This window comes from Enterococcus mundtii (assembly GCF_002947535.1).
GTDB lineage: Bacteria > Bacillota > Bacilli > Lactobacillales > Enterococcaceae > Enterococcus_B > Enterococcus_B mundtii_B.
Map to the genome: position 1 here is coordinate 1 of NZ_PUAP01000032.1, position 44,345 is coordinate 44,345.

General features: G+C 38.7%; 40 protein-coding genes, 3 pseudogenes and 1 riboswitch. Of the genes and pseudogenes, 8 read left to right on the plus strand and 35 right to left on the minus strand.

What is annotated here, in order from left to right; genetic code table 11:
* The 15 genes and pseudogenes from CUS89_RS16230 to CUS89_RS10965 form a co-directional block, all read right to left on the minus strand.
* Positions 1–2,423 (minus strand): annotated as a pseudogene (locus tag CUS89_RS16230) (DUF4573 domain-containing protein); the annotation flags it as partial.
* On the minus strand, positions 2,389–3,840 hold the full coding sequence (locus CUS89_RS10900) for an FAD-dependent oxidoreductase (RefSeq protein WP_104872151.1): 1,452 nt from the start codon (positions 3,838–3,840) through the stop codon (positions 2,389–2,391). The pseudogene CUS89_RS16230 and the gene CUS89_RS10900, both read right to left, overlap by 35 nt.
* Before the next feature lie 454 nt (positions 3,841–4,294).
* On the minus strand, positions 4,295–4,999 hold the full coding sequence (locus tag CUS89_RS10905; protein ID WP_104872152.1) for a fructose-6-phosphate aldolase: 705 nt from the start codon (positions 4,997–4,999) through the stop codon (positions 4,295–4,297).
* Positions 5,000–5,036: 37 nt separating this feature from the next.
* Positions 5,037–5,393: a PTS glucitol/sorbitol transporter subunit IIA gene (locus CUS89_RS10910; RefSeq protein ID WP_104872153.1), complete on the minus strand. Its 357-nt coding sequence runs from the start codon at positions 5,391–5,393 to the stop codon at positions 5,037–5,039.
* Positions 5,394–5,409: 16 nt separating this feature from the next.
* Positions 5,410–6,417, minus strand: a complete 1,008-nt coding sequence (gene srlE / locus CUS89_RS10915) for a PTS glucitol/sorbitol transporter subunit IIB (protein ID WP_104872154.1) — start codon at positions 6,415–6,417, stop codon at positions 5,410–5,412.
* A 15-nt stretch (positions 6,418–6,432) separates the two neighbouring features.
* Positions 6,433–6,987: a PTS glucitol/sorbitol transporter subunit IIC gene (gene srlA / locus CUS89_RS10920; RefSeq protein WP_019723990.1), complete on the minus strand. Its 555-nt coding sequence runs from the start codon at positions 6,985–6,987 to the stop codon at positions 6,433–6,435.
* Positions 6,987–7,469 (minus strand): transcriptional regulator GutM, encoded by a 483-nt coding sequence (locus CUS89_RS10925; RefSeq protein ID WP_104872155.1) that lies wholly within the window; start codon positions 7,467–7,469, stop codon positions 6,987–6,989. Before CUS89_RS10925 ends, srlA begins: the two co-directional genes overlap by 1 nt.
* A complete protein-coding gene (locus tag CUS89_RS10930; RefSeq protein WP_104872156.1) occupies positions 7,466–9,328 on the minus strand; it encodes a BglG family transcription antiterminator in 1,863 nt (620 codons plus the stop codon). The genes CUS89_RS10925 and CUS89_RS10930 overlap by 4 nt, the downstream gene beginning before the upstream one ends.
* 16 nt (positions 9,329–9,344) lie before the next feature.
* Complete coding sequence (locus CUS89_RS10935) at positions 9,345–10,145, minus strand: SDR family oxidoreductase (protein WP_104872157.1); 801 nt, start codon at positions 10,143–10,145, stop codon at positions 9,345–9,347.
* Between the two features lie 169 nt (positions 10,146–10,314).
* Positions 10,315–11,796 carry an InlB B-repeat-containing protein gene (locus tag CUS89_RS10940; RefSeq protein WP_104872158.1) on the minus strand — a complete coding sequence of 494 codons (1,482 nt, stop codon included), beginning with the start codon at positions 11,794–11,796 and terminating at the stop codon, positions 10,315–10,317.
* 791 nt (positions 11,797–12,587) lie between these two features.
* The gene (locus CUS89_RS10945) at positions 12,588–14,672 is read right to left on the minus strand and encodes a MucBP domain-containing protein (RefSeq protein WP_104872159.1); all 2,085 of its coding nucleotides are present in this window, start codon (positions 14,670–14,672) and stop codon (positions 12,588–12,590) included.
* Positions 14,662–14,967: an LPXTG cell wall anchor domain-containing protein gene (locus tag CUS89_RS10950; protein WP_181055355.1), complete on the minus strand. Its 306-nt coding sequence runs from the start codon at positions 14,965–14,967 to the stop codon at positions 14,662–14,664. The genes CUS89_RS10945 and CUS89_RS10950 overlap by 11 nt, the downstream gene beginning before the upstream one ends.
* Positions 14,968–15,023: 56 nt before the next feature.
* Positions 15,024–16,058 (minus strand): DUF916 and DUF3324 domain-containing protein, encoded by a 1,035-nt coding sequence (locus CUS89_RS10955; RefSeq protein ID WP_104872161.1) that lies wholly within the window; start codon positions 16,056–16,058, stop codon positions 15,024–15,026.
* Entirely contained in the window at positions 16,045–16,692 is a 648-nt protein-coding gene (locus CUS89_RS10960; protein WP_104872162.1) for a WxL domain-containing protein, read from the minus strand. The genes CUS89_RS10955 and CUS89_RS10960 overlap by 14 nt, the downstream gene beginning before the upstream one ends.
* Positions 16,693–16,856: 164 nt before the next feature.
* Positions 16,857–18,329 (minus strand): helix-turn-helix domain-containing protein, encoded by a 1,473-nt coding sequence (locus CUS89_RS10965; RefSeq protein ID WP_104872163.1) that lies wholly within the window; start codon positions 18,327–18,329, stop codon positions 16,857–16,859.
* A gap of 225 nt (positions 18,330–18,554) precedes the next feature.
* Positions 18,555–18,652: riboswitch (TPP riboswitch) on the plus strand.
* Positions 18,653–18,729: 77 nt separating this feature from the next.
* Here CUS89_RS10965 and thiD point away from each other — a divergent pair.
* The 3 genes from thiD to thiE are packed head-to-tail and all read left to right on the plus strand — an operon-like array spanning position 18,730 to position 20,982.
* Positions 18,730–19,542, plus strand: coding sequence for a bifunctional hydroxymethylpyrimidine kinase/phosphomethylpyrimidine kinase (gene thiD, locus CUS89_RS10970; RefSeq protein WP_104872164.1), 813 nt, complete (start codon positions 18,730–18,732; stop codon positions 19,540–19,542).
* Positions 19,539–20,351, plus strand: a complete 813-nt coding sequence (thiM, locus tag CUS89_RS10975; RefSeq protein WP_104872165.1) for a hydroxyethylthiazole kinase — start codon at positions 19,539–19,541, stop codon at positions 20,349–20,351. Before thiD ends, thiM begins: the two co-directional genes overlap by 4 nt.
* Entirely contained in the window at positions 20,341–20,982 is a 642-nt protein-coding gene (gene thiE, locus CUS89_RS10980) for a thiamine phosphate synthase (RefSeq protein ID WP_104872166.1), read from the plus strand. Before thiM ends, thiE begins: the two co-directional genes overlap by 11 nt.
* Positions 20,983–21,045: 63 nt before the next feature.
* Here thiE and CUS89_RS10985 read toward each other — a convergent pair whose 3' ends face one another.
* Both CUS89_RS10985 and CUS89_RS10990 read right to left on the minus strand, forming a co-directional pair.
* On the minus strand, positions 21,046–21,858 hold the full coding sequence (locus CUS89_RS10985; protein ID WP_104872167.1) for a pyruvate, water dikinase regulatory protein: 813 nt from the start codon (positions 21,856–21,858) through the stop codon (positions 21,046–21,048).
* Between the two features lie 13 nt (positions 21,859–21,871).
* Entirely contained in the window at positions 21,872–22,501 is a 630-nt protein-coding gene (locus CUS89_RS10990; RefSeq protein ID WP_104872168.1) for a CBS domain-containing protein, read from the minus strand.
* Between the two features lie 168 nt (positions 22,502–22,669).
* Here CUS89_RS10990 and ppdK point away from each other — a divergent pair, with 168 nt between their 5' ends.
* On the plus strand, positions 22,670–25,288 hold the full coding sequence (gene ppdK / locus CUS89_RS10995; RefSeq protein WP_104872169.1) for a pyruvate, phosphate dikinase: 2,619 nt from the start codon (positions 22,670–22,672) through the stop codon (positions 25,286–25,288).
* A gap of 105 nt (positions 25,289–25,393) precedes the next feature.
* Here ppdK and rsgA read toward each other — a convergent pair whose 3' ends face one another.
* The 7 genes from rsgA to rpsP all read right to left on the minus strand — a co-directional run bounded on the left by rsgA (position 25,394) and on the right by rpsP (position 30,008).
* Positions 25,394–26,365 carry a ribosome small subunit-dependent GTPase A gene (rsgA, locus tag CUS89_RS11000; RefSeq protein WP_104872170.1) on the minus strand — a complete coding sequence of 324 codons (972 nt, stop codon included), beginning with the start codon at positions 26,363–26,365 and terminating at the stop codon, positions 25,394–25,396.
* 316 nt (positions 26,366–26,681) lie between these two features.
* Positions 26,682–27,029 carry a 50S ribosomal protein L19 gene (rplS, locus tag CUS89_RS11005; RefSeq protein ID WP_104872171.1) on the minus strand — a complete coding sequence of 116 codons (348 nt, stop codon included), beginning with the start codon at positions 27,027–27,029 and terminating at the stop codon, positions 26,682–26,684.
* 145 nt (positions 27,030–27,174) lie between these two features.
* Entirely contained in the window at positions 27,175–27,912 is a 738-nt protein-coding gene (gene trmD / locus CUS89_RS11010) for a tRNA (guanosine(37)-N1)-methyltransferase TrmD (RefSeq protein ID WP_181055356.1), read from the minus strand.
* On the minus strand, positions 27,902–28,426 hold the full coding sequence (gene rimM / locus CUS89_RS11015) for a ribosome maturation factor RimM (protein ID WP_010735009.1): 525 nt from the start codon (positions 28,424–28,426) through the stop codon (positions 27,902–27,904). Before rimM ends, trmD begins: the two co-directional genes overlap by 11 nt.
* A gap of 125 nt (positions 28,427–28,551) precedes the next feature.
* Positions 28,552–29,367, minus strand: coding sequence for a hypothetical protein (locus CUS89_RS11020; RefSeq protein WP_104872172.1), 816 nt, complete (start codon positions 29,365–29,367; stop codon positions 28,552–28,554).
* 105 nt (positions 29,368–29,472) lie between these two features.
* Positions 29,473–29,721, minus strand: a complete 249-nt coding sequence (locus CUS89_RS11025) for a KH domain-containing protein (RefSeq protein WP_019722767.1) — start codon at positions 29,719–29,721, stop codon at positions 29,473–29,475.
* A gap of 11 nt (positions 29,722–29,732) precedes the next feature.
* Entirely contained in the window at positions 29,733–30,008 is a 276-nt protein-coding gene (gene rpsP / locus CUS89_RS11030) for a 30S ribosomal protein S16 (protein ID WP_010735006.1), read from the minus strand.
* A 317-nt stretch (positions 30,009–30,325) separates the two neighbouring features.
* Between rpsP and CUS89_RS11035 the strand changes: the two genes are divergently transcribed.
* Positions 30,326–30,880, plus strand: coding sequence for an NADPH-dependent FMN reductase (locus tag CUS89_RS11035; protein WP_019722768.1), 555 nt, complete (start codon positions 30,326–30,328; stop codon positions 30,878–30,880).
* Positions 30,881–30,943: 63 nt separating this feature from the next.
* Here the strand turns inward: CUS89_RS11035 and CUS89_RS11040 are convergent, their stop codons facing one another.
* From CUS89_RS11040 to CUS89_RS11060, 5 genes are all read right to left on the minus strand, one after another.
* A complete protein-coding gene (locus tag CUS89_RS11040; RefSeq protein ID WP_104872173.1) occupies positions 30,944–31,480 on the minus strand; it encodes a dihydrofolate reductase family protein in 537 nt (178 codons plus the stop codon).
* 14 nt (positions 31,481–31,494) lie between these two features.
* The gene (locus CUS89_RS11045; protein ID WP_019722770.1) at positions 31,495–32,058 is read right to left on the minus strand and encodes a DNA-3-methyladenine glycosylase I; all 564 of its coding nucleotides are present in this window, start codon (positions 32,056–32,058) and stop codon (positions 31,495–31,497) included.
* Positions 32,059–32,157: 99 nt separating this feature from the next.
* A complete protein-coding gene (gene ffh / locus CUS89_RS11050; RefSeq protein WP_019722771.1) occupies positions 32,158–33,576 on the minus strand; it encodes a signal recognition particle protein in 1,419 nt (472 codons plus the stop codon).
* A 20-nt stretch (positions 33,577–33,596) separates the two neighbouring features.
* Positions 33,597–33,935 carry a putative DNA-binding protein gene (locus tag CUS89_RS11055; RefSeq protein ID WP_010735001.1) on the minus strand — a complete coding sequence of 113 codons (339 nt, stop codon included), beginning with the start codon at positions 33,933–33,935 and terminating at the stop codon, positions 33,597–33,599.
* Positions 33,925–34,398 carry a DUF523 domain-containing protein gene (locus CUS89_RS11060; protein WP_104872174.1) on the minus strand — a complete coding sequence of 158 codons (474 nt, stop codon included), beginning with the start codon at positions 34,396–34,398 and terminating at the stop codon, positions 33,925–33,927. The genes CUS89_RS11055 and CUS89_RS11060 overlap by 11 nt, the downstream gene beginning before the upstream one ends.
* 127 nt (positions 34,399–34,525) lie before the next feature.
* Here CUS89_RS11060 and CUS89_RS11065 point away from each other — a divergent pair, with 127 nt between their 5' ends.
* Both CUS89_RS11065 and CUS89_RS11070 read left to right on the plus strand, forming a co-directional pair.
* Positions 34,526–35,230 (plus strand): response regulator transcription factor, encoded by a 705-nt coding sequence (locus tag CUS89_RS11065; RefSeq protein ID WP_010734999.1) that lies wholly within the window; start codon positions 34,526–34,528, stop codon positions 35,228–35,230.
* Positions 35,227–36,969, plus strand: coding sequence for a sensor histidine kinase (locus CUS89_RS11070; protein WP_019722773.1), 1,743 nt, complete (start codon positions 35,227–35,229; stop codon positions 36,967–36,969). The genes CUS89_RS11065 and CUS89_RS11070 overlap by 4 nt, the downstream gene beginning before the upstream one ends.
* A 100-nt stretch (positions 36,970–37,069) precedes the next feature.
* Here the strand turns inward: CUS89_RS11070 and CUS89_RS11075 are convergent, their stop codons facing one another.
* The 3 genes from CUS89_RS11075 to CUS89_RS11085 all read right to left on the minus strand — a co-directional run bounded on the left by CUS89_RS11075 (position 37,070) and on the right by CUS89_RS11085 (position 41,255).
* Positions 37,070–39,523, minus strand: coding sequence for a cation-translocating P-type ATPase (locus tag CUS89_RS11075; protein WP_104872175.1), 2,454 nt, complete (start codon positions 39,521–39,523; stop codon positions 37,070–37,072).
* A gap of 234 nt (positions 39,524–39,757) precedes the next feature.
* The gene (locus CUS89_RS11080) at positions 39,758–40,642 is read right to left on the minus strand and encodes a phosphate ABC transporter substrate-binding protein PstS family protein (protein WP_019722775.1); all 885 of its coding nucleotides are present in this window, start codon (positions 40,640–40,642) and stop codon (positions 39,758–39,760) included.
* A 142-nt stretch (positions 40,643–40,784) separates the two neighbouring features.
* Positions 40,785–41,255: a hypothetical protein gene (locus tag CUS89_RS11085; protein ID WP_019722776.1), complete on the minus strand. Its 471-nt coding sequence runs from the start codon at positions 41,253–41,255 to the stop codon at positions 40,785–40,787.
* A 197-nt stretch (positions 41,256–41,452) separates the two neighbouring features.
* On the opposite strand from CUS89_RS11085, the gene CUS89_RS11090 reads away from it, so the two are divergent.
* A complete protein-coding gene (locus CUS89_RS11090; RefSeq protein WP_258082415.1) occupies positions 41,453–41,818 on the plus strand; it encodes a hypothetical protein in 366 nt (121 codons plus the stop codon).
* 146 nt (positions 41,819–41,964) lie between these two features.
* On the opposite strand, the pseudogene CUS89_RS16595 reads toward CUS89_RS11090, so the two are convergent.
* The 3 genes and pseudogenes from CUS89_RS16595 to CUS89_RS11100 form a co-directional block, all read right to left on the minus strand.
* A pseudogene (locus CUS89_RS16595) lies at positions 41,965–42,273 on the minus strand (type II toxin-antitoxin system Phd/YefM family antitoxin); the annotation flags it as partial.
* Between the two features lie 74 nt (positions 42,274–42,347).
* Positions 42,348–42,546 (minus strand): annotated as a pseudogene (locus CUS89_RS16600) (type II toxin-antitoxin system Phd/YefM family antitoxin); the annotation flags it as partial.
* Positions 42,547–42,588: 42 nt separating this feature from the next.
* Positions 42,589–43,911, minus strand: coding sequence for a hypothetical protein (locus CUS89_RS11100; RefSeq protein WP_104872177.1), 1,323 nt, complete (start codon positions 43,909–43,911; stop codon positions 42,589–42,591).
* Between the last annotated feature and the right edge of the window lie 434 nt (positions 43,912–44,345).

A 44,345-nucleotide genomic window follows, 5' to 3' on the forward strand; every position in this document is an offset into this window, starting at 1 on the left:
GTGCCGGTGCCGGGATCTGTTTCTCCCCCACCTGTGCCTGGGTCAACTTCTGGGGTACCTGTTCCGGGATCGGTCTCTCCTCCACCTGTGCCGGGATCTACTTCTGGCGTTCCAGTGCCGGGATCGGTTTCGCCGCCACCTGTGCCGGGATCTACTTCTGGAGTGCCAGTGCCTGGATCAGTTTCACCGCCACCTGTACCTGGATCGACTTCTGGGGTGCCGGTGCCGGGATCTGTTTCTCCGCCACCTGTGCCTGGGTCGACTTCTGGGGTGCCTGTTCCTGGATCTGTTTCGCCGCCACCTGTACCTGGATCTACCTCTGGAGTGCCGGTGCCGGAATCTGTTTCGCCGCCTCCCGTGCCTGGGTCGACTTCTGGCGTACCTGTTCCTGGATCGGTTTCGCCACCTCCTGTACCTGGATCGACCTCTGGGGTACCTGTTCCTGGATCTGTTTCGTCTCCGGTTCCTGGGTCTACCTCTGGCGTGCCGGTACCAGGATCGGTTTCTCCTCCACCGGTTCCTGGGTCGACTTCCGGCGTACCGGTGCCTGGATCTGTTTCTCCACCGGTTCCTGGGTCGACTTCCGGCGTACCGGTGCCTGGATCTGTTTCTCCACCTGTTCCTGGGTCGACTTCCGGCGTACCTGTACCAGGATCAGTAGTTTCTCCGCCTCCAGTTCCTGGATCGACTTCCGGTGTTGTTGTTCCTGGGGTAACTTGTGGGTTGGTTGTATCCGGTGTTGTTGCATCTGGTGATGCCATATCCGTCATTGAAGAAGAAATATAAGCAAACTCTCCACCGATTTGGTAAATATTAAAGTTTGTATCTTTCACAACGATTGTAAAATCACTACCGCTTCCGTTTGCACCAGTTAAATAACCAGCATACTGAACCCCGTTGACCATGATTGGTTGAGCAACAAACTGATTATATGAAGTACCGTCTACTGTTATATTGACCGTACTTATGACTGAAGAAAAGTTTGCTTGAGAAACTTGTCCAGATTTCACCGTTACTGCCGAATTAGCTGTAATCGTGTGACCGCCATATCCACCACCAGAAAATGTTGCTGTCTGATTCCATCCTGCTAAGCCAGCTGCATCTTCGGCTAGATTTCCATCAACAGCGCCTCCAGGACTGATACCTGACTGAGAACCACTATATGTTGGCATCGACATTTCATCTGCATAAACAGTAGTTGAATCAGTTGCTTCTTGTTCGTCTAAACTAACAGTCACATATTCATATTTCAATGACTCAATCACTTGATCTTTTGCTTGGATTTCATAGTAAGTTGTATTTTCATCCGCTAATTGATCAACGAAACTTACTTTTACATTGATATTTGACTCATCTGTATTTAACCAAGAATCTGTGTTTTCAAAACTCCGTACACCGTGCAAGGATAAAGACGATTTCAAGCTGTCGACTGTACTACCGAACTGAACCGGAGAGACCAAGTAATGGCCGTTGATCTCTAAAGGTAAGCCATGTGTCGATGAAGAGAACGTGAAGTAACCATCTGCTTGATTTTTACCATGATCGGTAGAAATAGACTCATCATGATAAACTGCATAATAAGTACTTCCTTCATAAGTGATCGAAAAATTCTTCTCCATAGCATCTTCAAAATCGCTTTTGATTTCATCTGTTAATTTTGCTTGACCATTTTCTGCTTTCACGTTCAAAGAAAAGCCTGTATCGATTTTCATGTTTCCTAATAATGCGCCATCATCTGCAGTAAAGTTAGTGCTTTCAGGTTTTGTTTTAGATGAGAAACTTAAGGATTTTTCTCTCGTACTTGCAACTACTTTTGAATCTTTCCAGTTTGCAGAATCTTCATAAGCCTTTTCTTTCGATTCATACAAATGAGGAGAGACTGTTTTATAATTTTCTTGTGAAGTTACCTTTACATTGGGATTTGCCTGGATCAATTGTCGATAACTTGACATTTTCATTACTTGCGCATCACTTGTAGATAAAGTAGAAGTCTGGTAATAAACATCTGCATCTTTGATTCCTAAAATTTGTTGGATGTCGTATGCCGTATGGCTATCACTGACTTTGATTCCTTCTCCTTCATACATAGAAGAAAGTTTTTCTTTACTTGGCAGTTGATCCATCAACTTTGCTACAAAACCAGTGTTCGTCTTCACACTACTGCTTTGTCCTTTTTGTAAAGATTGATTCAGTTCATCAACAGAAGTATGTTCGATATCTTGGATCGTCTCATCTTCAACAAGTCGTTTTTCGGACAACGATGAACTGTCTGCAGATGCAGACAGATTCGGGATCGTGACGCCACCGATAAATGCACCAGCACCTACTGTCAACAATGCGCCAGCTTCAATCATTCGCTTTTGTTTTTTTGACATCTCTTTATCAGGTTTATTTAATTTCATTTGATCTTTCTTCTTTGCCATCACGACCACTCTCTCTTTCTTTCTCCCTAACTAAAGAAGCTAATATTTTTGTAAAACCTAGAGGATTCTTGTAGCCATGTTCAAAAAAGAAATCCGTAAATTCGATTTCTGGCACAGTTACGTTCTTTTGGATTGCTAAACTGATGATATTGACATACTGAGAAATATCAACTGTTCCAAGAACTTGTAGTCCCAAGATTTTTTTTGTTTTCTTCTCATAAACTAGATAAATACTTGAATAATGATTCTTTCTGCCTTTTTCAATTGGTGAGTATTTGACAATCGATTCATGCACAAACTGTCCGCCACGCTCTAGATAACGATTCTGATAGTGTACTTCTTCTGCATCGTATCCGAATTTTCTTGCTTGATTCAGTGTAATCCCAGTATTCGCAATCGTGAACCCATCCATATTGAATTTATAAGTTCCTGTGGTCATTGCTACTTCCTGCTTTTTCTCGTGGATATTGACAGCAGCAATCAGCCCTTGACGAAACGCATCGGAAGCATGAGGATTGTAAATATTTTCCTTAGTCAAATCCATGTAAGTGGTAGAGCAATCGCCTACTGCTAAAATCGAATCATCAGTTGTATACATATACTTATCAACGACGATTGCTCCACGATCACCAGTCTCGACTTGTCCAGCTAATAGGAACGAATTTGGTCGGAAGCCAACGGAAACAAAGACGCCATCTGCACGGATTTTCAAATCAGAAGAAGTTTCAACTTCGATTTTAGGACGGCTCCAGATTTTTTTATCAATTGTATGATAGCTCGTCACTCGAGTACCAAGTAATAGTTGGATACCTTCTTCTTCTAGTTGCTTCTCTACTTCGATTGCGGCATTCTCATCTAAATATTTATCAAGGATTCTTGCATTTGACTGGATCAAAGTGACTTTCATTTTTCGTTGCGCTAAGATACGGGCAATCTCTACGCCGACCAGTCCAGCTCCGATCACTACCGCATGATGGGCTTCTGATATGAATTTCTCAATTGCTTCTGCATCTTTGCGCTCTTTTAAAAGAAAAAGTGTCTCATTCAATTTTCCGCCAGTTGGAGGAAGGTTAGGATACGAACCCGCAGCCATAATCAATCGGTCATAAGATATTTCGTGCTCATGTTGACTTAAAACATTTCTAAAATTCAGCGTTTTCTTTTTTGCATCAATATTGGTTACTTCTTTTTGAATACGTAAATCCACTCCTTGAGCAATAATTTCATGCGGTGTTGCATAATTTGCTTGAGAGTGGATATCTTGATGCCCCATCAAAAACAATGGAATTGTTTGGGAGACAAATGTTATTTCATCTTTTTTTTCGAATACGATTACTTCATCATCTGGATATTCCTCACGAATACGAAGTGCTGCGGCAATTCCCGCATGGTTTCCTCCAACAATTATGATCCTCATCAACTGCCTCCTTCATTAATTAAAGCATGCCATAAAATATACAAATGGTTATTTTTAATCTACTATTTATATAAATTATATCACTTAGAAAGACTAGTTGTCAGTTATAAAGGTCTAACCACTAAGACGCAATAAAGTGCTTATTTCCTCTTACACTTATTCAAATCGGTATATTAAAGAATATAATCATTCTTGTCCCAATGAATGAATGAACCGCTCATTTTTTAAGTAAACATCCAGTTGAAAAAGTAGATAGGATCGTTTATCGAATTTTAAAAAAAGTTGTATTTTATACGATATATACAATGTGTATCCGGACATATGACATTAGCTCGCCACAGTTGCTTAAACTATATGTCGACTGTTGGAATAGGTCTAAAAACAGAAATATAACGTTATTTAAAAAGAGCCACAGAACGGATCGATCAACCATTCCATGACTCTTTATTCTTTTTTATTTAGTAGGACTTATCGCCCCTGATTCTCCTAATGCTTTCACATCTTTGACACCGAATGTCTCTTCCCAATCTTTCTTAAAATCTGTCACTGCCTTATGAATGGAAGGCATACCGAATACTTGTGCAAAAATATCTGGTGACGCAGTAATACTGTGCGCCCCTTGACGACAAGCATGATTGACTTGTGCAACATTTTTAAAACTAGCAGCTAAGATCTTGCTCTGAGATCGTGTTCGCTCGATTTCCATTGCTAGAGCTTTGATAATAGCAACAGCATCAATGTTCAGATTTTCCATACGGTTATAATACGGGGCTAAATAATCGGCACCTGCGGCTATTGCCAAATATCCTTGCATTTCGGAGTAGATAGCGGTAGCAGTGATGTTTACTCCTTTGGCTTTCAGTTGTTTGATGGCGGCCAATCCTGGTTCATTCACTGGTACTTTAATGAAGATATCCTTACCAAGTTGATCAATGATTAATTGCGCCTCAGCTAAGATCTCCTCTGTTGTATCCCCAACTACTTGAACATGTAAACTTGCTTTTCCGATCAATTGCTTGATTTCTTTCAGATGAGTAAACAAATCAATTTTCCCTTCTTTTTTGATGATTGAAGGATTCGACGTTACTCCAGATAAGGGGAGGATCGATTGATAATAACGAATTTTCTCAATATTGATCGTATCTAACATAAATTCCATTTTATTCACCCTTTCAACAGATATGTTGATCTGTATTTTACTGAATACTGATTTTAGTCTTGATACCAATCTCTACGATTTCTTTTCCTTCAACATATAAAGTACCTGGAAGTTCAGGTGTGACCGCTCCATCAAATTTGATTGTGATATGTCCAAGCTCTTTTAGATTATCATTGACCAAACTTCCGACAGACGTGATGCGATAGCTTGTCTCACCGACGAACAGCTGTTGACCTACTTTGATCTCTCCGTGGATTGGCTGAAGTTCAATATTGTAACAATAGGCTGATAGCATATCTGGTGCATCTTTTCCAAATAGTATCACGATCTTCTCTTCTTTGAATAGCGCAGCTTCTGCACCGATCGATGTTACTTTTGTTGAATAAACTGACATTTTTTTCCTCCTAGATTCAACTATACATGCCAAAGCTTGCTATCCATGCGACTAACACTCTCGGTACACCGTTTAGAAAGCGTGAATATAAAACGGAAGGTACGCCAACCTCTACTGTTTCAGCCTCTGCTTCTTCTAAGCCTAACCCGACAGGTATGAAATCACAAGCATTTTGAGTATTGATTGCAAATAACGCTGGTAAAGCGAGCTGTGGCGGAATATTGCCTTTTCCGATCTCCACCCCGATCAGTGTCCCAATAACTTGGCTGATGACTGCCCCGGGTCCTAATAATGGAGAAAGAAAAGGTAAGGAACAGATAAAACCGATAATCATCAATCCCCAAATATTCCCTGCTAAAGGTGCCATGATATTGGCAAAGAAATTACCGATACCAGATCCTTGTATGATCCCGATCAACAAGGAAACAAATGCCATGAACGGAATGACCGTATTGATCATCGTTTGCACACCTTCGCGGGCGGACTGATTAAAAGTTGCCACTACTTTTCCCGCACCCATACCGATTTTGGCAATAAAATTCTGCTGTTCAGCTTTTTGTTCAGTAATTTTTTTGCTTGTATCGTACGTATATTTACGTGCCGGTGCACCCTTATTTTCTGTGTTGCCAGATTGACCGGCTGTGCTTTCATCAGTCGTTAGCGTGATTTGATTGACCCCTACTGCCGATACATAGATGTCTTCTGTAATATATTGTGCTAATGGTCCACTTTTTCCTGTTGGCACCACATTGATCGTAGGTATTCCTTTTTTTGGATAGATCCCACAACGCAATGTCCCTCCACAATCAACGATTGCTAAAGCGATTTCATTATCTGGGATAGAAGTTTTAAAGCCATTGACTGCTTCCATTCCTGTCAATTCAGAAATTTTATCGACGATTACTGGTTTTTCTCCTCCGCCAGTAATATAAATGAATTTGTGTTTTTCTTCTGTTGGTGTGATCACTAATGGGCCTCCGAATCCACCAGTTCCTCTTACAACTCGAATACTGTGATAGCTCATTTTTTCACTTCCTCCTTATTCTGTCGCTGTTTCTACTGTTTTACTCAAGGTGACTCCTTGTTGTTTACAAACATATGCGGTTGTAAAGTCTGTTACCCAACCACCAATAAAATTCATAAGGATTCCGACAAACATATAACGCACAGCTAACTCCATTGAATTCAATCCTAAGGTTGTGATTCCTTGGGCGATTCCTAACCAAACAAATAATTCACCCGGATTGATGTGGGGAAAGACGCCATTGCTCGTATGACAAAATTGTGCTTGAGAAGCATAATAGCTTGGCTTGTAATATTCAGGCAAAAAGCGAGCCATTGTAAAAGACATCGGATTTCCCAACATAAAGGCAGATAAAAAAGGTAAGATCAAATATCTTGTGACGGGATTCTTCGTTGATAGTTTGGCAACTTTAGTCACTCGTTCTTCACCTAAGAAAGCAATCAGTGTATTCATTGCTACCATTAGGATCAACACTACAGGGACGATACCAGTCATCCAAGATATAAAAGTTTCCGCACCCGTTTCAAATAAACCGATGAAGCCTTCCGCAAATTTTGTGATATATTCCATTATTCAACACTCCTTTTTCTTGATAGGTATTGTTTTTTCCATAAACTGAATTGAATACCAAGCATCGTAAGCGGGGAAGGTAGCGTTTCTTCTTGATAATTGCCTAATTCTACCCGCAAATAGATTTCTCTGGCATTTGCCATTGCTTGTTGCACCAATTTATTTTCTGTTCGCACCAAGGGATGATAGTTGTCGATGTAGTGGATATCTGTTCCGATATATTGTGGCAATAGACGAAATTTTGCTAGAACAGTCACGCCCTGCATCTTTCGCGCATCAATAATAATTCCTTTTTGATCGACAGCAAACATGACGATCGTTCCTGCTTTGATTTTTCCAGATCGACGACCGATAGCCACCTTCCCTTTTTTGCGCATTTCTAGATAGATTTGATTAAAGTGCTTGATTTGTTTCATTCCAAATATTACTTGCAGTCCGTAAGCAACAAGTGCAAATGCGCCGAATATATATATAAAATTCATGTTATGACCCCCTTTCGTGTCATCCAATTTTGTAACCCAACTAAGTCATCCAAACGACATAATTCACTTCTGAAATCAGGATCGCCAATAACAGCAAAAAGCTGATCATACAGTTTTAGCAATTCTTTTTCTTTTTTCATCGTTAGATCTTGTGGAATGGCTAACAACAAGACGACTTGCACTTGTCCGTTGATCGTGGAGATCCCTTTCCTAAAGATACCCACTGATAAAATAATCTCAGCCGATTTTTTATTGATGGCATGAGGAAAAGCAATTCCATATTCAAAAATCGTACTCCTCAACTTTTCTCTCTTAAACAAATGCTCCATAAATTCCTGATCGACTAAGCCTTTGCTCTCAAGAGATTCAAGCATATGATCAAGATTTTTTTTGTAGGTTTTCTTCTCATCTAAAATTTCAAACTCTAGTTTTAAGTGATGAACATTTGTGGCTCTCAGCTTTTCTGCTTTACGCCACTCTTCTTGCAACCAAGTTTCGTTGAATAGATTGGTCAATCGAATGATCGGCGTTTGTTTATTTACGTTTTTCAGAGGAATGGTTGTAAAAACAGCAAAATATTTGTCTAAGTTCTCCTTCTGATACTCCTCCTCAGAAAAATGGACCAAGTGTATTTGAGGACCCAAAACCCGTTCCAATTGACGACGAATAATCAAAGCAGTTCCTTTTCCGGTATTACAGACGATTGCTATTTCTTTGTGTTCGTTGTTACTGGTTTGTTTCCTCAATGCAAGTTCAAAATAAAAGGCAATATAGCTGATTTCAACAGTCGGAACCACTCGTTGTAACTGCTCCCCAATCTGCTGTAGACCAATTTTTGCCAGTTCATAGGCTAGAGGGTATTGGGATTCGATTTCACCATAAAATAAATCTTGAAGCTCTATTCGAAAAATCAAACGATTGAGCATGTAAATGAAGTGTTCTTTTATTTCATGAACTAAGAAGGTTTCATCAAATTCTACTAGTAAATTTTGATGAATTGTCTCTATCATTTGTTGAAATAACTGTTCGATTTTTTGCTCATCAATAGCAGACTTATCCATGCCAGCAATAGCACTTAGATTTAGTGGAAAACTGAGAAAAGCTTGTTCTGTTTGGCTTAGTGTGATGCTATATTCATATTCCAAATGATGGACCAATTCGACAAAAGCAGGATGACTCGTCATAAGGTCCATATACTCATTTGGCAAATCTACCAGAATATTTCCTTTAAGGAGTCGTTTCATTGTAATAGAAATCGTTCTTTTCAAGAGCAGACCTTGATTTTTAGGTAAATTAAATTTTTGAACTAAGTGTTCTACGAAGTCTTGTGTGCGTTCTGATAATGGACGTTCGGCAAAATATTCTTGTACATAATGAAGGTGTAACAGTCGTAGATCCAGTTCTTTTCCACACATACGCAGTCCACGATTCGGCGTTCCGATCACTTCGACATTAAAAGAGGAAATCAGTTTTTTCATCACTTTTAGGTCTTTGACGACGGTACTTCGGCTGACCCCTAATGCCTCTGACAGATCATCGATCAGCACAAAATCTTTTTGCTCGATCAGCTTCTTGACCATAAAGAAAACTCTTTTACTGCAAGAATTAAAATCGCTCTTCCGTTTCAAACTGCCGTTCATTATCAAATCAAATTTTTCAAAATCTTCAATTTCGATATGAAAATCATTCTTATGTTGAACGATTTCTGCAATTCCAATCAATTCTTCGTTTAAAGATTCAATGCTGGTTTTCACTGTTTGCGTACTCGTAATCAGCTGTTGTTTCAAACTGCCGATCGTCATTTCTTTGTGGGTAACCAGTAATTGCAGAATTTGATACCATCTGTTCACTACCGTCATTTACTTCCCCCACTTTTTATCCTCTAGTTTTTCCTCCGGCCACATTGGTGGTTACTCCAGTGATATAACTCGAACGATCCGATAGATAATAACTAACTAAGTCAGCGACTTCTTTTAATTTCCCGCTTCGACCTAACGGGATCGTGCTCGTTTTGGCATAACCGGCTCTAAGCTCTTCAATCGTGATGCCACGAGTATATGCCAAGGCTTCTTCATAAGAAAGTGTGCGTAGTCCGGTTTCCTCCATGATCCCTGGGGCAATTCCTATTACCCGAACATTTGATTTTCCTAACTCTTTTGCCCAAGATCGAGTAAAGCTGTTGACAGCGGCTTTCGTTGCCGCATAAGCACTTTGCCCTTCTGACCCTTCAAGTCCTGACTCAGAAGACATATTGATGATCACACCTTCTCCTTTAGCAACTAAGATTCTACTTACTGCTTGAGTCATTAAATACAACCCTTTTTGATTGATTGCAATGATTTTGTCAAATACTTCATCGGATAATTCATATTTTCCATGCGCTTGCTGCTTATCCACTAATAAGCGCGGAATGTTGATGCCTGCATTGTTGACCAAACCATCTATCGTACCAAAGTGATCCTTTACTTTTACAACTCCAGCTTCTACTTCTTGTCGCGATGTTATATCGGTTTTTACGAATAATAATCGTTGATGTTTAAGTGTCGAATCTCTAATATCAAAATTTGCTACATTGACATGTTGTTCCAATAGACTTTCGACGATACTTTTCCCGATACCAGAAGATCCTCCGGTTACAATAATCGTTTTCCCCGCAATGTTCAGCCAATTTGTCATAAGCTATCACCCCTTTTTTTGTTTACGCTTTCAGTATAGCTACGTAGAAGAAAATAATTAAGTCAGACTTTTTTTGAGTTTCCAAAAAAAATCTGACTTAATGTCTTTTTATGATTGATGCTTTTTTATTTACTAATTCTTCCCTCTATTATATTTTTTTACGTGAGCATTATGTTTCAGTTTTATCGCTTGCTAATGATTTTGAATGTTTCAACCAGTATATTCCTACTACGAAGACTATGATCATACCCAAGCCAACCAAGCTAGTCGAATACATCGATTGTTCCGCCGTTTTTGGAAGATGTCTCACTTTTCTAGGTTGTTTTATGGGTGTAGTATACGCGACTTGTTCTTTCTTGATTACTTTTGTTATTGCTTTAGTTGTTTCAGTCGTTTTCACTGTTTCACTCACTTTGTTTACTTCTGGTTGTTGGATCGGTGGTGTCACCGGTTCAATGATTTGCGGTGATTTTTCCCATTGTGCGGTATAAGTCATATCGCCTTCCACAAACTCGTTGACAGTTGGCGTCCAACCGATGAATTTATAGCCTTCTCTTGATGGTGTTCCACTAAACACAGGGGTTGCTATGCCTTTAGACAATTCTGAAAATACTTGGTTTTCAAAAATGGTTTGATTTGCAACACCGTCTGTATAGATTACTTGATAAATGACAGTTTGTGGCATCACAGGTTCCCAAATGGCTGTATAAGTGACATCACCAGTCACTGTATCAGATATTGCTTTATCCCATCCTTTAAATGTATACCCAGCTCTTGTAGGTTGCCCACTAAATGTGGGTGTCGCAGAACCGACGACTAAATCGGTAAAGACTTGATCTGCAAAAATCTCTTCATCTGGTACCCCGTCTGTATAGTTGACCTGATAAGTGGGAATTGGTTCCCATATTGCTGTATAGACCGCATCGGTAGTTACTGTCTCGCTGACAGTCGGGCTCCATCCAACAAATGTATAACCTTTTCTTATCGGTTCTGCACCAAAACCTGGTGTAGCAGCTCCAGGTTCAATACGTTTGAATGTTTTATCCTCAAATACAATTTCATTCTCCACACCATCTACATAACTCACTGTATAGGATTGAATTGGTGTAAATGAGGCATTTACTCTAATTTCAGCTACTCGCGAGGCATTTGATGCATCTACAGGTAGCGAAACATGAATCTCAAGTGTATTTATATCACCGACTTCACCTTCGATGGAAAATGGAACACCGATCATACGTACACTTGGATCTAGGTACGGATTCGTCTGACTGAATAGCTCGCCGACTTGATATTTACCTAAAGAACTACCATTAAGAAAAACCTCTAATTCCATTTCACTAGGATTTTTTCTTTCGGCCTCAGTATTATCAAGCGTACTTAAATCAACCATGACCATCGCTACGCCACTTTGTTGGTTTTGAGATAACAATTTCACTTGTGTTGAAAATATCCCAGGAGGGTTTCCAGGACTGATTTGAACATTATTAAAGCGCCACGGAATCATTGAATCTTCCCCGACGTCATGATAATCAATGCCATTTGCAGAATACGACACTTCTGTATTGATTCCTGGAGTTGCGGCAGAAACAGTTGGATTGAAACCTAAAAACACCAGAAAAACAATGAAATAAGACACTATCTTTTTCATGATGGTCCTCCATTCTGACATGAAGTCAAAAATCACATTACCTTTGCATTTTCAAATTGCTCAATACTGATCAATAAAAAAACGAATATTTTCCAATTTACAAAATCCCCCTTTTTTGAAAAAAATAATGACAGTAAATTCGATCACAAATTTAATCTCCTACCTTTCTATTTAGTTGTAATGTTTCATTCGCTTTTAATTTATTATTAATATTATAAAAATATAAAAGCCTGCGATCACATACCGAAATTGTTATATTTTTTTATCTATCAGCTATTTTTAGCGGTTTATAAAAATGAAAGTTAACTTAATCTCAAGTAAATTATAACAAATTTAAAATTAAAATTGTATGAATTTTTACATACCAAATCCTCAGAATACTAGTAAACCAGTAATTAAATATGTTCTATTTTTTTCTTTAAGTTCTCGTTTTTTCCAAATTAAATTAAGTTCATTGCTTATTTCCAGCTATATATTTTCTATTAAAAGTTATAAAAAAACTAAACAACGTTATTAAATTCACATATATTTATTTTTAATAACATCATATTTTCTATCTTCATCGCTTATTTTGATCAGAAAAGTAAAACAAATGATTGCTCATCTATCGATAACAGGTATCTTGCCCTCAAAAAAACTTCCACAAAAATAAGCAACGAAATCCGGAACTATTCACAATTTCCTGACTTCATTGCTTATTTATTTTAGATTAAGCTTCGATAGAATTGCTTTAACTTTTCTTTGTCCTCTTTTTTAAACGATTGTCCATTAAAAAATTTTTGTAAATATCATTATTTTGGTGCTTGTTCCAAGGTCCAAATAAGCGTTCCTTCATATTCTCCAACAAAATCTGTCGGAGAAATAATTATCCTAAGTTTACCTATATCTGATAGTTTGGTATTTCCGCTGCCTTCACAAATCACCTGATCTGTTGGGTTAATATTTTTTATCTCTTTTCCAACTAAAAATTCTATGTTGTTCGTAAATAATTTATTTTCTTTGTTCGTTAACTTTTTTTCTTCCTTTACTTTTACTGTCCACTTTTCTTCCTCTAGCATACTTTCATCTTTGATCTGGATTTCTTCTTGATTTATCGCTTCAACTGATTTGTCATAGCTTGGTATTTCTTGCGTGCCAAATGTGAGATTGGCGGGTAGGAAAAGTTGCACTCCCTTATCTAAAATCAAGTGACGCGTTTCAATATTCGATCGCTCACCTTTATCATTTTCCATGTAAAAGTCCACGTCTTTATCTAGCCAGCTATCAGAAAAATTAACTTGCAATTCGCTAGTGCCTTCTTTTTCAGCGTTTGGAAGATCTCCTAGTGTTCGCCGCTCATCTCCGCATTGGGCTACCAAACGAATTGTTTCATCGGTATTGTGAGAAAAACGGATTTTCAACTTTCTTTGTTTTTTGAAATGAGATACTCTCAAAGGATTTTCTGCGTCGACTAAAGAAAACTTCAATAAGCTACCCTCTTTATAGAAATGGCTAACTTTTTTTGGCTCAGGTGTATAGATCCCCTTGTTTTCATTCTCTTTGATGGGGTAATAACCAGTGATTTCAGGATACTTTTCTGAAAGATCATAGGGATCGGTGATCAAACCAGAAATAGTTTCTGGCGGTAGTAGCGTCTCTCCTGTCTCTTGCTTCAAATATTCAACTGTTACTTGTCCAAGATAATTGACAGATGTAATGGCAGAACTGTTTGGTTTTGTCTCACTATCGACGGTTGATGCAACTGAAAATGGCAACTTCAAGTAATTAGTCTCAATTGAGTCTTTATCTACTGGATTATCTTTGCTTCCGACCCATTCTAGTACTATTTGATAGTTTAAAACGGTATCATACAATCTATTATTGCCAGTATTTTTTGCAGCTACTTGAAACTCATTACTATTCAACGCCTTTCCTTCAAATAGATCAGACACATCTTCCCCGCTGAATTTTGCGACTCTGAAATTTTTCACTTTATATTGAGGATGTTTCAGATTATTATCCAACAAGAAATCCACTTTCAAATTCTTCATTTTCTGACTTTGTAAAACACTCGGTACGGTTTGGACACCTTGTATAGTAACTTCTTTTTGTGAATCATCAATGGTTGTGTTAGTAGCAGTTATACCAGAAAATTCGGGCGTCGCAAGAAAGCCAGTTTCATACATTAGAGAAGAAGGGGTACTGTCTAAATTTTGAACGATCGTTTCAATTTCAGATACTTTTTTTGTACTCAGTTGAAAAGCTTGGGTAGGATGTCGCCACGTACGATGCTCTTTATTCTTTAAGTAGGTCCAACTATTCTCCCCTAGTTCTTCTGTATCATAAGTAATATCAGTTGGATCATTTGCAATCAAATATTGGGTCAATCCAAAAATATTTTTATACCCAATACTCTTGTTTACATTTAAGCCGTTATAAGTAAATGTAGTTTCAACAGGTAATTCAGCACCTTGGGCATTTTCAAAACAATAAGTAACACCCATTTCACCCCGAATCGTGATGTCCAGAAAACTAGATGGATTACTAATGGATATTTTACCGCCATCATTCGTTCCAGTTACTTTCAAGACAATTCTTACATTAACTGCTGCTCCATTATAGTAACCAACATTTTTTATCAATGCACTTGCATTGGGACTCGATCGGCTAACATCCAACCAACCCCTAGAAAAGTTCCCCTCCACTTGTTCGATAGAACTGTTCTTACCATAGTGCATCTTGAATGTACTTTCTGCTGGTGTCTTCATGCTATTTGCATAGTGGAAGTATGGCAAATTAGTAATACTCCCCCCAGCATGGACTTTGCTTGGGTAGATAAACAAACAAAAAATCAGAACCACTAAATATCCTATATGCTTCTTAAGATCATTTTTCATGTTTGACTCTCCTTTTCAAAAGGATCGACAGGTAACTAATCAAAGTTGTTATGCCGAGTAACTGGATTAACCAACTATTTTTTTCACTGGTCTTTGGCAAATAAGAAACTAATTGAACATTTTTTTCTTGGTCCTCATTAACTGTTGACGCCTCTATTTTTTTCATTGGGATCGTCTTATTTTCTGGTTGAACAAACCGAATGCCGACTTGACTCGTTCCTTCATCTAGCGCAGACACGGGGGTTGTTGCCCCAATCAACAGCCCCACTAACCCGATCCAAATTATCTTTTTCATCATTAAACTCCTTTCGTAAAAAAGTCGTTTGTTATTGATTAATCACTTAGTAAGTATCATTTTAGTTGACGGCGCAACTTGTTTATATACCAAATCAAACTAAGAATGATCACTACAGTAAAACCGAATAAACAATACATAAGTAGATTTGGTTCATCTTTATCATTTACTTTAACCGCCTGATGATTCAGTTTTTCGTCTGTTCCTTTGATTTCAAATATTTTCTTTAAATGCCATTTTTTTCCGTCTCCATCTTTTAAATCCATAGCAAGTTCATAGGTTCCTTTTTTTAATGGTTCATTGTTCCAACTTAGTGGCAGTTTAAATTTTGTACGCGGCGTAAAAGACACTTTCTTTTGAAATTCCTTGATTGGTTTTTCTTCCCCTTTTTTTGTTACGATTGCATGAACGTCTAGTTGACTTTTTATGACTGGTGCAGCATTTGCTAAAGTCGCAAAAATAGTCAAATACCCGTTTTCTAAACCTGGTGTCACCTCGTCTAATGAAAATTTCGGTTCGATTTCTTTGTCAGTACAAGTCAATTTAGCACCTAAAGTGTATGCGAACTTATTTCTCAAACTAAATCCTTCATTTTTTTTATGTTTGTTTTCAGTGTCTTCGTAACAGTAGAATCCTCCTAAGATCGTGCCATCAAATCCTTGTTTCGGAATTGCTAAATGGAAAACCACTGATTTTTCTTCCTCAGGCGCCAACATGACCGTTTGTGATTCCGAAATCAGGTCTTCAAACGAAGGTCCTCCCAAAAGTTTTTCTCCATGGTTAGAATAATCGATAGCACCATTCTTGTTGGTCAAAGCGTTATTTGCCTCAACTATCACTTTTATTTGGTTTGAACTTGTATTACGTACCTTGAGTATAAGGTTTTGCTTTTCACCAGGTTTTACTTCCAAGTCATAGTAGCTAGCATATGATTGCTGATTTTCAGGTAAGACAGCTTCCGCATCGAAAGAGACTTTATTCGACTCTGCATCAACATTTGTGGTGAGGCAAAAAATAAAGAAGCAGATGATACTAATAAAAAAGAGAGGAGAGTATCGACTCTGCTCTCTCATAAAATCAAATCGGCGCATCATTCAACACCCAAGTGATATCTGCCGTATAGCTTTGTGCTTCCACCCCCGCACGAGGTACATGTAGTTTGACATTTTTATTTGCTTTGTCTTCTCCTTTAAATGCAACAGCAAACGCCCCTGCTCCTTGCCCCTCTTTTGCTAACATGACTTCTTGAGTTTGTCCATTTAAATCAATTGATTGTTGTGGGACGGTTGGTGGAGCAGATTGATTATTTTTTGTAATGACTTCACCACCAGAAAGTGTCATTTGTGCTCCTTTCAATTCCTCACCGTTTTCTCCTACAAATGGCGATATTTTTACACCTAAAGTCCAACCTTTTGCTCCTCCACGCGTATCATTTACTTGAACGTATGGACTTCTATTTAGCGCATAGTAATCTGCATCTCCTTGTTGGATCTCTTGTTTACCAAATGTAATGTTCGATGCAAAAGGAATGGACAACGCTCCAGTATTTCCTGTACTTGGATTATCATCGTGTGTGTCATCTGAAATAACAGGTTCGACGTTTGTTCCAGTTCCCGCTGTCAGTGTTACATTTGTCTTGTTTGTTGCTTCTTCGGCAAATGCGCTTGTTCCGTATGCACTTGCTGTTAATAACGCTAAAGTTGCTGTCATCACTATCTTTCTCATCTTATAACTCCTCCTAAATAATAATAATTCTAATCGAACTAGTGATTATTTTGTCATGATCTCCTTGATTTTTCTAGTTTAAAAAAACGTCTGATTTGAGCATAAAAATGAAAGTACCCGAAAATAACTGTTCCATAAAACACCAAAAAAGCTCGTTTGATTATTTACAAACCAGCTTTTTTATGCGAAATTCTAAAAAGAATTTCTCCCAATTGTCGCCAATTTCTAGCCGAAGGAATATTCTTCATCAATAGCAAAGGTGTGTTCTTTGTCTTTAAATAATAATTTGAGATAACTAAATCAACTTCTGATAGCTCAGTTTGGTAATCATAAAAAGCCAAAACATAAGCATCTCCATAATACGTTTGTATTTTATTCATTAACCATAAACGATGAGTATGATGCAGATCGTCTTGGATCAGGATTTTGATTGGCTCCAAATGGCTCAAAAATAAATCATAATAATCCAAGACAAAATAATAGGACAAAAATATTTGTTCCCAATTTTCCAAAAGATCATTTACGTCACTATCCGATGTTTCTTTTAAGATTTTATATAAATCTTCCATTACGACTGATTCCCGCAAATTCTCTTCTTGTATTTCCTTAATATATGAACGATTGAAAAAAAGATCCGTATTCCCAAAAAATAAAGAACTCCGTTCATGAAAAGCAACAAAATTAAAAATCAATTCCGGATCTTCTAAATCTAGTTTAAATTGAAAGGTTTGATTCAACGCATCCGCAAGATTTTGCACGGCTCGAAAGGAGGTCGTACAAAATTTCTTATGGACAGCCGCATGGCTATTTTCATATTTTTTATGACCATCAATGATCCCAAACGAATAGATGGTCTGATAAAGAAAGTATCGTTCATCTAACGACAGTCCCAGCTTTACTTGTTCTACCCACTGATTTAAATAGCTGAAATTAGCATCCTCATCAACGACTACTTGGTAAGAAGGATCGACTTTGATTTTTCTCGTTTTACTCCGCTCTAAATTGATGGTCAGCCAATAAGAAAAAGTTCGTCTTTGTAATGGACTTAATGAAATTCGATAGATTGCTTCGAATGAATCAATGTAAGTTTCTATCGTTGATAACGCTGTTTGGAATGGCCAAGCCCGTTCACTCTCTTTCGTGGAATGCCAATAGAAATAATAAAAGAAACTACGAATGTTTCTTTCTTCTGCATTCAACTCCAACTTAAAGGGTTGGAATTTCAAGCGGTAGCGTTTAAAGTAGGGAACCAATAATTTAGCATAGCGAAAAACCGTCGAAATACTAGTGAATTGAGCGTTCGCAAAGGTTTCCAAAGTCTCTTCAGGATGACGATACATAAAATCGATCAATTGGTAGTTATAAGAAGATTTGTAAAAATATAGATAAATCGTATAGATTGGGAAGTCTTTCTTTTTATGTACCCAAAATTGTTTGTTATTCTCATTTTCAAGAAAGATATTTTCTCCATATTCAGCTAATAAAGTTGTTAATTCTTCGATATAATGGAGAACTGTTTTATCAGTTACCTGTAATAGCTGTTTCAGCTCTTCCATGGAGCACCAGTTATCTTTTTCCAATAAATAATCTAATAACACCACTTTTTTCTGTGATAATTTTGTTAAGAATGTTTCCATAGTATTCACCTCTGAATGTTTCGTTTGGAAATGCATCATTCTGCATTTTATCATGTGTGCAAAAGGAAATATACTTATAAAATTTCTGGAATTTGGAAATAATTTGACAGTAATCACAAATAAGCTCACTTGTCATTCACTACTCATCAAGGCATTTTTGCTAGATACTCAAAAACTTGAATCTTCTGCTTTTTTCAGATATCATTGGTTCGTAACTAAATATGATTTTGTTTGCAGGGGGACGTTATCGCGTTGAGAAGGTAAAACCTGACCCTTTGAACCTGTTGGTTGATACCAGCGTAGGGAGCAAATGTCCTTTTTGTTGATGCGAAATCGAAACAATCAAGGCATTCTTCTATACTGGAAGAATGTCTTTTTTTCTATTTTAAGGAGGAACCTGATGAAAAAAGTACTAAGTATTGCTGGCTCAGACTGTAGCGGTGGCGCCGGTATCCAAGCCGATTTAAAAACATTTGCCGCTCATGGTGTTTATGGGATGTCTGTGATCACCTCAGTAGTCGCTGAAAATACCGCTCGTGTCATTTCGTATCAAAACATCTCACCGACGATCATCGCCGAACAAATGACAGCTGTTTTCGAGGATATCTATCCTGATGCAGTCAAAATCGGTATGTTGTCATGTGCAGATACGATGCTAGCTGTCGCAAGCAGTCTACAAGAATGGCAACCTAAAAATATTGTACTAGATCCTGTGATGTATGCAAAAAATGGCGATGCTTTGATGGAGCCAGAAGCAATCGACACATTGATCAAAAACGTCTTACCATTAGCTACTTTGATCACCCCCAATATTCCAGAAGCAGAAAAAATTGCAGATCGCTCGATTACTTCACTGAAAGAAATGGAACAAGCAGCAAAAGCCATTTATGAAAGATGTCACTCTGCAGTTTTGATCAAAGGCGGCCATCGCTCAGGTGAAGCCACTGATTTATTGTATGATGGGGAAAATGTTTACTCCTATACATCTGAACGAATCGCCACAAAAAACACCCATGGCACTGGTTGCACCTTCTCTTCAGCGATTGCCTCACAACTTGCTTTAGGGGCATCCTTGGACCAAGCAATTTCCAAGGCTAAAAAATATATCACTACTGCAATCGCACATTCACTAGAATTAGGCAAAGGTCATGGCCCAACCAATCATTTCTATTCACTCTATCGCAATGGTCTTAAGGAGGAACAAAGTCAATGAATACATTTTTAAAAACAGCTGTAGAAACGGTCCGTATGAAAAATCCTTTGGTCCACCATATCACGAACTATGTAACGGTCAACGATTGTGCGAATGTCACACTTGCGATCGGTGGTTCACCGATCATGGCTGATGATGCGTTAGAAGTAGCAGAAATCACAGCAATGTCACAGGCATTGGTACTAAACATGGGTACTTTAAGTGAACGTACCGTAGCTTCGATGCTTTTAGCTGGGCAAACAGCCAATGGAAAAGGTATCCCGATCATTTTTGATCCAGTCGGTGCTGGAGCTTCACAGTTTCGTAATCAAACCGCAAAAACGATCATGGAAAACTTGAAATGTGCAGTGATTCGTGGCAATATTTCAGAAATCCGCTTTTTAGCAGGAATCGCAAGCACAACGAAAGGTGTCGATGCCTCGGCAGATGATGCAAGCTCCATTGAAGAAGCCCAACAGATCGCCGATCAATTAGCAACCGCTCGCAAATGTATCGTAGTGATCACCGGTGCGACAGATGTGATTTCTGATGGGCGGCGTAAAATCTTAGTGCACAATGGTTGTCCTGAAATGAGTCGGATCACTGGCACTGGCTGTATGCTCACTTCATTGATTGCTAGCTTTTGTGGTAGTTCTCCTGAACATCTTTTCCATGCAGCAACCACAGCGGTTCTTACCATGGGGATTGCTGGAGAGCTTGCGTTGGAAAAAACGGCTGGAACGGGAAGTTTTCGGATCGCATTGATTGATGAAATCAGCCGTATTGATCGGGAAACATTACTACTGCGAGGAAACTACTTTGAAAAATGACATCAACTATTCCTTATACCTAGTGACTGACCAGTCACTTTTAAAAAAATACACACTCCAAGAAGCAGTGCAACAAGCCCTTGAAGGAGGGATCACCGTCTTACAGTTGAGAGAAAAAAAAGCCAATTCACGAGAATTTTATGAGGAAGCGATCGCATTGAAACGATTAGCTAAACCATACAATGTTCCATTGATCATCAACGATCGAGTAGACATTGCGTTAGCTTGTGATGCAGACGGTGTTCATGTCGGTCAAACAGATCTACCTGTGGCTGTGGTGAGAAAAATGATTGGACCTGAAAAAATCATCGGCGCTTCCGTCCAAACCCTCGAACAAGCAATTTCCGCTCAACAAGCTGGAGCAGATTATTTAGGTGTTGGGACGATGTTCCCAACCGCTACTAAAACAGACGCCATCAATGTATCAAAAAGAGAACTCAAAAAGATCCTTCAGCATGTATCGATTCCTATTGTTTTGATCGGTGGTCTCAACGAACACACGATTGCAGAATTCAAAACTTTCCCCGTCCAAGGTTTTGCTGTGGTTTCAGCGATCCTAGCAAAAGAAGAAATCAAAAAAGCGACTAAAGAACTTTCTTTACAAGTCAATACATTCATCAAAGAACAATAAATCAAAAAAGCGATCTGCGTAAAGTCATCACACCTTTACACAGATCGTTTTTTATCTTACGAGTCACTTCAAACTTTTCAAATGATGTTCAACGATAAAAGCAGTTTCTTCAATCGATTTATCTGATACATCAATGATAAAATTTCCATAGCGATCAAAAATCTCTTGGGAGTATGCCAATTCTTTGTGGATCGTTTCTAAATTGTTGTAGCTTGACGACTGATGTAAGCCTAAAGAATCTAAGCGATTGCTCCGGATTCTCACTAAATTCTCTGGATGACAGATCAAACCAACGATTTTATTCTTGTCTACTTCTTCTAATACTTTTGGTAATGGTACTTCAGGAATCAGTGGCAGATTGGACACTTTGTAGCCTTTATTTGCCAAATACATACTTAAAGGTGTTTTTGACGTTCGGGAAACGCCGAGAAGCACGACATCTGAATCTAAAAACCCTTTTGGATCTTTTCCGTCATCATATTTTACAGCAAACTCGATAGCAGAGATCCGATTGAAATATTCTGTATCCAATTTGTGGACAGCCCCTGGTTCTTCAATCGGCTGCATCCCAGTTTTCGCATGAATGATCTCAAAGAGAGGATGCATCAAGTCAATATAGAGTAATCCAGTTTTCCGACTAAAAGATTTTGCCACTTCCGACAGTTCATGATTCACGAGGGTACTGATCACAATTGCCTTATCACGTAAGGCATCTGCTAAGATTGGCAATAGCTCTTCCTTCTGATTCACAAAAGGAAATTTATAGTTATTATTGAACACTAAGTTAGGATATTGGACTGTCACAGCGGATAATAACTTTTGAGACGTTTCACCTAGTGAATCTGAGATAGAATAAACAATGACTTCATTTTGCATGGATAAACTCCCCCTATCGATTTCGTTCAGCATTTCTCGCTTGCTGAGTGATAAAATTCAATACTTTTGATTTAGTGATCTTACCAATTACTTTTCGCTCATTTGCTTCATCCACCACTGGTAGAGAGTCAACTTCAAAATCTTGAAGGATCGTCGCTACTTCTAATATGTCCATTTTTTTTGTACAAGTTTTGAGATGTGGACTTCGAGTCATACAAAGGGCGACCGGCGTATGGTCGATTTCGGTATTTAAGGAAGCCCTCAACAAATCTTTTCGAGATAACACACCAACCAATTGTTTTTCTCCATCGATCACATAAATCGACCCAACGTCATATACAAATAACGTCGTGATTGCATCACGGATAGAGGTATTCAAATCGATCAACAACGGTGGAACCATGATCTCACCCACTTTTACTGTGAATGTTTTAAAGAAAAAAAGCGTTTCTAAATCTGATCCTGTATAGGTATAGCCAATTTTAGGCGTTGCTTCAAGTATGCCTGCCATCGTCAAGAAGGATAGATCTGACCGTAATGTCGCTCTGGAAACGTCTAAGAGTTCAGAGATTTTTTCTCCACTGACAGGTTGCGTCTCTTTGACGATCTCGATGACTTTTTTTTGTCGTTCGCTCAGTTTCATCTATACTTTTTCCTCCCTCCTTCGTTCTCATTACTTATTATACACATATATAAACCGATTTCACAATAAATTTGTGGTTGTTTTTTCTGATTGACAGATATATATGAGTCATATTAAGATGTATTTATATCAAACATGACTCACATTAAATCAATGGAGGCTTATCACATGGTAAAATGGATCTATGACTTTAACGAAGGCAGAAGCAAAGATAAAGCATTATTAGGTGGAAAAGGTGCAAATTTAGCAGAAATGACTCATTTAGGTTTGCCTGTTCCTTCTGGTTTTACCCTGACTACAGAAAGTTGTATGCGCTATCTTAAAGATGTTGCTTTCTTTGATCAACAATTGATAACAGAGATTCAAACAGCTATCGAACGGCTAGAGGTAAAAACAAACAAGTCATTTGCGAACGATGATGATTTATTGCTAGTTTCTGTAAGGAGTGGGGCTGTCTTTTCTATGCCTGGTATGATGGATACGATTCTCAACCTAGGTCTAAATGATTCACGTGTCCATGCACTGGCTGAGCAAACTAGTTTGGCGTTTGCTTATGATTGCTACCGCCGTTTGTTGCAAATGTTTGGCGATGTCGTCTACGGTATCCACAAAGAAAAATTCAATCTTCTACTCACAAAAGCAGAAAAAGAAAACAATCAAACGGTTAATGATTTCAACGAACAACAACAATTAACTTTAATCAAAAATTATAAACAACAATTTATCAAACATAATAAAGTTTTTCCGCAACATCCTATGGATCAGCTAAAAGAAGCAATTCAAGCGGTCTTCCACTCTTGGAACAATCCACGGGCAAACGTTTATCGAGAGTTACATGGTATCTCCCATCATTTAGGCACGGCTGTCAATGTCCAAGAAATGGTTTTTGGAAATAGCGGAAATGAAAGCGGTACAGGTGTCGTCTTTACCCGAAATCCCGCTACAGGTGAAAATAAGCTTTTTGGTGAATTTTTGCTAGATGCACAAGGAGAAGACGTTGTTGCTGGCATCCGTACACCCCAACCGATCCAAGAGCTAAGTGAGCGACTACCTAATGTCTACCAAGATTTCTTGCACTACGCACAAATGCTAGAACTTCATTACAAAGATATGCAAGATATCGAATTTACCGTTGAACAGGGAAAGCTATATATTTTACAAACGAGAAATGGCAAACGAACAGCTAAAGCTGCTTTAAAGATTGCGACTGACTTAGTGGACGAGAACGTTCTTTCAAAAGAAGAGGCTTTGATGCGAGTGGAAGCAGAAATGATCGATCAGTTGATCCATCCGATTTTCAAACCTGAAGCTCTCGATCAAGCAACACCATTTGCTCAAGGCTTACCTGCAAGTCCTGGTGCTGCTACAGGTGAGATCGTCTTTACAGCCGAAAAAGCAAAAGAACGATACGGACAAGGAAAGAAAGTCATCTTGGTTCGCCAAGAAACCTCTCCAGAAGATATTGAAGGAATGATCGTTAGTGAAGCCATCGTCACTAGTCGTGGCGGGATGACTTCACATGCCGCTGTCGTCGCTCGTGGGATGGGCACTTGTTGCGTGACTGGTACGGAAACCTTGACGATCGACGAAGAAGCAAAAACTGTAACAACAAATGACATTCGGCTAAAAGAAGGCGATATTCTCTCCGTTAATGGCAATACAGGCGAGATTTACTTAGGGGAACTTCCTACAGTTGTCGCTGAAAATAATCAAGACCTTACTTTATTTTTATCTTGGGCTGATGAACATGCGGACTTAGAAGTGCGCGCCAATGCTGAAACGTTGACTGATTTAACCACTGCTCTTGATTTTGGGGCTACAGGTATCGGATTAGCTAGGACCGAGCATATGTTTTTCGGAGAAGATCGTATTTTAGAAATGCGTCGCTTGATTTTAGCAGAAGATCACCGAGAAATGGAAACAGCTCTGACAAAATTGCTCGCATTTCAAGAAAATGATTTTTATCAGATGTTCCAAACGATCCAAGATAAACCAATGGTCATTCGCCTACTTGACCCACCGATGCACGAGTTTCTTCCCCATGAGACTCCAGAGATTGCGAATTTAGCAGACAAACTGAACCGATCAGTCAATGAATTGACAGCAAAGATCGAGTACTTGAAAGAAACCAATCCGATGTTAGGTCATCGTGGTTGTCGCTTAGGGATCACTACACCTGAAATCTATCAAATGCAAGTCAAAGCAATCATTCAAAGTGCGATTCGTCTAGTACAAGAAGGGATACCAGTTGTTCCAGAAATCATGATTCCATTGATTGCTGAAAAAGAAGAGTTGATCCACCTCAAAACGCTATTGATCGAAACGATCGAAGCAACTTTCAACGCACAAAACATCGTACCATTTCCTTACGAGATCGGTACGATGATCGAGTTACCTCGTGCTTGTTTGATTGCCGATCAATTAGCAGAACAAGCTGATTTCTTCAGTTTCGGTACAAATGATCTCACTCAAATGACCTATGGATTTTCTCGAGATGATATTGGAAAATTCATCAATCGTTACCAAGAAAAAGCGATCATGGCACACGATCCGTTTCAACATTTGGATCAACAAGGCGTTGGTCAATTGATCAAACTCGCTGTTTCTAATGCACGTCGAACCAAACCAACGATGACGATCGGCATTTGTGGTGAAGTCGGTGGAGATCCTCAATCGATTCCTTTCTTTCAAGCCATTGGAATCGACTACGTCTCCTGCTCTCCTTACCGGATTCCAGCTGCTCGATTAGCGGTGGCACAAGCAGCCATCCGTAACCGTCCATCTTAATTATTTATGTGTTTGTATCTAGTTTCAAAAAAAGTAACCGCAGCCAACGTATCGAACGTTTTAGGCTGTGGTTACTTTTTTTGAGTGATATTGTTTTACCGTGAGCTATTTTCTTTTTCTTCTGTTCTTCAATTTCTCTTTTTCGCAGATTCTCTTTTCTTGAAAGAGCAGTTCTTTCTGCAATTTCAAATAGTTCATATAGCGATTTTCTGATAGCTCTCCATTGTCGATTGCTTGTTTGATTGCGCAATCATTTTCTTGATCATGCCGACAATTTCTGAATCGACAATTGAGAGAGAGTTGAACAATATCCTCAAATTGGCTATCTAACTGCTCTTCTTGAAATGGTTGGAATTCTCGCATCCCTGGGGTATCGATCAAAAAACCACCGGTTGGTAACGCAAGTAATTCTCTATGTGTCGTTGTATGGCGCCCTTTATCATCCTCTTGTCTGATCGCTGAAACGTGCATTGCTTCACCCTTCATCAACCGATTGACAAGTGTGGATTTCCCGACACCCGAAGAACCAACAAGTGCGCCCGTTTTTCCGTCTGCTAATAAGTCTGCAACTTGTTGGATACCTTGTTCATTGTCAAAACTAGTCACAATAATATCTGTCGTTAACGCATACAGTGGCACGAGAAATAAGTCAATCGTCGGACATAAGTCAGCTTTCGTAAGAATGAGCACTGGTTTTGCGCCACTTTGTTTGCCTGCGACTAAATAGCGTTCGATTCTTCTCAGATTAAAATCATTATTCAAACTACTGACAATAAAGAGCCAATCGATATTCGTTGCGATGATCTGTTCGTCGGAACGATTTCCTGCTGTTTTTCTAGAAAACTTTGAGAAACGTTCATCAACGGAGTGGATAATACCTTTATTATCAGGTAACAGTTGAAATTTCACCCAATCGCCAACAACAGGTAACTCACTTTGAGAAGTCGATTGGTGTTTTAAAGAACCAGATAATTTAGCTGAGATCTCTTGATCATCGCTTAGGATCTGATAACTACTTCCATAACTAACTGTAACTCTTCCACGAATCAGTGAAACATGATATTTATTTGCTGTCATATTGATACTCCTTTGATAGTTAGAAATAAAAAAAACTTCATGACCCGCTCATTTGCGAATCATAAAGTTATCAACATTCCATTCCTATCGTGAGTATTCCCTATAAATACTAGACAACGATCCATGGTGAGTATGATAAATCCAAGTTCACTAAGAGCTTCGGTTGGTTGATATATTTTTTCATTATACTCACCTTCTTTCGTTTGTTTTCATTTTTACTATAGCATAATTTATAAACTTGCGTAAACAGATTTCGAACGATAAAAAAAGAACCCTTGAAAATTCAAGGGTTCTTCCTCTGTCTGATAATAAGAAATTAACGACGGATTTCTTTGATACGAGCTGCTTTTCCGTGTAATGCGCGTAAGTAGTACAATTTCGCACGACGTACTTTACCGTAACGGACAACTTCGATTTTTGCAACACGCGGTGTGTGCAATGGGAATGTACGCTCAACGCCTACACCGTTAGAAACTTTACGTACTGTATAAGTTTCGCTGATTCCAGCACCACGGCGTTTGATTACAACACCTTCAAATAACTGGATACGTTCACGAGTACCTTCGACAACTTTCGCATGAACACGTACAGAGTCACCAGGGCGGAAAGCTGGGATGTCAGAACGTAGTTGTTCTTTTGTTAATTCTTCGATTAATGGATTCATTGTTTTCTTCTCCTTATTCCAAACATTCTTATGAGTAGTTTCTCACAGCGGAACATCGTAATAGTTAAGTGTTTTTACACTCACCATAGAATACTATCATATTCCATGGTGAGTGTAAAGAAAATTTTCATATATTTATTGCAACTCAAGCTTCTTCTTTTTTGATCTCCACTAGCATTTTTTCCATTTGCGGTGTCATTTCTAGTTTTTCTAACATGTCTGGACGTCGAAGATATGTTCGGCGTAAGGATTCTTTTAATTGCCATTCTTCAATCAATTTATGATTACCATTGGTCAATACTTCTGGTACTTTCATATCCTTGAATTCTGCTGGTCTTGTATATTGTGGGTGTTCCAGTAAGCCAGTAGAATGCGAGTCTGTTTGGGCAGATGTCTGGTTACCTAAGACATCTGGCAATAGTCGAACCGTCGCATCGATCATGACCATGGCACCTAACTCTCCACCGGTCAGTACATAATCTCCCAATGAGACTTCATCTGTTACGAGCGAGCGGATGCGCTCATCATAGCCTTCATAGTGGCCACAAATAAAGATCAAATGCTCTTCTTCTGAAAATTCTTCTGCCATTTTTTGATTGAATGGTTTACCAGCCGGATCAAGTAAAATCACCCGTTTTTTGGTCTCTGGATGTTTTTCTTCGATAGCTTTGATATTGTCATAGATGGGTTGGACTTTCAATAACATCCCTGCCCCACCACCATATGGATAATCATCGACCGTTTGGTGTTTGTTGTCCGAATACTCACGGAAATTAGAAACATTGATTTCTAGTAATTCTTTTGCTACTGCTTTGCCAATGATCGATTCCCCCATCGGGCCTTCAAACATTCGTGGAAACAGAGTCAATACGTCAATCTTCATCATCGATCAATCCTTCTAGTAATGTCACACGAACCAAGCCATTTTCAAGATCGACTTCTTGAACGACGGAATCGATATACGGGATCAATGCATCTTTTTTCTTTGGTCGTTGGATGACCCAAACGTCATTTGCGCCTGGAGATAAAATCTCTTTGATCTTTCCTAGTTCTTTTTCGTTTTCATCGATGACCTTCAAGCCAATGATTTCATGGTAGTAATATTCATTTTCTGTCAATTCAACTAAGTTTTCTTTTGATACACGTAAGATACCATCACGGTATTTTTCAACGTCATTGATGGAAGGATGATTCTCAAAGCTGAGTAAATCAAAGTTTTTATGTTTACGGTGACTCTTTACAGTCAATTCTACAGGAGCTTTGCCTTCTTGGAAAAGTGTCAAAACTTCACCTTTTTTGTAACGTTCTTCAGGGAAATCTGTGGTTGAGATGACACGGACTTCGCCTTTGATTCCTTGTGTATTGACAATCTTGCCAACGTTTAGATATTCAGTCAACTTTTGTCCTCATTTCTTTCATGATTCTTGTCACTCTGCTTGGTCACGATTTGCTTTTGGACTCAGAGTGTTCTATCGTTTCCTGTCTATTTTAGCATGTGGTCCTTGGCAATTCTAGTCTTCTTTTATTGTTGTTCCATTGAAACAGCCATTTTTAATGCATTCATCGAATCTTGGTTCGTGATCGTATAAACAGAGGTTGGTTGTTGCCAAATGATCCGAGTATTTTGATTGGTGCCATCGGTCATATTGATTTCGATTGTTCCGACTTTTTCCGGTGCAGGTAATCGGGCAGACTCCAAGTAAGTCACGATCTGTTTCGCCAAAGGTACAGGATCTTGTCCGTCAATATTGTTGGCACGTATCCGTAGCCGCCAATTTCCCTCTTGCCATTCAAGAATCGAAGACCCAGCAGCGCCCTGTTGATAACCAACGATGTTATAGCCGAGATCGACTTGTCTTCCCCCAGTATCGATCGTAAATGGCTGGATCGTGTTCAGTGTTTCTTGAGAAGAAGCAAAGCCATCTTGATAAAGATAAGAAGCGATTGGTTCTGCTTGGTTCAATGAGGCGTCGTTTAGTGGTAGTGCTTGTTCTGATTGATAGTATAAGATAGAAAAGCCTTGTTTTGTCATCGTTGCTGCGATGTTCAAATTAGATGCCCCAACTGGGATCTCTTTGGGCATCGGTGTGTCTGGATATTCTTTTTGCAATTGCTCAAAGGCAGTTTGCGTCGAATTTTCTTGTGTACTCGTACTTGTTTCAGCTGATGAAGCTGTCTCATTGCTACTTATGGAAGATGACCCTATCTCTTCCTTTGAAGTACTTGTTTCTGTCGTACGAACTGTTTCATTTGTCGTTTCTTGACTCGTTTCACTTGGTGATTGACAGGCACCGAGTAAAGCGACTGCGAATAAGCTGATCAAACCTATTTTTTTCATTCGAAACACTCCTCTCTTAGTATTAAGGATACGCTTTGTACCTGTTTTTGCCAAATATGATCTCTAAAGAACACAAAAAAACTGTTTCGTAAAAAACGAAACAGTTTATTCTTTATTGTCGATGATATTCAAACGCACTTTTTTGGGTGCATTGATTCGTACTCCGTAAACGATCGTACGGATTGCTTTCGCAACGCGACCTTGTTTACCGATGATACGACCGATATCTTCGGGAGCCACAGTTAGATTGTATTCGTAAAAATCTTCCGACTCAACGACTTCTAGCTGGACTTGATCAGGATAAGTAACTAACGGACGAACGATTGTTAAGACTAATTCGCTTAAATCTTTCATATCCGGTCACCTTATTTCTTTGAGAATTTAGCTTCATGATGTTTTTTCATAACGCCTTCTTTTGAAAGGATGTTACGTACTGTATCTGAAGGTTGTGCACCTTTTGATAACCAGTCAAGTACTAAATCTTCTTTTAAAACTACTTCTGCAGGGTCTTTCAAAGGGTTGTAAGTACCTACAGTTTCGATGAAACGTCCATCACGAGGAGAACGTGAATCAGCTACGACGATACGGTAAAAAGGACTCTTTTTAGAACCCATACGTTTTAAACGGATTTTAACTGCCATTATATATTTCCACCTCCATTGTTTTATTCACAAGATGTAGTGTACCAGTTTTTTTTTACCCTGTAAAGCTTTTTTTCTTTACAGTCTGCTTTTTTTCTCCTTTTATTCTTAGACTAAGTATATTCTACCCTTTTCCATTCTTTCTTCTTACCTTTTTCGACTAATCAAAGTTGAACATCGAAGGCTTGCAAATCCCCTGTCTATAAGCATTTATTTTGTTTTTGACCCGACAATAAAATAACCCAAGTGTTTTTATTTGCTCAGTTTACTTATTTTTTGTAAGATAAATATAGAAAGATTGAAGGAGGAATTGTTTTATGACAAAAAAAATTGGTTTTTTCATCGGAAGTTTAAGAAAAGATTCATACAATAAGAAAGTTGCAGAAACTTTTGCGGACTTATTGCCGGAAGGATACGAGAGTGTATTTGTAAAAATCGATGACCTTCCTTTTTATAACGAAGATATCGAAACACCTGAGCAAACACCTGCAGAATGGACACGTTTCCGTGAAGAGGTCAAAGACCTAGACGGCGTGATATTTGTTACTCCTGAGTATAATCGTTCAGTACCAGCTGTATTGAAAAATGCCTTGGATGTTGGTTCACGTCCTTATGGTCAAAGTGTTTGGGATAAAAAACCTGGTTTAGTGGTCACTGCTTCTCCTGGTGGAGTCGGTGGTTTTGGCGCAAATCATCACTTACGTCAATCATTAGTCTTTTTAAATGTCCCAACATTACAACAACCAGAAGCATATATCGGAAATATCACTAACTTACTTGATGAAGATGGCAACATTATCCAAGGAACCGTTGATTTCTTCCAAACGATTTTAGATGCATATCTAGATTTCGCTGGAAAATTGAACGCTTAATGTTTTACTTTTTCTTAGAAAAAACCACGAAACAATATGGGTTTCGTGGTTTTTTTGTATGACCTACTGATCATTATGATCTTCTTTACGATAGTGAAGCTCGATGAACTCGCCAAAGCGTTTCGTGTCCACCAATTGATACCGCTGTACATAATCCCCTTCTTGAAAAAGACGAATCCCATTCCCAAGTAAAACCGGCGCAATTTGAATGTACCATTCATCGATCAGTTGCTGTTCAATGATTGGTTTGAGCAAACTGCCCCCACCTACTACCCAGATCCTTTGTTCACTAGATTTCTTCAGTTCCTTGATAAAAGTTACTGGATCTTCGTGAACGACCCTAGCATCTTCCAACTGCAAGTCTTTATCTGTCGAAAAGACATAATTGTTTTTTTCTGGATATATCTTAGCTGTATCTAAATATTTTTTGGCTTCTTGGTACGTTTTTCTGCCCATGATCGTTGTATCAATAGTTTGATAAAACGCATCATAGGTTGTTTTTTCACCAGTAGGCGTATCGAAGAGCCATTGCAAGTCATCATTAGTTGTTGCTAGATAGCCATCCATACTGATTGCTCCGTAAAAAATGATCTTAGACATTTCATCTTACTCCTTTAGTGAGTGACTTCTTGGTAGCGAAAACAAGTGACTAAATGATCGTTGATGATCCCTACCGCTTCTAAAAAGGCATAGATGGTCGTACTTCCAATAAATTTGAAGCCGCGTTTTTTCAGGTCCTTCGAGAGGCGATCAGAGAGTTCACTAGTAGTTGGTACTTCACTTTGGTCTTGGTAGTTTCCGGTTACCACTTTGCCATCCACAAAAGACCAGAGATAATCCGAAAAACTGAGTCCGGTAGCTTGCATTGCTAGAACAGCTTGTGCGTTCGTGATTGCCGCTTCGATTTTTCGCCGATTGCGAATGATCCCTTTGTTGTTCATCAATTCTTCGATTTTTTCTTCATCATACTTGGCGACTTTTTCGAGTTCAAACTGGTCATAAGCTTCATCAAAAGCTTGGCTCTTGTTCAAAATCGTTTGCCAGCTAAGACCTGCTTGGTTGATATCAAGCATTAATTTACGGTACAGTCGTTGGTCCTCATATTCAGGTACCCCCCAAATCGTATCATGGTACTCACGCATTATTTCAGTTGATTCACTCCATGGACAGCGTTTCATTTACTCACTCCTTTTAGATTCTCACATAATGAATGAAAAAACTTCGAAGACACAATAAGATACGTCTTCGAAGCTTTTTCTATTCTACTTAGCTACTTTTTATTTCTTTTTCTTCTTTTTCTTTTTGTTTTTCTTCATCATGCGATTCATCGCCATTTTTCCTAGCTTACCTTTGACGCCTGTGCCGAACATTTGGTCCATGCCAGGAATATTCATGTCCCCTTTAGACATTTGTTGCATCATCTTACGGGATTCTTTGAATTGTTTGATCATACGGTTGACTTCTACTACGCTGTTCCCAGAACCAGCAGCGATCCTGCGTCGACGGCTTGGATTCAATAGGTCTGGATTCTCGCGTTCTGCTGGGGTCATGGAATAAACCATGGCTTTTTTACGCTCAACATCTTTCGGGTCAACTTTGACATTTTCGATTCCTGGCATTTGATTCATTCCTGGAATCATTTTTAATAAGTCTTCGATTGGTCCCATACCCATGACTTGATCCAATTGTTCGATGAAGTCATTAAAGTCGAATGAGTTCTCACGCATTTTTTGCGCAAGTTCTTCTGCTTTTTTCTCATCATAGTCTTGTTGCGCTTTTTCGATCAGCGTCAACATATCCCCCATACCAAGGATACGACTTGCCATGCGATCTGGATGGAAGACTTCTAAATCAGTCAGCTTTTCACCAGAACCGATGAACTTGATTGGCGCGCCTGTCACTGAGCGGATCGATAGCGCAGCTCCCCCACGTGTGTCTCCATCCAATTTTGTGATGACGACCCCTGTGATCCCTAATTGCTGATTGAAGCTATCCGCAACATTGACGGCATCTTGACCAGTCATCGCATCGACGACGAGTAGGATTTCGTTAGGTTGTGTCAAGTCTTTGATCTGTTTCAATTCGTCCATCAATGTTTCATCAATGTGCAAACGACCGGCTGTATCGATCAATACGTAATCATTTTTCTTTTCTTTAGCTAGTTCCATCCCTTGGCGAACGATTTCTACAGGACTGACATCCGTTCCCATATCAAAAACAGGGACATCCAATTGCTGTCCTAAAACTTTCAACTGGTCGATGGCAGCAGGACGGTATACGTCACCTGCGATCAATAAGGGACGAGCATTTTCATTTTTCTTTAAATAATTCGCTAATTTACCAGTAAACGTTGTTTTACCTGCCCCTTGCAAACCAGCCATCATGATGACAGTCGGGATTTTAGGAGATTTAGTCAATTCGACCGTTTCTGAACCTAAAGTGATCGTTAATTCTTCGTCAACGATCTTAACGATTTGTTGCGCTGGCGACAGACTATCAAGTACTTCTGCTCCAACTGCACGTTCGCGCACACGTTTCGTAAAATCTTTGACTACTTGTAAATTGACATCGGCTTCTAATAGCGCAAGACGGATCTCGCGCATCATTTCTTTGACGTCAGCTTCAGAGACTTTTCCTTTTTTTCGTAACTTTGACATCGCCTGTTGTAGGCGTTCAGTTAAGCTTTCAAATGCCATATTTTATTCATTCCTTTTTGTTATTCTTCGATTTCTTGAATTTTTTTGATATATCCTTGCAGCGTTTGATCTTCAGGATACTGTTCATTGATATAGTTCGTCAATTCCGTCAACAATTGTTCACGAACGACATAATCAGAAAAAAGGTGGAGCTTTTTTTCGTAATTCTCCAAGATCTTGCTCGTACGTTTGATATTATCATAAACTGCTTGACGACTGACTTCATATTCTTCAGCGATTTCTCCAAGTGAAAAATCATCTGCATAATATAATTCCATATAATTCATTTGTTTCTCAGTCAACAGTGTCGAATAAAATTCAAAAAGAGCATTCATCCGATTGGTTTTCTCAATTTCCATTCAACTCACCTCGTTGATCCGTCCACTCTTCTTCTGAGCAGACACTGATTTTTTGTTGGAGAAAATAGGCGGTGGCTACACCAATACCTTCTTTCAGACCTCCGGTGAAACTACCATCATAGATAGTTGACGAGCCGCAGGAAGGACTATTTGCTTTTAAGATCAACGTTGAGATCTGCTTTTCCTTTAGAACTTGATAAGCATTGATCGCACCATTTTTATAGGCTTCTGTGACATCTTCTCCAGAGATCGTCATGACCATTGCCTGATGATTCCAGACATCAAACCCATCACCACCAACGATTTCTGCTGGTTCTCTTGGAATGGGCAAACCTCCTGCTACTTCTGGACAAATCAGGATGGCTTGACCTTCTGCCACGAGTTTTTTTAAGGCAGGGATTGTTTTATTCCCTCCATCATAGCGACATGAGATGCCACCTAAACAAGCACTGATACCGATCATCGGACATTTTCTCCTTTAACTGAGCAAATTGCTTTTATATTATACCATTTATTTAGCTGGTTAAATAGTCCTTGACCCCGATTCTGTGCTAAAATAAAGGAGATGAAATTTATCAAAAGGAGAATTTATGAAAAAAGTACTAGTTGTTGATGACGAACCCTCAATTGTAACATTACTGACATTCAATCTTGAAAAAGAAGGATATAAAGTAACCAGTGCTGCAGATGGTCAAGAAGGTCTTGATCTTGCATTGGAACATTCATATGATTTCATTATTTTAGATGTGATGCTTCCTTCGATCGACGGAATCGCGATCACACAAAAACTCCGTCAAGAAAAAAATGATACACCTATATTGATCCTAACAGCTAAAGATGATCAAGTCGACCGAATCATCGGACTGGAGATCGGTGCGGATGATTATTTGACGAAACCCTTCAGCCCTCGGGAAGTTCTTGCACGAATGAAAGCCATCTTTCGTCGGATCGAACCCCGTAAAACTCAATCTGATGAGGCAGAACCAGAATACTTATCAATTGGACAAATCAAAGCCGACTTGACGAATTATCAAGTGACGATCGAGGATCAACCAATCGAACTCACACCGAAAGAATTTGAGTTACTTGTTTATTTCATGAAACGCAAAGATCGAGTGATCGACCGAGATACACTGTTGGATCGTATCTGGAATTTTGATTTTTCTGGACAAAGTCGCATCGTTGATGTCCACGTCAGTCATTTACGCGAAAAAATCGAGCGTGATCCGAAACATCCTAAATATTTACTGACTGTTCGGGGCTTTGGCTATAAATTTCAGGAACCAAAACGATGAAAAAACAATGGAAAAAATTCTCCGAGCGCTTGTTTTTTCTTCTCTTGTTGCTTGGCTTATTTTTTGGCGGATGGCAGATCATCTCCCATTATTTCCAGCAACAGATCATTGAACAACAAGAAAGTTATTTGACAAAAAAAGCGCAGCTATTGGCACGTCAACTAGACGTCGAGAATCCTGATTCTGCTAATAATAAAGCCGTATTGGATGAATTTGTCCATCAATCCAATGAACGAGTGACGTTGATCGACCAAACTGGCACGATCATTTATGACACAGAAGAATCTTCTTTGCATGAACAAAGAAAAACACGACCGGAAATCAAAGCGATTTTAGAAGGAAGTACGCTTGGCACTTCTCTTCGTAAGAGTACGACATTGAATGAGGAATTACTTTATGTCGCCTTGCCCATCAAAGTCAACGGAAAATTGGTAGCGATCATTCGTATCGCTGAGCCTACAAGTGGCTTTCTTCCTCGAACAGAAAGTTTTCGCCGGTGGGTATTCGGTTTCTTCTTGGTTTTCTTTCTTTTATTGACATTTATGATCTACTATCTGATTTACCAACGGAACCAACCACTCAAAACAGTGATCCCTGTTTTGAAAAAGATGGTCAAGAATCCAGAACAAACGGAGATCATCATGCAGACTTCTGATCAATGGGAAGAATTGTACCAGACGATCAATGGCTTGAGTGAACAGATGTCCAAAATGTATCGCGCCTATACGACGACGGAAGAACAATTATACAGCTTGTTGAATGAATTGATGATCGGTGTCTTTCTGATTGACTCGAATGCCACCTTGCGACTACTTAATCCAAAAATGCAAGTCCATTTAGGTGTCAAAGATTATCAAGAAAATCAACATTACACAGAAGTGATCCGAGAACCAAAATTGATCCAATTGATCCATCAAGTTTCTCCGACTGAACCAATCGTTCATCAAGAAGTCACGATTGCTGACGGTACGCAAACACTAGATATCAGCTTGCGTTATTTCAATAGTTCAGAAGATACTGGACAAATACTAGGCGTTGCTTACGATCTGACAAAAGTCAGACATTTAGAAAAAATGCAAAAAGATTTTGTCGGCAATGTCTCGCATGAATTAAAAACACCAGTCACTTCTTTGATCGGCTTTACTGAGACTTTATTGGACGGCGCAAAAGAAGACCCTGAAACACTGACTGAATTTCTATTGATCATGCAAAAAGATGCCATCCGTTTAGACAAACTGATCCGTGAAATCATTCAGTTATCAAAAGACGAAGAGAGTTTACATGAAACCCAAACGATCTATATGGAGCCTTATTTCCAACAGGTGATCCAAAGCTATCAACCAATGATCCGTAAAAAGCAGTTGACGATCAAATTGATTGGAGAAAATACTGCCTTTACGACACATCCTGATTTGCTTTACCCGATCATCAAAAACTTGTTTGAAAACGCGATCCAATATTCAAAAGAAGAAAGTGAGATCATCATTCGCTACGAAAGCCACGATCAGCTGATTTTCTCTGTACAAGATTTTGGTATTGGTATCGATCGTGAAGATCAAGAACGCATCTTTGAACGTTTTTATCGTGTGGATAAAGCGCGCAGTCGTCATTCTGGTGGTACAGGATTAGGATTGTCGATCGTGAAAGAATACGTGAACTTACTTCATGGTACAGTGGAAATCGAGAGTCATCCTGGTATCGGCTCTACCTTTATTGTGACGATCCCTAAAATCAATTAATCGTGGACTTGGTAGGTATAAATGAACGAAGCGTCAACATCCAAAAACACTTCTGTTTTAGGATGTTGACGCTATCTCTTTGTACCCAACAAATCTTGGCTCACTTCTTGAAAAATGGGAATACTTTTCTCCAACGTTTTTTCGTACGTGTCGTATCGATCTTATCTAAATGCAAATATTTTTCCACGAAAAAGGTCAACTGTCGAAAGATGGACTCGGCTGCGAAAAAGAGCATGACCACCATTAAGATAGACACTGGAGAAATGGCTGATATTGAAAATAGTTTATGCAAGAAGACAACAGAAAAGACGATTCCACTTGCACAAAACAGCATGATCCGTGTTCGAAATTGGTTCAATGGTTGACAGATTTTATAAAGAACTAAAAAGCCAACGACGATCAGCAACATGGTGGAAGCTGTCGAAGTGTCAGTTTTGTTAAGGTTCAAAATCGAACCACCCACGACTAAAGCCCCTACCACCATCATATCGGTCAAACCACCAGGAATGGCTTTTTCCAAGACATTCTCAATGAATCGGCCTTTGATCCGGTTCTCGTTTTCTTCCAGAGCTAATAAAAAGGAAGGTAACCCGATCGTAAATAAACTGATCAATGTGATTTGTGAAGGTTCTAATGGGTAAGTAAAAGCAAATAGAACAGAAAAAACAGACAGTAAAAATGAAAAGATATTTTTTACTAAGAAGAGACTGGCAGAACGTTCGATATTGTTCACGACACGTCGTCCTTCGCCAACGATCTCTGGCATTTTGGAAAAATCTGATTCCAATAAGACCACTTGTGCAGCTTGCATCGTCGCTTCATTTCCTGATGCCATCGCAATGCTACAATCGGCTTCTTTCATCGCCAAGATATCATTTACCCCATCCCCAGTCATCGCCACCGTATGCTTCTCTTTTAGTAAACGGACAAACTCCTTTTTCTGTTCTGGTTTGACACGACCAAAGACGGTATATTTTTCCATGGCTTCTGGAAATTCTTCTTCCCTTAACGAGGAAACATCCACATAATGCTCAGCATTCAAAATACCCGCTTGTGTTGCAACATGAGCAACTGTCGCTGGGTTATCACCAGAAATCACTTTGATAGCAACTTCTTGTTTCTTAAAGTAATTAAACGTTGCTTTCGCTTCTTGACGGATTGGATTGGCAATCAATAAATAACCTAATGGAATAACGGCTTCTTCCAAGTCTTCTTGTGACAGTACCCCTTGGTATTCACCGAAAACTAATACACGATAGCCTTGATCCGTATAAGCACTAAATTCAGAAGCATAACTCGTGAACGCTTCACGCAAGACCATTTCTGGTGCCCCAAGGACATACGTTTTATCCGTAAATGTCACGCTGCTATATTTTCTCACAGAAGAAAATGGTAAGATTCCTGTTGCCTCTCTGTCAGAATGCTTCGTGAAGTAATTTTTGATTGCTTGCATCGTTTCGTTGTCAGCTTCAATTGCCTGTGCGTAATCACCTAGTAATTCATCCAACTGATCTGCTGTTTGTTTTGCTAAAGGATTTTCAGGAATCAGCACACGCTGAACGTCCATCGCATTTTCAGTGATCGTTCCTGTTTTATCGACACATAATACATCCACTCGTGCTAATGTTTCGATACTTTTCATGTCATGAAGTAACACTTGTTGTTTCGCTAAGCGTGTCGCACTCATTGCTAGTGCAATCGTTGTGAGTAGGTACAGCCCTTCAGGAATCATCCCGATCAACGCAGCTTCCATCGACACAATGCTCTCTCTCAATGTATTACCATTGTAAAAATAGCTTTGAGAAAATAAGGTCAATCCAATGGGAATAATAATGATCCCCACCCATTTGATGATCCTATCTAACGAAGCAATCATCTCTGATTGTTCTCCAGTACCCATTTCTTTTGCTTGCATCGTTAATTTAGCAATATAAGATTCATTGCCGACTCGTGTCAACTGAACCTTCGCTTTACCCGCTACGATGAAGCTTCCCGACATCAATTCATCGCCGATTTCCTTAGTTATCTCATCTGCTTCACCAGTCAATAGCGCTTCATTCACTTGTAGACTGCCGTCTATGATCTTTCCATCCGCGGGGATCTGGTCTCCTGTTTTTAGAATGACAAGATCATCTAGCACTAATTCTTCAATAGTTATCTTCTGTTCTTGACCACTCCGTAATACCTTGACTGTTGCGGCATGTAACATGCTTAACTGATCTAAGATTTTTTTAGAATGGATCTCTTGATAGATCGCAATTCCAGTATTTGCCAGTATGACTGGTAAAAAAGTCAAATTTTTATAGGAGTTGACGACACATAAAAGAATAGCTAAGACTAAAAAAATCAGATTGAAATAAGTAAAGACATTCTCCATCACGATCTGTTTGTTCGTTTTAAATGTAGGACTCGTCGCTTGATTGACAGCGCCAACACGTATCCGCTCCTGTACCTGTTTGTCTGTCAGCCCTTCATTTTTGTTAGGCTCGATGCGTTCTAATTGTGCCAACATTTGTTGTAACTGTTTTTCTCGCTGTTTTTCTTTTCTTTTCATAACTAATCCCTCAACTTTTTTTCTACTCTTTAACCATACGTTATTTCGTCAAATAAATCCTCAGATATACCTGATATTCTTCTTTCAAAACTGTCATATGGAAAAAATCGAAAACATCGAGGGATCGATCAGCTTTTTTAACTAAAAAAAGCTTAGATCCTCAATTGGGATCTAAGCTTAATGATCAATGGTAGTCGTTATGAATAAACTTTTGATTGAAAGATGTATTCAATCTTATGATAAGTTACCTTCTGCATCACGTTCAACTTGCATCAAACTGATTGGTAGGTAGCCTAAATCTTTAACTGGTCCTTCTTGAACGGCATCAGTCATCATGAAGTCTAAGAATTTCTTCACTTCTGGTTCTGGCTCGCCATTTGTATACATATGCTCATAAGACCAAATTTCCCAGCTATTGTCTGAGACATTTTCAGGAGTTGGCTCTACGCCGTTGATTTTCAACGCTTGAGTAGAATCATCTAAATATGAGAAAGCTAAATAGCTGATCGCGCCTGGTGTTTGTGAAACGATTTGACGAACTGTTCCAGATGAATCTTGTTCTTGAGATTGTACTGGCACTGCGCCATCTAATGCCCAGTATTCAAATGTTGCACGTGTTCCACTTCCGTTTGCACGGTTGATGACGTTGATTTCTTGATCTGCTCCGCCTAATTCACTCCAGTTAGTGATCTTGCCAGTGAAGATGTCGATCAATTGTTCTTTTGTAATATCATCAACGCCTGTATCTTTATTTACGATTGGTGCCATTCCAACAACTGCTACGCGATGGTCTACTAATTTACTTGCATCGATCCCATCTCTTTGTTCTGCAAATACATCAGAATTTCCGATTGTTACAGCGCCTGCTGCTACTTGACTAAGTCCTGTTCCACTTCCGCCACCTTGAACAGAAATCTGATAGTTGGGATTTTCTTGTGTAAACATTTCTTGTGCAGCATCAACTAAAGGTTGCAAAGCGGTTGAACCGACCGCTACGATTTTTACTTGATCATCCGAACTAGCCGAGTTGCTTGCTGATCCATCCGTACTTCCTGAACCAGAACCACATCCAGCTAAGATAAAACCTAATACTCCTAAAGAAAATAAAACTTTTTTCATTTGTATGCCCCTTTCTTAGTTACAAATTGATTGTATCAGGGTACTGTAAATCCTAGATATTGAATATGTAAAGTTATTGTTAAGTTGTGTAAATATATCGTAAAACAAAAAAACGTCCGAAAATGGACGTCCTACAAAAAAACTATAACTTTTCCATAAATATGGATTTTTCACGGATCTCTGTATAATAGAATAGGCCGACTGCTAACGCAAAGGAAACAATCGCTATATAAAAACAAGGTTTGATGGTCAAAAAATACATCGCAGAATAGCTTGTATCTTTTAGTCCACTTTCACTTAATCCATTCGGACCGATGATGATCCTCGGTAATATCGAGAAATAAGATGTAAAGACCAGCATAGAAGAAAACTGGATCAAATGCCAATTATACTTTTTTATAAATGTTTTTGAAACGATCAAATTCACACTGATCAAAAAATAAAAAAGGGTCAATGTCGGAAAATTTTTGGAAATAATAAAGCCACTTCCATTGATGATGCCTAGAATCTCAGCACCTTGTACCACTGCATTCACCCATGTAAAAGGCAAAAGAAAAATTGGGAAAAACCAAAGAAATAAATACAATTGTTCTAGTTTTATTCTCTTTTTCATACAAAACCTCCCAAAAGACACTCCATCTATCATACTATATTCTATTTCTCTAAAAAAACTGAGGGGAAAGACTAGTTTTTTAAGTATAAAGCAATGAGATTTTATTCATTTTATTCAGAATATTTCTAAAAAGAATTGATTATTCATTGTTTGATTTTACAATAAAAAACAAGGGAAAGATTTGGAGGAATGTACCTTTGCGATTATGCTACATAAAAAAAACAATTTATTTATTGATGTGTGTACCTTATTTTTATCTTGCACTACTTTTTGATTATTATTATCATTCGGTCAACCTATTTATACTATTGATGTTTTTGGCTTTTCTCCTTGGTTTTGCATTAAAGCGAGCCAATCGTTTAAAGACATTGTTTCTTGGCAATCTTTGCTCTACGATCACCTCTTATTTATTTTTTGCCAAATGTACAGAATGGCATTTTTTATATCATCCCTTCTCTCCTGAAAAAATCATTCTACTTCTAGCTGGGGTTTACTTAATGCCACAGTTATTAGGGATCATTTGGGGAAGTATATTTGCTTATTCTCGTAGGCAAACAAAGTAAGCGTTAACTTTTTCAGACAGCAAAATAAAAGTAAAGTACCCAAAGACAGCTAGCGATCGTTGTGGATACTTTACTTTTATTTTTATACTCTTTTTAAACGAGGTACAATGTTTGGCGAAGCAGTCAAGGCAACTCACCGTAATTTTTTATATTTCATGTAAATAAATTTTTTTGATGATCAGTTTATCGAATAATTGAGATTGACTATCTTGTTCACCGATGATTTCTGCGATCACGATTTTACCATTTGGTTTTTTTCTTAGTTGGTAATTGATTTTACCCGTCTCTGTCAATTCATTGAGCATATCGACAACACCGCCAAAACCGGTCTTCTTCGTAATGAATCCTAATGCTACCATTCGTTCATCAAGATTTTTAGCAGAGATAGACACACCTGTAACTAAATATTGTTTTAAGGCGCTAACTAATTCTTCTAACGATTCAGAAGTGGAGACGATGGCCGTGCGATTTTTTGTAAATGGTTCGTTTGTTACTGATTCACTTGCTTTTGTTTCTTCAGTTCCTGTCGCAACGAGTTGGCGAAGCGTAGCTAACTCTTGCAACAATGTTTCATATTGCTCTTGGGTCAACATCACACCAGCAACTTTTTCACGATTAAAAATATATACGCCTGTTTCAGCTTTTCTAGCTTGGTCAAACACATCCATCGGCGATCTTTTCACTTCTGTAATCGAAGATGTAGGTACTTCTAGCTTCTTTAATTCCAATGGATTTTCCCCCTTTGTTTTTCCAGTCCATTATAGCATATTCTAGCGCTCGATGATTCGTTTACTTGTAAAAGTTATCTTTGTATCGATCCAATAATCGATGTCTGATAGTAGTCTTTCGATCCCTAGTGAATCTTGATAAAAATAAGTTTTCTGATCACTAGTGAGACTAGCAGAAAAAAAGTGATCTGTGATGACAAGTTGAGCATAACTAGGTGGCTTACTTCTGGTACACACATGGATCGATGTTCGCTTGCGATGACGTAGTGTTTTATCTAAGATTGCAGCAAGTCGCCTAGCTTCTTCATGGTCATAACGGAAAAAGAACACGATTTTCACTTCCGGTGCATACATCTCTAAGTAGCCTCGTTCATTCAACAATTTCAGCAACATCCTTGCCCATTCAGCAGTTGGCTGAAACAAGGCTTGTTGCAAAGCGATACGGAACTGGTTTGATTTTTCAATAAAATTAGGGATTGTATCTGCTAAAGCTTGATAAGCAATAGCTTCTTCGGGGATAAAGCGGTCATGGAGTCCGATCGAATATTTCAACCACTCTTGAAATAGTACTCTTGTTATTTTCTTTTTATTGGAACTCTCAAAATCATTCGTCAACCAAAATAACGAATCTAATTTTTCGGTGACGATTGATAATTTTTGATAGACGGAAGTTTTTTCAATCCTTTCCCACCGCTTGTCTGTGATCAAATGGCCATTCAGTCGCACGATGGCTCGATAGTTTTTTTCTTTTGTGGAAAGTTTTTGTTCAGAGCGAAAGAGTAGTTCTGGAAAAATCTCATAGAAGAACAATTGATGATTCGTGAAAATCTCAATATCTGTCCCTTGAGGTCGCTGATCCAGTAGTTGGATGAATAGTTCTGAAAAGGTTTGATCTTTGTCTTCCTTAAAAAAAGTTGGGAACTCTTTGAGAAAACAAAAAAGTAAATATCTGATTTTTCGTTCAGAACCGTAGATTTGTCGTTTTTTGTAGGAAAAAGAAAGATGATAATCCCCCAACCATTTTTTCAATCGTTCTTGTGCGGAACGATCATATTCGAAGGAGTAATCCCTTTGTAAAATCAGATCCCGTAGTAAACAGAAAGAATCAGATCGGATCAAAAATTCAAATAAAAGAAATGGCTCATTGTATGCTTGATGGTAGACCAATTGGACTTCTTTTTTCCTATAAGCTAGTTCTAAAGGATAATCCTCTGATTTCAAACGCTTCAAATAACGATCGATCGTTTTGACATCGACATCCATCCTTTTAGCTAAGTCACTTTTCTTCCATGTCAGATCTTTCATTTGGTTGATCAATAAAAAGATATTCTGTGCATTTTTTGTTAGTAATGTTTGCCAGTTCATTGCTTCGCCTCACTCTATCAATAGTGTTTTCGGAGTTATCATTAAGACTCCGAAAATGTCTCTTTTATAAAGTACGCAAAGAAATATTTTTTATTTTTTTATTTTACTAATTTACAAAATTTACCAGAAATTAATCCAAAATCTCTCGTTTATGTAAATAATGGCAACGACAAAAAAGGGAATGGGGCCTTATTTCTCTCCCACCACCTAAAACCGAATAAACGGCGGGAACAGAAGTAACCTCTTCGGAAAATAAGGCGCCATCCACAAAAATTTGAAGAACAATTTTCGTGGATGGCGCCTTATTTCTCGAGGCTGAACACTTCTGTCCCGACCTCTGATTGACCATTGATACGAACGAGTCAACTCGTCAGAACATTAGTCTTTGTTTAAATTACGCAATAATTCATCGATGTGGTTACCATATACAACTG

What these genes read in the sequence shown, in the direction of transcription:
- rsgA (WP_104872170.1), bottom strand. Translation starts at nt 26,365, where the DNA reads ATGACAGCAAATAAATATCATGTTTCACTGATTCGTGGAAGAGTTACA.
- rpsP (WP_010735006.1), bottom strand. Translation starts at nt 30,008, where the DNA reads ATGGCAGTTAAAATCCGTTTAAAACGTATGGGTTCTAAAAAGAGTCCT.
- CUS89_RS10955 (WP_104872161.1), bottom strand. Translation starts at nt 16,058, where the DNA reads ATGCGCCGATTTGATTTTATGAGAGAGCAGAGTCGATACTCTCCTCTC.
- CUS89_RS11025 (WP_019722767.1), bottom strand. Translation starts at nt 29,721, where the DNA reads ATGAAAGATTTAAGCGAATTAGTCTTAACAATCGTTCGTCCGTTAGTT.
- CUS89_RS11100 (WP_104872177.1), bottom strand. Translation starts at nt 43,911, where the DNA reads ATGAACTGGCAAACATTACTAACAAAAAATGCACAGAATATCTTTTTA.
- thiM (WP_104872165.1), top strand. Translation starts at nt 19,539, where the DNA reads ATGAATACATTTTTAAAAACAGCTGTAGAAACGGTCCGTATGAAAAAT.
- CUS89_RS11070 (WP_019722773.1), top strand. Translation starts at nt 35,227, where the DNA reads ATGAAAAAACAATGGAAAAAATTCTCCGAGCGCTTGTTTTTTCTTCTC.
- srlA (WP_019723990.1), bottom strand. Translation starts at nt 6,987, where the DNA reads ATGGAATATATCACAAAATTTGCGGAAGGCTTCATCGGTTTATTTGAA.
- ppdK (WP_104872169.1), top strand. Translation starts at nt 22,670, where the DNA reads ATGGTAAAATGGATCTATGACTTTAACGAAGGCAGAAGCAAAGATAAA.
- rplS (WP_104872171.1), bottom strand. Translation starts at nt 27,029, where the DNA reads ATGAATCCATTAATCGAAGAATTAACAAAAGAACAACTACGTTCTGAC.
- CUS89_RS10990 (WP_104872168.1), bottom strand. Translation starts at nt 22,501, where the DNA reads ATGAAACTGAGCGAACGACAAAAAAAAGTCATCGAGATCGTCAAAGAG.
- CUS89_RS11065 (WP_010734999.1), top strand. Translation starts at nt 34,526, where the DNA reads ATGAAAAAAGTACTAGTTGTTGATGACGAACCCTCAATTGTAACATTA.
- CUS89_RS10900 (WP_104872151.1), bottom strand. Translation starts at nt 3,840, where the DNA reads ATGAGGATCATAATTGTTGGAGGAAACCATGCGGGAATTGCCGCAGCA.
- CUS89_RS10945 (WP_104872159.1), bottom strand. Translation starts at nt 14,672, where the DNA reads ATGAAAAATGATCTTAAGAAGCATATAGGATATTTAGTGGTTCTGATT.
- CUS89_RS11085 (WP_019722776.1), bottom strand. Translation starts at nt 41,255, where the DNA reads ATGAAAAAGAGAATAAAACTAGAACAATTGTATTTATTTCTTTGGTTT.
- CUS89_RS10960 (WP_104872162.1), bottom strand. Translation starts at nt 16,692, where the DNA reads ATGAGAAAGATAGTGATGACAGCAACTTTAGCGTTATTAACAGCAAGT.
- CUS89_RS10950 (WP_181055355.1), bottom strand. Translation starts at nt 14,967, where the DNA reads ATGAAAAAGATAATTTGGATCGGGTTAGTGGGGCTGTTGATTGGGGCA.
- CUS89_RS10935 (WP_104872157.1), bottom strand. Translation starts at nt 10,145, where the DNA reads ATGACAAATTGGCTGAACATTGCGGGGAAAACGATTATTGTAACCGGA.
- CUS89_RS11035 (WP_019722768.1), top strand. Translation starts at nt 30,326, where the DNA reads ATGACAAAAAAAATTGGTTTTTTCATCGGAAGTTTAAGAAAAGATTCA.
- CUS89_RS10930 (WP_104872156.1), bottom strand. Translation starts at nt 9,328, where the DNA reads ATGACGGTAGTGAACAGATGGTATCAAATTCTGCAATTACTGGTTACC.
- trmD (WP_181055356.1), bottom strand. Translation starts at nt 27,912, where the DNA reads ATGAAGATTGACGTATTGACTCTGTTTCCACGAATGTTTGAAGGCCCG.
- CUS89_RS11040 (WP_104872173.1), bottom strand. Translation starts at nt 31,480, where the DNA reads ATGTCTAAGATCATTTTTTACGGAGCAATCAGTATGGATGGCTATCTA.
- CUS89_RS10925 (WP_104872155.1), bottom strand. Translation starts at nt 7,469, where the DNA reads ATGAATTTTATATATATATTCGGCGCATTTGCACTTGTTGCTTACGGA.
- CUS89_RS10940 (WP_104872158.1), bottom strand. Translation starts at nt 11,796, where the DNA reads ATGAAAAAGATAGTGTCTTATTTCATTGTTTTTCTGGTGTTTTTAGGT.
- CUS89_RS10905 (WP_104872152.1), bottom strand. Translation starts at nt 4,999, where the DNA reads ATGGAATTTATGTTAGATACGATCAATATTGAGAAAATTCGTTATTAT.
- ffh (WP_019722771.1), bottom strand. Translation starts at nt 33,576, where the DNA reads ATGGCATTTGAAAGCTTAACTGAACGCCTACAACAGGCGATGTCAAAG.
- CUS89_RS11075 (WP_104872175.1), bottom strand. Translation starts at nt 39,523, where the DNA reads ATGAAAAGAAAAGAAAAACAGCGAGAAAAACAGTTACAACAAATGTTG.
- CUS89_RS11045 (WP_019722770.1), bottom strand. Translation starts at nt 32,058, where the DNA reads ATGAAACGCTGTCCATGGAGTGAATCAACTGAAATAATGCGTGAGTAC.
- CUS89_RS10985 (WP_104872167.1), bottom strand. Translation starts at nt 21,858, where the DNA reads ATGCAAAATGAAGTCATTGTTTATTCTATCTCAGATTCACTAGGTGAA.
- CUS89_RS11055 (WP_010735001.1), bottom strand. Translation starts at nt 33,935, where the DNA reads ATGGAAATTGAGAAAACCAATCGGATGAATGCTCTTTTTGAATTTTAT.
- CUS89_RS11020 (WP_104872172.1), bottom strand. Translation starts at nt 29,367, where the DNA reads ATGAAAAAAATAGGTTTGATCAGCTTATTCGCAGTCGCTTTACTCGGT.
- thiD (WP_104872164.1), top strand. Translation starts at nt 18,730, where the DNA reads ATGAAAAAAGTACTAAGTATTGCTGGCTCAGACTGTAGCGGTGGCGCC.
- CUS89_RS11080 (WP_019722775.1), bottom strand. Translation starts at nt 40,642, where the DNA reads ATGAAAAAAGTTTTATTTTCTTTAGGAGTATTAGGTTTTATCTTAGCT.
- srlE (WP_104872154.1), bottom strand. Translation starts at nt 6,417, where the DNA reads ATGAGCTATCACAGTATTCGAGTTGTAAGAGGAACTGGTGGATTCGGA.
- CUS89_RS10965 (WP_104872163.1), bottom strand. Translation starts at nt 18,329, where the DNA reads ATGGAAACATTCTTAACAAAATTATCACAGAAAAAAGTGGTGTTATTA.
- CUS89_RS10910 (WP_104872153.1), bottom strand. Translation starts at nt 5,393, where the DNA reads ATGTCAGTTTATTCAACAAAAGTAACATCGATCGGTGCAGAAGCTGCG.
- CUS89_RS11060 (WP_104872174.1), bottom strand. Translation starts at nt 34,398, where the DNA reads ATGATCGGTATCAGTGCTTGTTTAGGTGGCATCTCATGTCGCTATGAT.